The 57,671-nt window shown below is 61.6% G+C and carries 48 protein-coding genes (2 of these 48 cut by a window edge); 20 read left to right on the top strand and 28 right to left on the bottom strand.

The window, feature by feature from the left end:
* Positions 1–1,524, top strand: partial view of a hypothetical protein gene (locus tag J4D25_RS16715; RefSeq protein WP_057713948.1) — the 3' portion only. Its footprint begins 96 nt before the window's first position; only the last 1,524 of its 1,620 coding nucleotides appear in the window; its start codon lies beyond the left edge, outside the window; it ends in the stop codon at positions 1,522–1,524.
* Positions 1,525–1,788: 264 nt separating this feature from the next.
* Here the strand turns inward: J4D25_RS16715 and J4D25_RS16710 are convergent, their stop codons facing one another.
* Genes J4D25_RS16710 through J4D25_RS16700 form a run of 3 tightly spaced genes read right to left on the bottom strand, consistent with a single transcriptional unit; the run spans position 1,789 to position 6,337 of the window.
* Positions 1,789–3,183 carry an efflux transporter outer membrane subunit gene (locus J4D25_RS16710; RefSeq protein WP_057713949.1) on the bottom strand — a complete coding sequence of 465 codons (1,395 nt, stop codon included), beginning with the start codon at positions 3,181–3,183 and terminating at the stop codon, positions 1,789–1,791.
* Positions 3,184–3,190: 7 nt separating this feature from the next.
* The gene (locus J4D25_RS16705; protein WP_057713950.1) at positions 3,191–5,164 is read right to left on the bottom strand and encodes a MacB family efflux pump subunit; all 1,974 of its coding nucleotides are present in this window, start codon (positions 5,162–5,164) and stop codon (positions 3,191–3,193) included.
* The gene (locus tag J4D25_RS16700) at positions 5,165–6,337 is read right to left on the bottom strand and encodes an efflux RND transporter periplasmic adaptor subunit (protein ID WP_057713951.1); all 1,173 of its coding nucleotides are present in this window, start codon (positions 6,335–6,337) and stop codon (positions 5,165–5,167) included.
* Between the two features lie 405 nt (positions 6,338–6,742).
* On the opposite strand from J4D25_RS16700, the gene J4D25_RS16695 reads away from it, so the two are divergent.
* The 7 genes from J4D25_RS16695 to J4D25_RS16665 all read left to right on the top strand — a co-directional run bounded on the left by J4D25_RS16695 (position 6,743) and on the right by J4D25_RS16665 (position 17,342).
* Positions 6,743–7,225: a sigma-70 family RNA polymerase sigma factor gene (locus J4D25_RS16695; RefSeq protein ID WP_057713952.1), complete on the top strand. Its 483-nt coding sequence runs from the start codon at positions 6,743–6,745 to the stop codon at positions 7,223–7,225.
* Positions 7,226–7,359: 134 nt separating this feature from the next.
* Positions 7,360–8,697, top strand: a complete 1,338-nt coding sequence (locus J4D25_RS16690) for a lysine N(6)-hydroxylase/L-ornithine N(5)-oxygenase family protein (RefSeq protein WP_057713953.1) — start codon at positions 7,360–7,362, stop codon at positions 8,695–8,697.
* Positions 8,698–9,267: 570 nt separating this feature from the next.
* The gene (gene mgtA / locus J4D25_RS16685) at positions 9,268–11,982 is read left to right on the top strand and encodes a magnesium-translocating P-type ATPase (RefSeq protein WP_057713954.1); all 2,715 of its coding nucleotides are present in this window, start codon (positions 9,268–9,270) and stop codon (positions 11,980–11,982) included.
* Positions 11,983–12,133: 151 nt separating this feature from the next.
* A complete protein-coding gene (locus tag J4D25_RS16680; RefSeq protein ID WP_057713955.1) occupies positions 12,134–12,850 on the top strand; it encodes an MgtC/SapB family protein in 717 nt (238 codons plus the stop codon).
* Positions 12,851–12,977: 127 nt separating this feature from the next.
* Positions 12,978–13,379, top strand: a complete 402-nt coding sequence (locus tag J4D25_RS16675; protein ID WP_057713956.1) for a hypothetical protein — start codon at positions 12,978–12,980, stop codon at positions 13,377–13,379.
* 108 nt (positions 13,380–13,487) lie between these two features.
* Positions 13,488–14,114 carry a response regulator transcription factor gene (locus J4D25_RS16670; RefSeq protein ID WP_057713957.1) on the top strand — a complete coding sequence of 209 codons (627 nt, stop codon included), beginning with the start codon at positions 13,488–13,490 and terminating at the stop codon, positions 14,112–14,114.
* Positions 14,115–17,342, top strand: coding sequence for a transporter substrate-binding domain-containing protein (locus tag J4D25_RS16665; RefSeq protein ID WP_057713958.1), 3,228 nt, complete (start codon positions 14,115–14,117; stop codon positions 17,340–17,342).
* 3 nt (positions 17,343–17,345) lie between these two features.
* On the opposite strand, the gene dkgB is transcribed toward J4D25_RS16665, so the two are convergent.
* Entirely contained in the window at positions 17,346–18,149 is an 804-nt protein-coding gene (gene dkgB, locus J4D25_RS16660; protein WP_057713959.1) for a 2,5-didehydrogluconate reductase DkgB, read from the bottom strand.
* A 253-nt stretch (positions 18,150–18,402) separates the two neighbouring features.
* Positions 18,403–19,311 (bottom strand): LysR family transcriptional regulator, encoded by a 909-nt coding sequence (locus J4D25_RS16655; RefSeq protein WP_057713960.1) that lies wholly within the window; start codon positions 19,309–19,311, stop codon positions 18,403–18,405.
* A 104-nt stretch (positions 19,312–19,415) separates the two neighbouring features.
* On the opposite strand from J4D25_RS16655, the gene J4D25_RS16650 reads away from it, so the two are divergent.
* The 5 genes from J4D25_RS16650 (at position 19,416) to J4D25_RS16630 (ending at position 24,113) form a co-directional block, all read left to right on the top strand.
* Entirely contained in the window at positions 19,416–20,282 is an 867-nt protein-coding gene (locus J4D25_RS16650; RefSeq protein ID WP_057713961.1) for a pirin family protein, read from the top strand.
* A gap of 93 nt (positions 20,283–20,375) precedes the next feature.
* Positions 20,376–21,059 (top strand): isochorismatase family protein, encoded by a 684-nt coding sequence (locus J4D25_RS16645; RefSeq protein WP_008049795.1) that lies wholly within the window; start codon positions 20,376–20,378, stop codon positions 21,057–21,059.
* Positions 21,060–21,115: 56 nt separating this feature from the next.
* Positions 21,116–21,742 (top strand): isochorismate family cysteine hydrolase YcaC, encoded by a 627-nt coding sequence (gene ycaC / locus J4D25_RS16640; protein WP_057713962.1) that lies wholly within the window; start codon positions 21,116–21,118, stop codon positions 21,740–21,742.
* Between the two features lie 222 nt (positions 21,743–21,964).
* Positions 21,965–23,407 carry a mechanosensitive ion channel domain-containing protein gene (locus tag J4D25_RS16635; protein WP_057713963.1) on the top strand — a complete coding sequence of 481 codons (1,443 nt, stop codon included), beginning with the start codon at positions 21,965–21,967 and terminating at the stop codon, positions 23,405–23,407.
* 265 nt (positions 23,408–23,672) lie between these two features.
* Positions 23,673–24,113, top strand: coding sequence for a carboxymuconolactone decarboxylase family protein (locus J4D25_RS16630; protein ID WP_057713964.1), 441 nt, complete (start codon positions 23,673–23,675; stop codon positions 24,111–24,113).
* Positions 24,114–24,125: 12 nt separating this feature from the next.
* On the opposite strand, the gene J4D25_RS16625 is transcribed toward J4D25_RS16630, so the two are convergent.
* The 4 genes from J4D25_RS16625 to J4D25_RS16610 all read right to left on the bottom strand — a co-directional run bounded on the left by J4D25_RS16625 (position 24,126) and on the right by J4D25_RS16610 (position 29,119).
* Positions 24,126–25,718, bottom strand: a complete 1,593-nt coding sequence (locus J4D25_RS16625; protein ID WP_057713965.1) for a DHA2 family efflux MFS transporter permease subunit — start codon at positions 25,716–25,718, stop codon at positions 24,126–24,128.
* The gene (locus J4D25_RS16620; protein ID WP_057713966.1) at positions 25,715–26,836 is read right to left on the bottom strand and encodes an HlyD family secretion protein; all 1,122 of its coding nucleotides are present in this window, start codon (positions 26,834–26,836) and stop codon (positions 25,715–25,717) included. The genes J4D25_RS16625 and J4D25_RS16620 overlap by 4 nt, the downstream gene beginning before the upstream one ends.
* 322 nt (positions 26,837–27,158) lie before the next feature.
* Positions 27,159–28,340: an acetyl-CoA C-acyltransferase family protein gene (locus J4D25_RS16615; protein WP_057713967.1), complete on the bottom strand. Its 1,182-nt coding sequence runs from the start codon at positions 28,338–28,340 to the stop codon at positions 27,159–27,161.
* Positions 28,337–29,119 carry an enoyl-CoA hydratase-related protein gene (locus J4D25_RS16610; RefSeq protein WP_057713968.1) on the bottom strand — a complete coding sequence of 261 codons (783 nt, stop codon included), beginning with the start codon at positions 29,117–29,119 and terminating at the stop codon, positions 28,337–28,339. Before J4D25_RS16610 ends, J4D25_RS16615 begins: the two co-directional genes overlap by 4 nt.
* 218 nt (positions 29,120–29,337) lie before the next feature.
* Here J4D25_RS16610 and J4D25_RS16605 point away from each other — a divergent pair, with 218 nt between their 5' ends.
* The 3 genes from J4D25_RS16605 to J4D25_RS16595 are packed head-to-tail and all read left to right on the top strand — an operon-like array spanning position 29,338 to position 32,807.
* Entirely contained in the window at positions 29,338–30,444 is a 1,107-nt protein-coding gene (locus tag J4D25_RS16605; protein ID WP_057713969.1) for a polyamine ABC transporter substrate-binding protein, read from the top strand.
* A 39-nt stretch (positions 30,445–30,483) separates the two neighbouring features.
* Positions 30,484–31,902, top strand: a complete 1,419-nt coding sequence (locus J4D25_RS16600) for an aminotransferase (protein ID WP_057713970.1) — start codon at positions 30,484–30,486, stop codon at positions 31,900–31,902.
* Entirely contained in the window at positions 31,899–32,807 is a 909-nt protein-coding gene (locus J4D25_RS16595; protein ID WP_057713971.1) for a LuxR C-terminal-related transcriptional regulator, read from the top strand. Before J4D25_RS16600 ends, J4D25_RS16595 begins: the two co-directional genes overlap by 4 nt.
* 154 nt (positions 32,808–32,961) lie before the next feature.
* Here J4D25_RS16595 and J4D25_RS16590 read toward each other — a convergent pair whose 3' ends face one another.
* The 18 genes from J4D25_RS16590 to paaF all read right to left on the bottom strand — a co-directional run bounded on the left by J4D25_RS16590 (position 32,962) and on the right by paaF (position 51,711).
* Complete coding sequence (locus J4D25_RS16590) at positions 32,962–33,798, bottom strand: IS3 family transposase (RefSeq protein WP_057713972.1); 837 nt, start codon at positions 33,796–33,798, stop codon at positions 32,962–32,964.
* Entirely contained in the window at positions 33,795–34,100 is a 306-nt protein-coding gene (locus J4D25_RS27055; RefSeq protein ID WP_008047186.1) for an IS3 family transposase, read from the bottom strand. The genes J4D25_RS16590 and J4D25_RS27055 overlap by 4 nt, the downstream gene beginning before the upstream one ends.
* Before the next feature lie 86 nt (positions 34,101–34,186).
* Complete coding sequence (locus tag J4D25_RS16585; protein WP_057713973.1) at positions 34,187–34,501, bottom strand: hypothetical protein; 315 nt, start codon at positions 34,499–34,501, stop codon at positions 34,187–34,189.
* A 615-nt stretch (positions 34,502–35,116) separates the two neighbouring features.
* The gene (gene paaZ, locus J4D25_RS16580; protein ID WP_057713974.1) at positions 35,117–37,186 is read right to left on the bottom strand and encodes a phenylacetic acid degradation bifunctional protein PaaZ; all 2,070 of its coding nucleotides are present in this window, start codon (positions 37,184–37,186) and stop codon (positions 35,117–35,119) included.
* A 57-nt stretch (positions 37,187–37,243) separates the two neighbouring features.
* A complete protein-coding gene (locus J4D25_RS16575) occupies positions 37,244–38,497 on the bottom strand; it encodes an OprD family porin (RefSeq protein WP_057713975.1) in 1,254 nt (417 codons plus the stop codon).
* A 34-nt stretch (positions 38,498–38,531) separates the two neighbouring features.
* Positions 38,532–40,178, bottom strand: a complete 1,647-nt coding sequence (locus J4D25_RS16570) for a cation acetate symporter (protein WP_057713976.1) — start codon at positions 40,176–40,178, stop codon at positions 38,532–38,534.
* The gene (locus J4D25_RS16565; RefSeq protein ID WP_007978006.1) at positions 40,175–40,483 is read right to left on the bottom strand and encodes a DUF485 domain-containing protein; all 309 of its coding nucleotides are present in this window, start codon (positions 40,481–40,483) and stop codon (positions 40,175–40,177) included. The genes J4D25_RS16570 and J4D25_RS16565 overlap by 4 nt, the downstream gene beginning before the upstream one ends.
* Before the next feature lie 178 nt (positions 40,484–40,661).
* Positions 40,662–41,738, bottom strand: coding sequence for a 1,2-phenylacetyl-CoA epoxidase subunit PaaE (paaE, locus tag J4D25_RS16560; RefSeq protein WP_057713977.1), 1,077 nt, complete (start codon positions 41,736–41,738; stop codon positions 40,662–40,664).
* Between the two features lie 34 nt (positions 41,739–41,772).
* The gene (gene paaD, locus J4D25_RS16555; RefSeq protein WP_057713978.1) at positions 41,773–42,306 is read right to left on the bottom strand and encodes a 1,2-phenylacetyl-CoA epoxidase subunit PaaD; all 534 of its coding nucleotides are present in this window, start codon (positions 42,304–42,306) and stop codon (positions 41,773–41,775) included.
* Entirely contained in the window at positions 42,293–43,054 is a 762-nt protein-coding gene (gene paaC / locus J4D25_RS16550) for a 1,2-phenylacetyl-CoA epoxidase subunit PaaC (protein ID WP_057713979.1), read from the bottom strand. The genes paaD and paaC overlap by 14 nt, the downstream gene beginning before the upstream one ends.
* Before the next feature lie 8 nt (positions 43,055–43,062).
* Positions 43,063–43,344 carry a 1,2-phenylacetyl-CoA epoxidase subunit PaaB gene (gene paaB, locus J4D25_RS16545; protein ID WP_007943393.1) on the bottom strand — a complete coding sequence of 94 codons (282 nt, stop codon included), beginning with the start codon at positions 43,342–43,344 and terminating at the stop codon, positions 43,063–43,065.
* Positions 43,345–43,372: 28 nt separating this feature from the next.
* A complete protein-coding gene (paaA, locus tag J4D25_RS16540) occupies positions 43,373–44,362 on the bottom strand; it encodes a 1,2-phenylacetyl-CoA epoxidase subunit PaaA (RefSeq protein WP_057713980.1) in 990 nt (329 codons plus the stop codon).
* 1,149 nt (positions 44,363–45,511) lie between these two features.
* Complete coding sequence (gene paaK / locus J4D25_RS16535; protein WP_057713982.1) at positions 45,512–46,837, bottom strand: phenylacetate--CoA ligase PaaK; 1,326 nt, start codon at positions 46,835–46,837, stop codon at positions 45,512–45,514.
* A 99-nt stretch (positions 46,838–46,936) separates the two neighbouring features.
* Positions 46,937–48,148, bottom strand: a complete 1,212-nt coding sequence (pcaF, locus tag J4D25_RS16530; protein ID WP_057713983.1) for a 3-oxoadipyl-CoA thiolase — start codon at positions 48,146–48,148, stop codon at positions 46,937–46,939.
* Positions 48,141–48,590, bottom strand: coding sequence for a hydroxyphenylacetyl-CoA thioesterase PaaI (gene paaI / locus J4D25_RS16525; RefSeq protein WP_057713984.1), 450 nt, complete (start codon positions 48,588–48,590; stop codon positions 48,141–48,143). The genes pcaF and paaI overlap by 8 nt, the downstream gene beginning before the upstream one ends.
* Positions 48,583–50,100, bottom strand: coding sequence for a 3-hydroxyacyl-CoA dehydrogenase PaaH (paaH, locus tag J4D25_RS16520; protein ID WP_057713985.1), 1,518 nt, complete (start codon positions 50,098–50,100; stop codon positions 48,583–48,585). The genes paaI and paaH overlap by 8 nt, the downstream gene beginning before the upstream one ends.
* A gap of 3 nt (positions 50,101–50,103) precedes the next feature.
* Positions 50,104–50,895: a 2-(1,2-epoxy-1,2-dihydrophenyl)acetyl-CoA isomerase PaaG gene (paaG, locus tag J4D25_RS16515; RefSeq protein ID WP_057713986.1), complete on the bottom strand. Its 792-nt coding sequence runs from the start codon at positions 50,893–50,895 to the stop codon at positions 50,104–50,106.
* A 42-nt stretch (positions 50,896–50,937) separates the two neighbouring features.
* Positions 50,938–51,711 (bottom strand): 2,3-dehydroadipyl-CoA hydratase PaaF, encoded by a 774-nt coding sequence (paaF, locus tag J4D25_RS16510; protein WP_057713987.1) that lies wholly within the window; start codon positions 51,709–51,711, stop codon positions 50,938–50,940.
* A 348-nt stretch (positions 51,712–52,059) separates the two neighbouring features.
* Between paaF and paaY the strand changes: the two genes are divergently transcribed.
* The 3 genes from paaY (at position 52,060) to feaR (ending at position 54,750) form a co-directional block, all read left to right on the top strand.
* Positions 52,060–52,656, top strand: a complete 597-nt coding sequence (gene paaY, locus J4D25_RS16505; protein ID WP_057713988.1) for a phenylacetic acid degradation protein PaaY — start codon at positions 52,060–52,062, stop codon at positions 52,654–52,656.
* A gap of 154 nt (positions 52,657–52,810) precedes the next feature.
* A complete protein-coding gene (gene paaX, locus J4D25_RS16500) occupies positions 52,811–53,734 on the top strand; it encodes a phenylacetic acid degradation operon negative regulatory protein PaaX (protein WP_008003007.1) in 924 nt (307 codons plus the stop codon).
* 101 nt (positions 53,735–53,835) lie between these two features.
* The gene (feaR, locus tag J4D25_RS16495) at positions 53,836–54,750 is read left to right on the top strand and encodes a transcriptional regulator FeaR (RefSeq protein WP_057713989.1); all 915 of its coding nucleotides are present in this window, start codon (positions 53,836–53,838) and stop codon (positions 54,748–54,750) included.
* 131 nt (positions 54,751–54,881) lie between these two features.
* On the opposite strand, the gene tynA is transcribed toward feaR, so the two are convergent.
* Positions 54,882–57,170 (bottom strand): primary-amine oxidase, encoded by a 2,289-nt coding sequence (gene tynA / locus J4D25_RS16490; protein ID WP_057713990.1) that lies wholly within the window; start codon positions 57,168–57,170, stop codon positions 54,882–54,884.
* Positions 57,171–57,403: 233 nt separating this feature from the next.
* Here tynA and J4D25_RS16485 point away from each other — a divergent pair, with 233 nt between their 5' ends.
* A protein-coding gene (locus J4D25_RS16485) for a sigma-70 family RNA polymerase sigma factor (protein ID WP_057713991.1) crosses the window boundary here: on the top strand, positions 57,404–57,671 show its 5' portion. The gene runs 233 nt beyond the window's last position; the window shows 268 of its 501 coding nt (coding positions 1–268); it begins with the start codon at positions 57,404–57,406; its stop codon lies beyond the right edge, outside the window.

Genomic DNA, 57,671 nt, shown 5'->3' with positions numbered 1-57,671 from the left:
GACCCGACGATCACCCCCGGCGAAGCTTCGTTCGAGGTGGCGGATGTTGCCGGCCAACGCTTGGCGGATACCTTGCGCGGGGTCTGGCAGATTCGTTTCGAAGGTCGTGACGCCGGTATCGAAGGCTTGCCCCTCGAAGGCCTGGAAGTGTTCCTCGACATCGGCCACAAGGGGCGCGGTGTCAGTGGTTATCTCGACACCGCCGAGCGTTTGCGCTCCACCGAAGCGCCCCGTTACCGGGTGCTCGGCGATCTGTCCGGGACCAACCCGAAGCAACTGGGTTGGCGTCTGCTGGGCGCCAGCGGCTGTTGCGATTACGAGTTCGACATGACCCTGGACGAGGTCTGGGCCGGTTTCGGCAATGCTGGCAGCGGCAGTCTCAGTGGACGTGTGCTGGACCTGAATCGGCCACTGATGCTGACCGCCCAGGACAATCGCTTCATCGCCGTTAAACGGGTATTCCCTGAAGCTCGCGAGCGCGCCGGCCTCAATCCGACCCTGCTCGCCTGGCTGGTATCGCCGGAGCACCGGTTGTTCCACCAGCTCTGGCATGCCTCCCGGGACAAGTGGCACAAGCTGTCCGAAGACCAGCGCGGCGCCTTGCGCGGGCTCGGCTGGCAACCCGGACCGCGGGACCAGGAGCGCGATGCCCGAGGTGTGCGCAAGGATCGCAACGGTTCTGGCGTGGACTTTTTCTTCATGCACCGGCACATGCTCGGCACCGCGCGTTCGATGCAGGACCTGCCGTCCTGGACGCACTTCCCGTTGCCGCAACCGGAGCTGGCGCGGGACCGGCTCGGCTTTGCGCGTTACTTCGACAATCACGACGGCACCGCGCTGCCGCCGACCTGGCTGGCCGAGGACGATGACGAGTACACGCAATGGGTCAGCGACATCAAGACCGGCGAGACGTATCACAGCAATTTCCAGGTCTGGGAATCCCGCTACCGCGATCCGCGTTACCTGTCGACGCTGACCCTCGGCCAGTTCGGCTCGGAGGTCGAACTGGGCCTGCACGACTGGCTGCACATGCGCTGGGCTTCGGTGCCGCGTGATCCGTCCAACGGTCAGCCGGTGCCGTTCGCCCGGGATCCGGCGGACTTTTCCGCGCGCTGGTTTGCACCGGAAAACGACTTTCTCGGCGACCCGTTTTCTTCCCATGTCAGCCCGGTGTTCTGGCATTTCCATGGCTGGATCGACGATCGCCTGGAAGACTGGTTCCGCGCCCACGAGCGTTTTCATCCGGGGCAGGTCAGTCGGCTGCAGGTCAACGGCGTGCAATGGTTCGCGCCGGGACGCTGGGTCGAGATCGACGACCCGTGGCTCGGCCCGAGCACCCACGGTTGCAGCACCACACCGGGGTTGCAGGTCGGCAAGTCAGTGGAAATGGACCCGGAAACCATGAAGCTGGCGTTGCGCATTACCTTTGGCGAGGACGAGACGAAACTGAAGGATTTGTTCCGCAAAGTGCCGCAGCGGCCGTGGTATGCGCGCAATCTGAAGGCTAAACAAAGCCAGGCTTGATACCGCGTTATCGTTCAATCGCGAGCAAGCTCGCTCCCACATTTGAACCTGGTCGTACACAGACTTTGTGTTCACTGACGATCCACTGTGGGAGCGAGCTTGCTCGCGAAGGCGTCCTGTCAGGCAATGTTGATGTTGGATGTGCCGGCCCCTTCGCTGGCAAGCCCGCTCCCACAGGGTTTTGTATTTGCCGCATGATCCGGGCACGACGCATAACCTGTGGGAGCAAGCTTGCTCGCGATGGCGTCCTGACAGGCCCAGCAACTACAAGACTTGCCACCCACCCCCAAGCGCCTTGTACAGGGCAATACTCGCCTGCATCCGCGACAACCGCAGCTGCACGTTCAAATCCTGCGCCGCGTACAGGGTGCGCTGGGTCTCCAGCACCGTCAGCAAATCCTCGGCCCCGGCCTGATAACGGCTTTGCGCGATATTGAAGGCGGTCTGCGCCTGGCTCAGTTCTTCACTCTGCCACCCGCGCTGCTCATCCAGCCCGCGAATGCTGTTGAGGGCTTTTTCGACGTCGGCGAAGCCGTTGATGATCGCGCCGCGATAGGTTTCCAGCAGTTCTTGCTGACGCGCCGTGGCCTTGTCGCGCTGGGCGCCGAGGCGGCCGTTGTTGAACACCGGCGCAAGCAGCCCGGCGGTGAGGTTGTAGAAGGGGCTGCGCAGGATGTCGTCGGCCCGGTCGGCACCAGAGCCGATTTCGGCGGTGAGGGTCACGGTCGGCAGCATCGCGGCCCGGGCGACGGTGACGTCGGCCTGGGCCGCGGCCAGTTGCGCCTCGGCCTGGGCAATGTCCGGACGGCGGCTGAGCAACTGGCTGGGTACCCCGGCGTCAATCGCAGGCCAGGTCAGTTGATCGAAGCGTTCCTGACCCAACGACAGCGCCTGAATCGGGCGGCCGAGCAGGGCGGCGAGACTGATCCGTGCATCCTCGGCCTGTTGCTGCACCAGCGGCAGCTGGCGTTGCTGCGCCGCCACCAGGCTTTTTTGCTGTGCCAGTTCCAGGGCTGTGGCCGAACCCGAATCGAAACGGGTCTGCACCAGTTTCAACACGCTTTGGGCATTGGCCAGATTCAACTCGGCGATGCGGCTCTGCTCCTGCAACGACAAGGCTTGCGCGTAACCGTTGGCCACACCGCTGAGCAACGTCAGTTCCACGGTGGCCTGATCGAACTCGCTGGCTTTGAGACTGAATTGCGCGCTGTCGCGGCTGGCCCGCTGGCCACCCCAGAAATCGATTTCGTAGCTGGCAACCAGGTTCGCCGTGAAGTAGTCGACGGCGTCGTTATCGCTGTCGGCATCGAGCTGACTGTAGCCGTTGCCGCGCAGCAATTTCTGGCGGTTGGCGTTGACCCCTGCCTTGACTTCGGGCAGTTGCGAGCCGCCGGCAATCACCGTGTCGGCCTGGGCCTGGCGCACTCTGGCGATGGCCGCGGCCAGGTCGTAACTGCCGAGCCGCGCCTGTTCGATCAGGCGACCCAGTTGTGGGCTGCCGAAGCGGTTCCACCATTGCTGGTTGTCATGGACAGCGCCTGCGGTGTGCGGCGATTGCCAGGTAGCCGGCGGCTGGACGCCGCTGTCGGGGCGCTGTGGCGGGGTGCTGCAGGCGCCGAGCAACAGGCACAGGGTTAACACACTGAGTGGCGGCTTCATCAATCGATCATTCACTGGTAAGGGCCGTGACCGGGTCGAGTCGGGCAGCCTTGCGGGCCGGCATGTAGCCGAAAACGACACCGGTGACCAGGGCGCAGCCGAAGGCACCCAGCACCGCTATCAGGGAGAACGCGACAGCGACTTCGCTGAAAATCAGCACGCCACCGACGATCAGCGCCAGGGCAATCCCGGTGAGGCCGCCCACCACCGAGAGCATCACCGCTTCGGTGAGGAACTGGCGCAGGATGTCGCGCTGGCGGGCACCGGTGGCCATGCGGATACCGATCTCGCGAGTCCGCTCGCGCACCGTCATGAGCATGATGTTCATCACGCCGATCCCGCCCACCAGCAGCGAAATGGCCGCGATCGAACCGAGCATCAGCGACAGGGTGTTTTGCGTGCGCGCCTCGGCCTGGATCATCGCCGCGTTGTTGGTCAGTTCGAAATCGCGCTTGCCGTCGTGCAGACGCAGCATCAGTTGCTCGATGGCTTTTTCGGTTTCCTTGACCTTGCGCGCGTCGGCGGCGGCGATGGCGATGTACTCGGGATTGTGGGTGCCGAACAGGCGCACGCTCGCGGCGGAGTAGGGGATGGCGATACGGTCGTCGCTGTCGGAGTCGCCGGAGCTGGCGCCTTTTTCCGCGAGCACGCCGACCACCTGGAAGGGGACGTTTTCGATCAGGATGTACTGGCCGATCGGGTTGGCCACGTCCTTGAGCAATTTGGTCCGCACCTTGTGCCCGATCACCGCGACCGCCGCGGCGTTCTGTTCATCGGCGTGGGTGAAGTAGCTGCCTTCGACCACCGGCCAGTTGAAAATCGCCGGGAAGTTGGTGTCGTTGCCGCCGACGTAGCTCATGTGATCAAGGTTGCCAAAGCGCACCCCGGCCTCCTGGCCGTTGACCGGCATGATCCGCATCACCTGGGGCAAGCTGGCAATCGCGGCGACCTCATCGAGGGTGACGATGCCCATGGGCGTGCGCGGGTTGGGCGCCGAGCCGCTGAGGTAAATGATGTTGGAGCCGAACGCGCCCATCTGCGCCATCACCTGGCGCTTGCTGCCTTCGCCCACGGCCAGCATCACCACCACCGAGGCCACGCCTATGATGATGCCGAGCAAGGTCAGCGCGGTGCGGAACTTGTTGATCCACATCACTCGCCACGCCGCATGCACGGCATCGACCAATTCGCCTTTCCAGGCGCCGGTGGCTTCGGCGCCTTCGCTCAGGCGCTTGCGCAAATCGACGGCTTGCAGGGCGCCGGGGTTGGCAGAGTTTTGCGCGGTGGGATTCTCCCGGGCGCTGTCGCTGATGATCTCGCCGTCGCGAATTTCAATGATGCGCTTGGCCCGGGCCGCCACTTCGCGGTCGTGGGTGATGAGGATCACCACGTGGCCCTGGCTGGCCAGTTCGTCGAGCAGGGCCATGACCTCGGCGCCGCTGTGGCTGTCGAGGGCACCGGTGGGTTCGTCAGCCAGGATGATGTGGCCGCCATTCATTAATGCGCGGGCAATCGACACCCTTTGCTGCTGCCCGCCGGAGAGTTGATGGGGGCGGTTGCCGGTGCGCGAAGCCAGGCCGAGACGGTCGAGCAGGGCGGCGGCGCGAGCGTGGCGTTCGGCGGCTGGGGTGCCTGCGTAGATGGCCGGCATCTCGACGTTTTCCTGGGCCGAACCGGAGGGAATCAGGTGGTAGCCCTGGAACACAAAACCGAAGGCTTCACGACGCAGCCAGGCCAGTTCGTCACTGTCCAGTGCCGCGACGTTCTCCCCGGCGAAGCGGTATTCGCCCGAGGTCGGGCGGTCGAGGCAGCCGAGGATGTTCATCAGCGTCGACTTGCCGGAGCCGGAAGCACCGACGATTGCCACGAACTCCCCGGCATGGATCGACAGGTCGATGCCGCGCAGCACATGGACTTCAGGCGCGTCGCCACCGCCGTAGGCTTTGCGGATGTCCGAAAGGTCGATCAGGGGCGTGTGCATTCAACCGCCACTCCCGTCGATTGGGCCGATCAACAGGTGATCGCCCTCCTGCAGGCCATCGAGGATCTGCACCCGCAGGCGGTCGCTGATGCCGGTGCGCACGTTGCGCTGCTCGATGCTGCCGTTGCTGGCGACCACTTGCGCGGTCTGCTGGTCTGTCTGCGGGCCTGCCTGCAGGGCGGCGATGGGCGCGGTGAGAACGTTCTGCGCCTGATTGGCGACGAAAAATACCTGGGTGGTCATTTCCGCCATCAAGGCGTTGTCGGCGTTGTCGACGTCCAATAATACGGTGTACAGCACCACGCGGGCACTCCCGCTTTTGCTGGTGCTGGCGGGGCTGCCGCCGCCCTGGCTGGTCTGGTCCAGCGGCTTGGGCGGAACGGGGAGGATTTGCCGCACGGTGCTGGTCCAGCGCCGGGTGCCGCCGCTCAGGGTCGTGAACCAGGCGTGCATGCCGGGTTTGACGTGGCCGATGTCGGCCTCCGAGACCTCGGCCCACACGGTCATCGGCGACAGCTTGGCGATTCGCAGGATCAGCGGCGTTTGCTGCTGGGCGTTGAGGGTCTGGCCGACCCGGGCATCCAGCGCCACCACGGTGCCGGCCATCGGCGCATAAATCCGCGTGTAGCCGAGCTCCGCCTGATCGCTGCGCAGGCTGGCTTCGGCCTGGCGGATCTGCGCCTGGAACATGTCGACCCGTGCCTGGGTGGCGCGCAGTTCGGCCTGGGCGGTCTGCACGTCTTCTTCTCGGGTGGCGCCGCCGGCGGCGAGGTTCTGTTGACGTTGGTGTTTCTGCCGGGCCAGGTCGTGCTGCGCTCGCTGCTCCTGCAGCTGCGCCTTGAGGTTTTCGATGGAGAAGCGCCCGGCATCGAGTTTGGCCTGTTGCGTGGACGGGTCGATTTCCACCAGCAACTGGCCTTCCTTGACCACGTCGCCGACTTCCACGTGAATCTTGTGGATCTGCCCGGAGGCCTGGGCGCCGACGTCGACATAGCGCCGCGGTTGCAGGGTGCCCAATGCCGTGACGCTGCTTTCAATGTCGGTGCGGCTGACCTGAACGGTGACGAGCCCGTCGCGGCCCGGCGGGATGAACTGCCAGGCGGCGACGGCTACCACGGGGATCAGACAAAATGCTGCAAGCAGGGCGCGTCGGGTCTGTCGGGGACGTTTCATGCAGGGTTCCGGCCTAGGAAATCGGCCCGTCGTTCAGCAGCAGGTCGATGGCTGAACGCTGCCGGCAGGGCCGGACAGGGACGGGGAGCTGTCCTGTAAACGTAGAAAGCGCCGGGGAATTTAGGTGCTGACACAAACTAATGTAGGAGCGAGCTTGCTCGCGATGCACGTTAACGATAACGCGTGCCGTCTGGGTCAACACGTTGTCCTTGATGCCTTCGCAAGCAAGCTCGCTCCTACAGGGTTCGTGACTAAATACCAGGCAAGTTGAAGCAGTACTTTAAATCTATATGAGAATTACTATAAATTACGCGACTCGAACTGCCATTATCGTGCCACTGTTTATTTCAATGGTCGCGCAAAGGGCTCAAGGACAGAAACCGCACCCCCGTGCGGACGGGAGTCATGTTGGAAAACTACTATCGCGAACTGGTGTGTTTCCTGAACGCCAGGCTGGGCAACCGTCAGGTGGCCGAAGATGTGGTGCATGACGCTTATCTGCGGGTCCTGGAGCGCTCCAGTGATACGCCGATCGAGCAGCCCCGGGCGTTCCTTTATCGCACCGCCCTCAACCTGGTTATCGACGACCATCGGCGCAACACCCTGCGTCAGGCCGAACCTCTTGAGGTGCTCGACAATGAAGAGCGCTATTTCACCCCTTCGCCGCATAACGTGCTCGATCATGGCCAGCGTCTGGAAATGCTCCAGTGTGCCCTGGCGGAGTTGCCGAGGTTGTGCCGCGAGAGTTTCCTGCTGCGCAAGATCGAAGGCCTGTCCCATCCGCAAATTGCCGAGCAACTGGGCATTTCCCGGGCAATGGTCGAGAAGCACATTGTCAATGCCATGAAGCATTGCCGTATACGGATGCGACAGTGGGACACCCAGTGAGCCTGCGCGGTTAAATTTTTTTTCACGGTCCTCGTTCCTACTCAACAGACGACCTGTTGTGCGGCCCTTGGTGGGTCAGGTCACTTAGGTTCAATGCCCCCGCCTTTGAGGGGAACATCCAGAGGACACTGGAAATGACACAGGCAATTGCATCGCCCCTCGTTCACGACCTGATCGGCGTCGGTTTCGGCCCCTCGAACCTGGCACTGGCCATCGCGCTGCAAGAGCGCGGGGCGAGCCAGGGCAACCTGGATGTGCTGTTTCTCGACAAGCAGGCCGACTACCGCTGGCACGGCAACACCCTGGTGACCCAGAGCGAGTTGCAGATTTCCTTCCTCAAGGACCTGGTGACCCTGCGCAATCCGACCAGCCCTTACTCGTTCGTCAATTACCTCAAGGCCCACGGGCGCCTGGTGGATTTCATCAACCTGGGCACCTTCTATCCGTGCCGCATGGAGTACAACGACTATCTGCGTTGGGTCGCCGGGCAGTTCACCGCGCAAAGCCGCTACGGCGAAGAAGTGCTGACCATCGAGCCGGTGCTGCACAACCATCAGGTCGAGGCGTTGCGGGTGATTTCCCGCGATGCGACCGGGCATCAGCAGGTGCGCACCACCCGGTCGGTGGTGGTCAGCGCCGGTGGCACGCCACGTATTCCCGAGGTATTCAAGGCACTCAGGGATGACGGCCGGGTGTTCCATCACTCCCAGTACCTGGCGCAGATGGCCAAGCAGCCGTGCGTGGACAACCGGCCGATGAGCATCGCGATCATCGGAGGCGGGCAGAGCGCGGCAGAGGCCTTCATCGATTTGAACGACAGCTTCCCGTCGGTGCAGGTGGACATGATCCTGCGCGGCTCGGCACTCAAGCCGGCCGACGACAGCCCCTTCGTCAACGAAGTGTTTTCCCCGGAGTTCACCGACCTGGTGTTCCAGCAGCCAAGCAGCGAGCGCGAGCGCCTGGTGAACGAGTACCACAACACCAACTACTCGGTGGTGGACATCGATCTGATCGAGCGAATCTACGGCATCTTCTATCGGCAGAAGGTCTCGGGCATCGCCCGTCATGCGTTCCGCACCCTGACCACCATCGAAAAGGCCACCGCCAACGAACGGGGCATCGAACTGGTGTTGCGCAACAACGCCACCGGCGAAGTCTCGGTGCGTCACTACGACGCTGTGGTGCTGGCCACCGGTTACGAGCGGCAGATGCACCGCAAGCTGCTGGCACCGCTCGAAGAGTACCTGGGTGATTTCGAGGTCGATCGCAACTACAAACTGATCACCGATGAACGCTGCAAGGCCGGCCTCTACATGCAGGGCTTTTGCCAGGCCAGCCATGGGCTGAGCGACACCTTGCTGTCGATCCTGCCGATTCGCGCCGATGAAATTGCCGGCTCGCTGTATGAACACGGCAAGCATCGCGGGCATGGCCGGTCGGTGGTGGATTTGTTGTTGGCCACTGCCAGCTGAGTCCTGCGGCGACTAAAAGGCCGCCATCGCGAGCAAGCTCGCTCCCACAGTGGACCGGTGTCCACAGGACCAATGTGGGAGCGAGCTTGCTCGCGATGGGGCCATTGAAATCACCCAAAACAGTCAATCCTGAACCCTTCCTGAAGAACCCCGCGATTCCCCCCGGCAAGCTTTTATAGCGGGTTTACTCTCCAAACTTCGGGGCGTAAGCTTCGCGCGTTTTCATCCATTACGGAGACCCACAGTGGGTACTTGTTCGAGTGACAGTTGTCGGCCGGTCTCGGTAATCGGCATTTTCTCGGCAAGATAACGCGCAGTCTCCTGTGCCGTTGTCTCGCCGACAAGCGAGCAGCGGCATCCCGATCATGGCCCGTCCTGGCCGTGTCCCGACGTCCCTCTCATCGACGCTGAACAGTGCGTGGTTTCGACTTGTTGTCGTGGCCGCCGCTCTATCGACACGCCTGTCATTCGTGACCGGCGTGCCAGGCCTTGCTTTGCCGGTTGTTCCGGCGCAAGAGGCGTGGACCCGCCTGCTCGACGGTTTCCCGGCTGACCAAAGGGGCACCAGCCATGAAACTTAACCTCAAGGAATTCTTCGCAGGCTTCCTGCGTAACCGCCACATCGCCCGGCACTTCCGTAGCCTGGCGTTGCTGGAAACCTTCACCGACACCACGGTCAGCCGTGAAGTCCCGCCCAGCCTGGCGCAAACCCTGGTGGCCGCTGCCGGCAGCGACACGGGTCAATTGCTCAACACCCTGGGGAGTCACACCGATGGCTTGAGCGAGCTTGAAGCCGATGCCTTGCGCGAGCAGTTCGGCCTCAATGAAGTCGAGCACGAACAACCACTGCCTTGGTGGATGCACCTGTGGCACTGCTACAAGAATCCGTTCAACTTGCTGCTGACGTTGCTGGCGGTCATCTCCTGGCTGACCGAAGACATGAAAGCCGCCGTCGTGATTTTCTCCATGGTGGTGCTCTCGACCTTCCTGCGTTTCTGGCAGGAAACCAAATCCAACCAGGCCGCCGATGCCCTCAAGGCGATGGTCAGCAACACCGCCACGGTGATGCGCCGGGACCTTGAGGACCGCGGCGCGCAGCGTATCGAATTGCCGATCAGGCACCTGGTGCCGGGCGATCTGATCGTGTTGTCTGCCGGCGACATGATTCCCGCCGATTGCCGGGTGCTCAGCGCCAAGGACCTGTTCGTCAGCCAGGCTGCCATGACCGGCGAATCGATGCCGGTGGAAAAGTTTCCCCGCCAGCAGGACCGTGACACGCTCAATCCCCTGGACCTGGACAACATCCTGTTCATGGGCACCAACGTGGTGTCCGGCACGGCCATGGCGGTGATCATTACCACCGGCAACAGCACCTATTTCGGTGCCCTGGCCCAGCGGGTCGGCGCCACCGACCGGGCACCGACTTCGTTCCAGACCGGGGTCAACAAAGTCAGCTGGCTGCTGATCCGCTTCATGTTCGTGATGGCGCCGCTGGTGTTGTTCATCAACGGTTTCACCAAGGGCGACTGGACCGAAGCGCTGCTGTTCGCGCTGTCGATCGCCGTGGGCCTGACCCCGGAAATGCTGCCGATGATCGTCACCTCGACCCTGGCCAAGGGCGCGGTGTTCCTGTCGCGCAAGAAAGTCATCGTCAAACGCCTCGACGCTATCCAGAACTTCGGCGCCATGGACGTGCTGTGCACCGACAAGACCGGCACCCTGACCCAGGACAAGATCTTCCTGGCGCGCAACGTCGATGTCTGGGGCCATGACTCCGATGACGTGCTGGAAATGGCCTACCTCAACAGCTACTACCAGACCGGCCTGAAAAACCTGCTGGATGTGGCGGTGCTCGAACACGTCGAGATCCACCGTGAACTGAAGGTCGGCACGGCGTTTCGCAAGGTCGACGAGATCCCGTTCGACTTCACCCGCCGGCGCATGTCGGTGGTGGTCGCCGAGCGCGATCAACCGCACTTGCTGATCTGCAAGGGCGCGGTGGAAGAGGTGCTGGCGGTGTGCTCGCGGGTGCGTCATGGCGAAGTCGATGAGGCCTTGACCGAAGAACTGCTGGCGCGCATCCGTCAGGTCACGGCCACGTTCAACGCCGAGGGCCTGCGGGTGGTTGCGGTAGCGGCACGGCCAATGGTCGAAGGCCGCGATACCTACAGCCTGGCCGACGAACAGGCACTGACGCTGATCGGTTACGTGGCATTTCTCGATCCGCCGAAAGAAAGCACCGCACCGGCCATCAAGGCCCTGGCCGCCCATGGCGTGGCGGTGAAAGTGCTGACCGGCGACAACGAACTGGTGACGGCGAAAATCTGCCGCGAAGTCGGCCTGGAGCAGCAGGGCCTGCTGATGGGCAATGACATCGAACGCATGAGCGACGCCGAACTGGCGAAAGCCGTGGAGACCACCAACGTCTTCGCCAAACTGACGCCCTCGCACAAGGAGCGCATTGTCCGTCTGCTCAAGGGCAACGGCCATGTGGTCGGTTTCATGGGCGACGGCATCAACGACGCCCCGGCCCTGCGTACCGCCGACATCGGTATTTCGGTGGACAGCGCCGTGGACATCGCCAAAGAAGCGGCCGATATCATCCTGCTGGAAAAGAGCCTGATGGTGCTGGAGGAGGGTGTGCTGGAAGGGCGCCGGACCTTCGCCAACATGCTCAAGTACATCAAGATGACCGCCAGTTCGAACTTCGGCAACGTGTTCTCGGTGCTGGTGGCCAGTGCGTTCATCCCGTTCCTGCCGATGCTGCCGATGCACCTGCTGGTGCAGAACCTGCTCTATGACATTTCGCAGATCGCCATTCCGTTCGATAACGTCGATGACGAAATGCTCAAGCAACCGCAGCGCTGGCAGCCGGCGGATGTCGGCCGCTTCATGCTGTTTTTCGGGCCGATCAGTTCGATCTTCGACATCACCACGTTCGCCTTGATGTGGTACGTGTTCGATGCCAACACCCCGGATCACCAGACCCTGTTCCAGTCCGGCTGGTTCGTGGTCGGGCTGCTGACCCAGACGCTGATCGTGCACATGATCCGCACGCCGAAAATCCCGTTCCTGCAAAGCCGCGCGGCCATGCCCTTGCTGGTGATGACCGGGCTGATCATGGCCATGGGGATTTTCCTGCCGATGGGACCGTTGGCCCATTACTTCAAATTGCAGGCGTTGCCTTCGCTGTATTTCGTGTTCCTGCCGGTGATCCTGCTGGCGTACATGGCGCTGACCCAGGCGGTGAAGGGGTTCTACATTCGCCGGTTTGGCTGGCAATAAAGCCGCGAGGCTGGCCAATCAACGCAACCCCTGTGGGAGCGAGCTTGCTCGCGATGACTGAGTGTCAGTCGATATCCATGTCAACTGATACACCGCCATCGCGAGCAAGCTCGCTCCCACAGGGGATCGTGTGTTTTTCAAAGGATTCATCATGCAAGCACTGAACAACCTCAACCTGACCTCCCTGCTCGACACCCTGGTCAGCCTCAGCGCGGCCTTCATCCTCGGTGGCCTGATCGGTTTCGAACGCCAGTACCGGCAGCGCACCGCCGGCCTGCGCACCAACGTGCTGGTGGCGGTGGGCGCGGCGATTTTCGTCGACATGGCCAACCGTCTCGCCGGTGCCGAAGGTGCCGTGCGGGTCGTAGCTTACGTAGTTTCCGGCATCGGCTTTCTCGGTGCCGGGGTGATCATGCGCGAAGAGGGCAACGTGCGCGGTCTCAACACGGCCGCCACGCTCTGGACCTCGGCGGCAGTCGGTGCCTGCGCCGGTGCCGACCTGCTGGCCGAGGCGTTGCTTGGCACCTTGTTTGTGCTCGCGGCCAACACCTTGCTGCGGCCGATCGTCAACAACATCAACCGTCAGCCGCTGGATGTGATTTCGGCGGAGGTCACCAACATCGTCTATGTCATTGCCCGACGCACGCAGCAGAAAGCCGTGCTGGCCTTGCTCGAAGCCGAGCTGGAACGCAGTAACTACCCGGCCAGCGATGTCGATGTGCACGCCTTCGGCACGGATGAAATTGAAATCGAAGCCACCCTGGCCACCACTTCGGTCGATGGTGATGAGCTGGATGCGCTGGTGGCACGGATTTCGACCTCGACCCTGGTGGTGCAGGCGTTCTGGAGTCCGAGTACCACGGAGTAAGGGCCAAGGTTTCCCTGGCAAGCGTCAGACTAACCGGCTTTTATTTAGGAAAATTCCTACATAAACCCAGGAAGGTCTTCCGTAGGCTTTGCGACCTCTTGAAATCGACATCCTTTTGGAGGTCACCATGCCGAACAAATCCTTGCGCATCCTGATCGCCGATGCGCAGCACTTCAACCGCCTGCGGATCGAGCGACTGTTCAATCAGCTCGGCTACTTTCGCGTAGCACCGGTGCAGAGCCTCGACGAGCTCCTGCCACTGGTGGAGTACGGTTGCGAGCCTTTGGACCTGGTGCTTATCAACGGGGCGATGGCCAGCGAAGGGCTGGACCTGTTCAGTTTTTTTGCCGACAACCCGCAGGTTCATCACGCGTTTATCTTCAATGAACAGCAGACGCCGTTGCCGCTCGTCGCGGGCAACGTCCAGGTCAGCCGGACTGCCCTGCCTGACCTGGTGTGCATTACGCAGCTGATGAGCGCTGTCGATCGTCGGCTACCGTTTGTCGGAACTGTCATTTCTGTCAGGTAGTTCTTTGCAGCCTTCCATGCAAAAGTCTATGCGCAGCGTTGTGTCCAACCGCTGCGGTGCCTGGAGGGCATTTTTTGCCCGATCGTGTTGGTTTGCACGGGAGATGTCATGAAGTCAGCACTGATTGCGGAAGATCATCCGGTGGTTCGCTCCATGATCAAACTCGTACTCAAGGGCGAAGGGTTCAAGCGGATTTACGAGGCCTGCCGTGGCGATAAGGTCCTGACGTTGATCCGGGAGCATCAACCGGATGTCGTGCTGCTTGATCTGGGCCTTCCCGGTGTGGCGGGGCTTGAGGTGATGGACCGTATCAAGACCGAAAAGATGCGATGTCGCGTGGTGGTGTTCACCTCGCTGGAGGCCCAGTTCTATCAGGACCGCTGCATGCGTGCCGGGGCTGTTGCCTATGTTTGCAAGAGCAAGGACCTGGATGACCTGAAGGCGGCGGTGAATTGCGTGATGGCCGGCTACACCTATTTCGCTCAGATTCCCTCCAGTTCCGTGTCGATGGGGGAGTTGCAACGCAGCGAAAAGCAGTTGATCGACAGGCTGTCCAATCGTGAGTTGACCATCCTGCAGTACCTGGCCCGGGGGTCGAAAAACCTCGAAATCGCCGAGATCATGCACCTGAGCTACAAGACCGTCAGTACCTACAAGACCCGACTCACCCTCAAGCTCAACGTGAACTCGTCGGTGCACCTGAGGGATTTCGCCCTGCGCAATCATCTGATCTGAATGAACGCACTCCGACGACTGGCAGGTGGGGTACTGATCGGCCTTCTTCTCTGGGTATCAACGGTCTGTGCACAACAGTCGTTGACCCTGTTGGGACGCTCGAGTGTCGAAGGCCAGAGCGTCAGGTTGTCGGAAACCGAGTCGCGCTGGCTACAGAAAAAGGGCCGATTGGTGCTGGCTGTCTCGGCACCGGACTATCCCCCCTTCGAGTTCAACACGGCGGGCAAGGTGTTCGAAGGCCTGACAGCCGATTACGCCGGCTTGCTCGAACAATTGCTGAACGTCGTCATTGAGGTCCAACGTTATCCGTCGCGGGCCGACGCGGTGCAAGCCATCAAGGAAGGGCAGGCAGACCTGCTGGGAACGGCCAATCGATTTGAAGCCGAAGATCCACAGTTACAGATGTCCAGCGCGTACGCGGTCGATCAACCGGTGCTGGTCACGCGCACCGATTTCCCTCCGGTGCGCGACCCGACACTGGCCGGCAAGCGGCTGGTGATGCTGTATCACTACCTGCCCGAATACAGCGTGCAACAGTTCTATTCCAGGGCGCAGGTCCAGCTGTTTCCTTCGACATTGGCGGCGATGGGCGCCGTGGCTTTCGGCCAGGCCGATGTCTACCTGGGCGATGCGATCAATGCCCATTACCTGATCAGCAGAAATTACCTGAACAACGTACACCTGACGGACTTCTCGCCCATGGAGTCCGGGCGTTTTGCCTTTGCGATGGCCCGCGACAACGATTCGCTGTTGCGCATCGTCAACAAGGCGCTGGCGGCCATCACCACCAATGAACAAATGAACATCCTGCGTCGTTGGGGGGCAAACGGGGTGTCTATCCCCGGCACCCAGTCATTGCAATTGAGCGTGGCCGAACAACGCTGGCTCGAACGCCACCCACGGGTGAGGGTCGCGATCAACGAAAACATTCCGCCGATTTCATTTATCGACAGCGAAGGCAAGTTCCGCGGTATTGGCGTCGATGTGCTGACGAAAATCAGTTTGCGCACCGGCTTGCAATTCGACATCCGGGGCATGAAATCGGTGGCCGAGATGATGACCGGCATCAGGAGCGGGCAGATCGATGTGCTGGCCGGTATCGGCCTCAGTTCCCAGCGTGAAGATCAATTGCTGTTCACCCGGGCGTTCCTGAGCAGCCCTTCGGTGCTGGTGACCCGCGTGGCCGCGGACAGCCCCAGGACGCTGGATGACATGGCAGGGCGAACCCTGGCACTGACCCAGGGCAACATTGTCGGCGAGTACCTTCGCCAGCATTACCCGCTGGTCCAGCTGGTGGATGCACCATTGTCGACGGACGCCATGGAGATGGTCGCCCAAGGCAAGACCCACGGCGGCATCAACTCCTTCATCAGCGCCCGTTACCTGATTTCCCGGCAGTATCGCGATCGCCTGCAAGTGACCAGCACCGTGGGCACCGACCCTGCACGAAGCACCCTGGCGACCAGTCGCGAGGCCACCGAGCTGCATTCGATCCTGGACAAGGCGCTGTTGAGCATCCCTCCCGAAGAAATTGACGAGCTGACCCAGCCCTGGCGCTATGACTCGATGGTCGAGCAGAGTTACTGGTTGCGACACCGGCAGGCGATCGTGAAGGCGTTTGCAGTGGCGGGTGTCTTGCTGTTGCTCGCGTTGGCCGGGATCGTCTGGCAGCGGCGCCAGATTCGCCAGCGTCAGCAATTGCTCGGACAACTGCAGGAAGCCAAGGACGCGGCGGACGACGCCAACCGGGCCAAGACCACGTTCCTGGCCACCATGAGCCATGAAATCCGCACGCCGATGAACGCCTTGATCGGCATGCTCGAACTGGCGCTGAAACGGGCCGATGAAGGGGAGACCGACCGCGCCGCCATCGAGGTGGCGTCCAACGCCGGGCAGCAATTGCTGGATTTGATCGGCGACATTCTGGACGTCGCGCGGATCGAATCCGGGCATTTGTCACTGGCGCCGGAGCGGGTCAATCTGCAGGCGCTGGTGACGTCGGTCTGCCGGGTTTTCGAAGGGCTGGCGGTGCAGAAGAATCTGCAGTGGCGGGTCGAACTCGACGAACACAGTGACTGTGACGTGATGCTCGACCCCACGCGCTTCAAACAGGTGCTGTCGAATCTGCTGAGCAATGCGATCAAGTTCACCCGGGAAGGCCAGGTGAAGCTGACGCTGGAAGTGCGACCTCAAGCCCCGGCGCACCTCGCCGTCAGCGTACAGATCGAGGACAGCGGCATCGGCATCAGCGCTATCGACCAGCAACGCCTGTTCAGCCCGTTCGTGCAGGCGGGCAACAACCAGCAGAGCGCCCGGCAAGGATCCGGCCTGGGTCTGGTGATCAGTCGTACCCTGTGCGAAATGATGGGCGGCCGGTTGCAACTCGACAGTCAGCCTGGGCATGGGACGCGGGTGGACATCAGCCTGGTGCTGCCCGCCCTGCAAGCGTTACCCGCGGGGGGCAAACCCCTGGATCCGGCGCAGCTCACGACCCGGGCGTTGTCGATTCTGGTGGTCGACGATTATCCGGCCAATCGCCTGTTGCTCTCGCGGCAGCTGAGCTACCTGGGCCATCGCGTGGTGCTGGCTGAAGATGGGGCGCAGGGGCTTGAACAGTGGCGCGGGCAAGGGTTCGATCTGGTCATCACCGACTGCAACATGCCGGTGCTCAGTGGTTACGAATTGGCGGGTGCAATACGTGAGCTAGAGCGGGTACAGGGGCTGTCGCCGACGCTGATTCTGGGCTTTACCGCCAATGCGCAGGCCGAGGAGAAGGTCCGATGCCAGGCGGCGGGCATGAACGATTGCCTGTTCAAACCCATTCGCCTGGTGGATTTGCAGGCGTGGCTGGCCCAGCGGTTTGCCAGCGCACCCTCAGCGCTAACTGACGACCATGGCGTCGCCGAATTCGATTTGAGCGGGCTGGAGCGCTTTGCGGATGCGGACCGTGAGCTGATCGATCAACTGTTGCACGATCTGGCGCTGAGCAACCGCGAGGATCGCGTGCATTTACTGGCCTTGCATGCCGGCGGCAATCGCCCGGGCTTGCAGGAACTGGCACACCGGATCAAGGGCGGGGCGCTGATGGTGCGAGCGCTTGCCCTGGTCGAGTGTTGCGAACAGCTGGAGCAGGCGTGCAATGACGGTCGCGGGGTACTGATCGACGACGCCGTCGACCAGCTACAGCAAGCCATGGCCCGCCTGGACCGGCATCTCGAGCAGGATTGAGGCTCAATCCCAGTTCGGTGCGATGCCTTTCGGGCTGGTCAAGCGATGGCCGCGATCCAGCGTTGCGATCAAGGCCATGTCGGCTTCGCTCAAGGTCAGCTCGCGAGCCTTCAAGTTGCTTTCAAGGTTGGCCCGGCGAGTGGAAGACGGGATCACGGCGTAACCCGATTGCATGGCCCAGGCCAGGGTGACCTGCGCCGGTGTCGCGTGCAGACGTTCGGCGATCTGCTGGATGAGCGGATCCTTGAGGACTTCACCGTAAGCCAGGGTCATGTACGAGGTGATGCCGATGCCCCGGCTGCGTGCGAACTCGACGACCTCGCGGTTTTGCAGGTAAGGGTGCAGTTCGATCTGGTGGGTGGCGATGTGCTCGGCACCCGTGGCGGCAATCGCCTGTTTCATCAGGTCGATGGTGAAATTGGACACGCCGATCTGCCGGGTCAGGCCCAGGTGTTTGGCTTCGAGCAGGGCGCCCATGAACTCTTCGACCGGCACCTGATCGTCCGGCGACGGCCAGTGGATCAGGGTCAGGTCCAGGTAGTCGGTCTGCAGTTTGCGCAGGCTTTCCTTCAAGCTGTCGATCAGACGATCACCGGCCAGGTTGGCGACCCAGATCTTGCTGGTGATGAACAACTCCTCCCGGGCGATGCCGCTGGCGGCGATAGCCTCGCCGACGTCGGCTTCGTTCTCGTAGATTTGTGCGGTATCGATCACCCGATAGCCGAGCGCCAGGGCGGTGCTCACCGAATCGATGACCACCTGGCCTTGCAGGCGAAACGTACCCAGGCCGAAAGCGGGAATAGACATTGAAGACTCCAGAGGTTGCAGTGGGAATGGGCGGCAGTATCGGCGCCTGCATCCGTGAGAAAAACCGCTGGAGCGGCAAAGCAATGTTTACCGGAAATCAAGAATCGGGGCAGGAAGATGTGTTGATGGTGTCTGGTCTGACGCCATCGCGAGCAAGCTCGCTCCCACATTGGATCTATATGCACCACAAATCCCCTGTGGGAGCGAGCTTGCTCGCGATAGCCATCACTCGGTCCAAAGCCTTACCCCGCCCTTAAGCAATATCACTGCGGCTGAATTCTTCCCCAAGAAAATCGATCAACGTGCGCACCGAAGGCAGCAGGCCCCGACGCGAGGGGAAGATCGCATGGATGACACCGCTTTTCGGTGCCCAGCCCGGCACCAGTTCCACCAGTTGCCCGGCAGCGATTTCATCGCGCACCACCACGCTGGGCAGGTGCACGATGCCGATCCCGGCGACCGCGGCATGGCGCAACGCCAACAGGTCATCGGTAACCATCCGCGGTGCATGCCGGATCATCGCGGTGCTGCCATCGGCCCCGAACAGTTCCCACTGATATTCGCGCTGCGCCGCGCCCCAGTGCAGGCTCGGCAAACCGCTGAGGTCGGCCGGGGAGGCCGGTGTCGACAGGCGCGATAAAAAGGCCGGGCTGCCGACCACGCTCTGGGTGCTGTTGCCCAGCACCTTCATCACCATGTCGGTGTTTTCCAGCGGGGGGAAACGTACCCGCAGGGCAATGTCGAAGCCCTCATGGATCAAGTCGACCCGGCGGTTGGTGCTCTCGATGAACAACTCCACCAGCGGGTACTTGAGCATGTAGCGGGTCAGCATCGGCCCGACCCAGGAATTGAGCAGCGCCGTCGGGCAACTGACACGCACCAGGCCCTGAGGCTCGGAGCGATTGCGTTCGATCAGTTCGGCGGCGCTTTCCGCCTCCACCCGCATGGCCAGGCAGCGCTGGTAATAGGCCTGGCCGATTTCCGTCAATGAGCAATGCCGACTGGTGCGGTGCAGCAGGCGCACGCCGAGACGTTCTTCAAGCTCGGCAATGCGTCGGCTGAGCTTGGACTTGGGCATGTCCAGTGCCCGGCCGGCCGCGGCGAAACCGTGATGCTCCACCACTTGGGTGAAGTAGTAGAGGGTGTTGAGGTCTTCCACCATCGTTCTCCAGATAGAACGCTAAAGCTGATTTTTGCAGTCTAGCGCAGCAAAGGTCACGGTTTTAAGCTTTGTCCATGGCTTCACTCACCTCACCAGGAGACACCATGAAAAACATCATCGGTATCTACACCAGTCCACGGACCCATTGGGTTGGCGACGGTTTTCCGGTTCGCACGCTGTTTTCCTACGACAACCTGGGCAAACACATCAGCCCGTTCCTGATGCTGGATCATGCCGGCCCCGCTGAATTCACCCCGACCACCGAACGGCGTGGCGTTGGTCGGCATCCTCATCGTGGCTTCGAAACCGTGACTATCGTTTACAAGGGCGAACTGGAGCACCGGGACTCCACCGGCAGTGGCGGCAAGATCGGCCCTGGCGATGTGCAATGGATGACCGCAGCCTCGGGGATCCTGCATGAAGAGTTTCACTCCGAAGGTTTCGCCAAGAGCGGCGGCACCCTGGAGATGGTGCAACTGTGGGTCAACCTGCCGGCCAGGGACAAAATGGCCGACCCCGGCTACCAGACGATTCTCGACCGTGACATCCCGACCATCCCCTTGAAGGACAACGCCGGCAGCCTGCGCCTGATCGCCGGCGAGTTCGATGGTCACAAAGGCCCGGCGCGCACCTTCACCCCAGTCGACGTGTGGGACATTCGTTTGAATGCCGGCAAGTTGCTCACCCTTGACCTGCATGAAGGACGCAATACCGCCCTGGTGGTTTTGCGTGGCACGGTTCAGGTCAACGGCCTGGAATCGGTGCGCCAGGGGCAACTGGCCCTGTTCGACCGCAAGGGCGATCAGGTGAGCCTCGAAGCCAGCGAAGACGCGGTGGTGCTGTTGCTCAGCGGCGAACCGATAGACGAGCCGATCGTCGGCCACGGGCCGTTCGTGATGAACACCGAGCAAGAAATCCACCAGGCCTTCGCCGACTTCCAGTCCGGTCGCTTCGGCCGGATGCACGCTTAATTCGCAGCGCTTTAACACCCGACTCTACACAGGATGAGTAGGCCGGTTTTCAGGCCAGGGATGGCTGTTGCCCAAAAGAAAGAGGAAACGCACATGAACACTGTCTACGCGGCCAACTTCAACGGCCAGAAACCGACCATCGACCCCAACGACAGCGCAATGCTGTTGATCGATCACCAGAGCGGACTGTTCCAGATCGTCAAGGACATGGACGTGCCCCAATTGCGCGCCAACGCCATTGCCCTGGCCAAGGCCGCGACCCTGCTCAAGATGCCGGTGATCACCACCGCTTCCGTTCCCCAGGGGCCGAACGGGCCGTTGATCCCGGAAATCCACGAGGCCGCGCCCCATGCGCAGTACGTGGCGCGCAAAGGTGAAATCAACGCCTGGGACAATCCGGAGTTTCACGCGGCGGTCAAAGCCACCGGCAAGAAAACCCTGGTGATCGCCGGCACCTTGACCAGCGTGTGCCTGGCGTTCCCGTCCATCGCCGCCGTGCATGAGGGCTACAAGGTGTTTGCCGTGGTCGACGCCTCCGGCAACCACTCGAAACTGGCCACTGATCTGACCGTTGCCCGTCTGGCCCAGGCCGGGGTGGTGCCGATCGACATCATGGCTACGCTCTCTGAGCTGCAAGGCTCGTGGAACCGCCCGGACGCCGAGCAGTGGGCCGCTGTCTACGCCCAGGCCATGCCGCATTATCAGTTGCTGATCGAGAGCTACCTCAAGGCCCAGCAAGTGGCGAACGAACACGAAGCGCTGGACTCCCAGCGCTAACCGGTTACCCCACGCCGATTTCCAATCGGCATCGATAACATGCGAGGACTACTGCAATGACTTCTTCCTACAAGCGTCTGGACAAGGACAACGCCGCGGTTTTGATGGTTGATCATCAGGCGGGCCTGTTGTCTCTGGTGCGCGACATCGATCCGGATCGATTCAAGAACAACGTGCTGGCGCTGGCTGACCTGGCCAAGTACTTCAAGCTGCCGACCATCCTCACCACCAGTTTCGAAACCGGTCCAAACGGACCGCTGGTGCCCGAACTCAAGGCACTCTTTCCGGACGCGCCGTACATCGCTCGCCCGGGCCAGATCAACGCCTGGGACAACGAAGATTTCGTCAAGGCGATCAAGGCCACTGGCAAGAAACAACTGATCATCGCCGGTGTGGTGACGGAGGTGTGCGTGGCGTTCCCGGCGCTTTCGGCGCTGGCCGAAGGTTTTGACGTGTTCGTGGTCACCGACGCGTCCGGCACCTTCAACGAACTGACCCGCGAATCGGCGTGGCACCGTATGACCGCTCAGGGCGCGCAACTGATGACCTGGTTCGGCCTGGCCTGTGAACTGCACCGCGACTGGCGCAACGACATCGAAGGATTGGGCACGCTGTTCTCCAACCATATTCCGGATTACCGCAACCTGATGACCAGCTACAGCACACTGGCCAACAGCAAGTAACTTCGGCATCACTCATCCCCCCTGTGGGAGCGGGCTTGCTCGCGAAGGCTGCTTAACTTTCAACCTATGTGTTGACTGTTATACCGCTTTCGCGAGCAAGCCCGCTCCCACATTGGTTTTGTGGTGTTTTTGGGAGGGGGTTCATCCCGCCAAATCAAATGCTCCTACACTGAGGCCAATCCATGCGATCTTCGCGTTATTGGCCTTGGCTGGAGTTGCTTGATGCTGTCATTGCTCACCGAACACCCGCTGATTTGCGCGATGGCGCTGATCCTGATCGATCTTGGGTTGTGGTACTTGCTCAGTGCACTTGGCAGCGCCTGGCGGCTATTGGTACGGGTGGTGATTTTTTCGTTGTTCAGCCTGCTGTTGTTCAACGAAGGCCTGAACCCGATGGAGCCGCCGCCCTGGGCTGACAACGTACCCTTGCATCTGGCGGCCACCGGCTTGCAGATCGGCTGGTGGTTGTTCGGCGCGCGGACCCTGACCGTGCTGATCGGCGCGGTGATGATGCAACGGGTCGGGCACACCGGGCGATTGCTTCAGGATCTGCTCGGTGCGGTGATTTTCCTGATCGCGGTGATTGCCGCCCTGGCCTATGTGCTCGATCTGCCGGTCAAGGGCGTGCTGGCGACGTCCGGTGCGTTGGCGATCATCGTCGGGCTGGCCTTGCAAAGTACCCTCAGTGACGTGTTTTCCGGGATCGTCCTGAACACCACCAAGCCCTATCAACTCGATGACTACATCTCCATCGATGGCATGGAGGGCCGGGTCACCGACATCGACTGGCGTGCCACGCGCCTGCAGACCTCCCAGGGTTGCATGGCGGTGATTCCCAACTCCCTGGCAGCCAAGGCCAAGATCATCAATTTCAGTCGGCCGAGCGATATGTTCGGCATTTCCGTCTCGCTGGAAGTGAGCCCCCACGCGCGGCCGAACACGGTGATCGATGCTTTGGAGCGGGCCATTCAAGGTTGTCGTGCGTTGCTCGATACACCGTCGCCAAGCGTCGGCCTGAAAACCGCCAGCAACACCGGAGTGGTCTACGAAATCAGCGGCTTTGTCGCGTCGATGGACGAGAAACGTTCAGTGCGCAACCAGCTGTACGATCTGGCCTATCGGCACTTGCAGGCATCCGGGGTCAGTTTGTTGTCGAGCGTGGAGCCCAGTCCGCCGGTCAACTCGACTCGCAAACGCGCGTTGCTCGACAGCTCGCCGATTTTCTCCACCTTGCGCCAGGAAGAGAAAGACACCTTCAGCCAGAACATGACCCTGCAAACCTTTCGCGCCGGGGAGGTGATCCTGGAAGCGGGGCAGGTCAGCGATCACTTGTTCATTATCGAATCCGGCGTGATCTCGGTGACCTTGATGCGCCATGGAGCGCCATTTGAATCCGGCCGCATGGGGCCGGGGGAGGTGTTCGGCGAGGCAGGTATTCTCACCGACAGCGCGCTGCCTGCGCAGTTTACCGCCAAGACATTCAGTGGCCTGTACCGCATCGAAAAGTCATACCTCAAGCCGTGCCTGGATGCCCGTCACGATATCAACGATGCAATGCAGACCTTGCTCGATTACCGGCTGCAAAAAGCGAAATCCCTGACTCAGGACCTACCGGTGGCGGTGGAGAAAAAGGGCTTCCTGCGATGGTTGCGCAGTCGGGTGTGAATGGCCGCTGCGCGGATCGTCGGATCGCCGCCCGGAGCAAGCTCGCTCCCACAGGGAAATACGGTCAAATTGTGGGAGCGAGCTTGCTCGCGATGACGGCAGTGAACTCACCAAAAGTGAAGAGTGAAACCCATCACACCCGCGCCTCCACCAACAACCAGGAAGGCACCGCCAATGGCCTCCTCGACTTCTGAAAGATTGGCTATTTGTGTAGAACGATCGGGGGACTAACGTAGTCACACACCCACCTGCCCTGGAGCACCCCATGCAACCTCGTATCGATTTCTACACCGCGTCCCCTGACGCCCTCAAAGCGATGATCGCTTTGGAAACCGCCGTTTCGAAACTGCCGCTGGAAAAAAACCTGATCGAACTGGTCAAACTGCGTGCCTCGCAAATCAACGGCTGCGCCTTCTGCATCGACATGCACACCGCTGATGCGATCAAGGGCGGTGAAACCCCGCGCCGCCTGTTCGCCGTGACAGCCTGGCGCGAAGCACCGTTCTTTACCGAGCGCGAACGCGCTGCGCTGCTCTGGACCGAATCCCTGACCCAGCTCAGCCTGACCCACGCTCCGGATGAAGACTACGAAATGGTCAGCGCCCAGTTCACGCCCAAGGAAATGGTCGACCTGACCGTGGCCATCAGCACCATCAACAGCTGGAACCGTCTGGCCGTAGGTTTTCGCAAAATGCCTCAGGCCTGACCTGCACAAGCATCAATGAGCATCGGCACTCGGCGCGGCCGGTGGTTGTACCTTGCGCATCAAAGGCACCATCGCCGTGGCGATAATGAAGCAGACCATGATCATCAAGAACGCGTCGCCATAGGTTTGCGTCTGGGCTTCGCGGTAGGTCAGCAACCATAGTTGATGCAGGCTGGCGGTGACCCCGGCGTCACCGCTCTGGCCGAGGGCGGCGAAGTTGTTGCCGACCTGGGACAGCCATTGGTTGAGCGCCTCGTTGGTGCTGTTGAGGTTCTCCGCCAACCGGGTGAAATGCAGGTTGGTGCGGTCGTTGAGGATGGTCGCGCACGCTGCAATGCCGATGGCCCCGCCCAAGTTGCGCATCAGGTTGAACAACCCCGACGCATGCTTGAGCCGTGCCGGCGCCAAGCCGCCGAGGGTCAAGGTCACCGCCGGCGGCACCGCCAATTGCTGGGCAATCCCGCGCAAGGCTTGCGGCAGCATCAACTCCTTGGCCCCCCAGTCATGGGTGATAGGGCTGAAATCCCACATCGACAAGGCGAACAGCCCAAGCCCGAACATCATGATCCAGCGCAGGTCGACGCGATTGGCCAGAAAGGCATACAGCGGAATCGCCATGATCTGGAACACTCCGGTGGAGAAAACCGCCAGACCAATGTCCAGCGCTCCGTAGCCACGCACCCGACCGAGGAACAGCGGTGTCAGGTAAATGGTGGCGAACAGGCCGATGCCGGTGACGAACGAGAAGAAACAACCGAGGGCGAAATTGCGGTCCTTCAAGGCGCGCAGATCGACAATCGGGTTGGCCACATGCAAGGTCCGGCCGATGAACGCCAGCCCGGCCAGGCCACTGATCCACGCGGTGGTCAGGATCGTGCGGTCGCTGAACCAGTTCCAGCGCGGGCCTTCTTCGAGGGTGTATTCCAGGCAGCCGAGGAACAGCGCCAGAAACACCATGCTCAAGTAATCCGCGCCCTTGAGCAGCGACAGTTCCGGCTGGTCGATTTTTACCAGCATCGGCACGGCCACGGCGACGAAGATGCCGGGGACCAGGTTGATGTAGAACAGCCAGTGCCAGGACGATATGTCGGTGATCCAGCCACCGATCACCGGCCCCAGGGTCGGTGCCAGGGACGCCACTGCGCCGATGGTTGCGGCGGCGATCACCCGTTGTTTGCCGGTGAAGAACACGAAGGCCGTGGTGAACACCAGCGGGATCATCGAACCGCCCAGAAACCCTTGCAGGGCGCGGAAGGCGATCATGCTCTGGATGTTCCAGGCTATGCCGCACAGCAGGCTGGCCAGGGTGAAACCCACCGCCGATGCGCAGAACAGCCAGCGCGTCGAGAACACCCGCGACAGCCAACCGGACAGCGGGATCACGATGATTTCGGCGATCAGGTAGCTGGTTTGTACCCACGCGGTTTCGTCGGTGCCGGCGGAAAGCCCGCCGCCGATGTCACGCAACGAAGCCGAGACAATCTGGATGTCCAGCAGGGCAATGAACATGCCGATGCACATGCTGGCGAAGGCGAAAACCTTGGTCGCCGTCGCCATGTTCGCGGCATTGAACGGTTGCGCCGGGGCGGCGAGGGCACGGCTCATGGTGCGCTGGCCACGGCTGGCGCTTCAGGTTCCTTGCGCGTGTCCACTTCAGCGGTGACCGACAACCCCGGACGCAAGTGGCCGAGCACACTGTCGGCCGGGTCGAGGTGAATCCGCACCGGCACCCGCTGCACGATCTTGGTGAAGTTGCCGGTGGCGTTTTCCGGTGGCAACACACTGAATTGCGAACCGCTGGCGGGGGCGAGGCTGTCCAGGTGACCGTGGAATTCCTGCCCCGACAGCACGTCGGCACGGATCACCACCCGTTGCCCCGGCACCATGTGCGCCAGTTGGTCTTCCTTGAAGTTGGCATCGACCCACAGACCGCTGGTCGGCACCACCGAGAGCAATTGCGAGCCGGCCTGGGCATAGGCGCCGACCCGTGCCCGGCGATTGCCGATCACACCGTCAACCGGTGCCTTCAGTTCGGTGTAGCCGACATTCAATTGCGCCAGGTCGCGCTCAGCCTTGGCCTGGATCAAGGCGGCCCGGGCTTGTTGTTTCTGGGTGTCGATCACATTCAACTGGCGTTGTGCGGCCAGCAATTCAGCCTGGGCGCGGTTGCTTTGGGCCTGGGCCGTCTTGAACGTGGTATTGGCCCGCTGGGCACTTTCAACCGAGACGGCGTTGGTGATCACCAGTTTTTTGTAGCGGGCATCGTCATCCCGCGAACGGACGGCTTCGGCACCGGCGGCGTCGATGCCGGCACGGGCCTGGCCGATGACGGCCTGTTGCAGTTGCTCGGTGGCGTCGAGGTTGGCGAGCAGGGCCTGCTGGGCGGCCACTGCGCCTTCGGCCTTGGCCAGGTGGGCGCGGTAATCGCGGGAATCGAGACGGACCAGCACGTCACCGGCCTTGACCTTCTGATTATCGGTCACCAGCACTTCGTCGATGTAGCCCGCCACTTTCGGCCCGATCACCGTCACATCGCCGCCGATGTAGGCGTCGTCGGTTTCCTCGATGAAACGTCCGGCAGTCCACCAATGCGTGCCATACACACCGGCCAGCACCAGTGCCGCGATGCCCAGTGTTGGCAACAGCAGGCGTTTGAGCAGGGGAGGTTTGGCGGCAGTCACCGGGGCAACCAGGTCGGGTTCAACGGTGGGCATGCTGGTCATGGAGGATTACCTGTGGGGGCGGTGGTTAATTATGATGATCATAATATGACGAATGTAATATTTTGTGGCAAATGGTTTTTGCTGCCGGTCGTCAGGTGGTTTGTTTAGCGAGAATGGGATTTTATTTGCGCTAGAGAACCCCTGTGGGAGCGAGCTTGCTCGCGATAGCGGCCGTCCAGTCAACAATGACGGTGCCTGACACGCCGCAATCGTCGGAACGCCGCTCGGAGCAGGTTCGCTCCCACAGGGAATCGCTACTGGTTTGCTGGAATGAAAAAGGCCGGTGATCTGCGCGATCACCGGCCTTTTTTACAGCTATTGCTTAGACGCGCTCGAAAATCGCCGCAATCCCCTGACCACCACCGATGCACATGGTCACCAGCGCGTAACGGCCGCCGGTGCGGTGCAGTTCGTGGATGGCCTTGGTGGCGATGATTGCGCCGGTCGCGCCCACCGGGTGGCCCAGGGCGATACCCGATCCGTTCGGGTTGACCTTGGCCGGGTCGAGGTCCAGTTCCTGGCTGACGGCGCAGGCCTGGGCCGCGAAGGCGATGTTGGCTTCGATCACGTCCAGGTCGGCAACGGTCAGGCCGGCGCGCTTGAGCGCCAGACGGGTGGCCGGGATCGGGCCCAGGCCCATGAATTCCGGTTCGACGCCGGCGTGGGCGTAGCTGACCAGGCGGGCGAGGGGTTTCAGGTTATTGGCCTGGACCGCGTTGCCACTGGCCATGACCAGTGCGGCGGCGCCGTCGTTCAGACCCGAGGCGTTGCCGGCGGTGACCGAACCGTCCTTCTTGAACGCCGGCTTCATTGCTGCCAGCTGTTCCAGGGACGTGGCGCGCGGATGTTCGTCGACGCTGAACAGTTTGACGCCTTTGCGATCCTGGATTTCCACGGTCGCGATCTGCTCGCTGAAGTAGCCGTTGGCAATCGCGTGGGCCGCGCGTTGCTGGTCTTCGAAAGCCAGGGCGTCTTGCATTTCGCGGGTGATGCCGTTGCGCGCGGCGACGTTCTCGGCGGTGATGCCCATGTGGATGCCATGGAATGGGTCATGCAGGATGCCGAGCATGTAGTCGATGACCTGGGCGTTGCCCATGCGCGAACCCCAACGGGCGGCCGGCATCAGGTACGGGCCACGGCTCATGGACTCGGCACCGGCACCGACGACGATGTCGGCATCGCCGAGCATCAGGGTCTGGGCGGCGTTGATGATGGCTTGCAGGCCCGAACCGCAGAGGCGGTTGACGTTGTAGGCCGGGGTTTCCTTCGGAATGCCGGCGTTCATCGCCGCGACGCGGGAGATGTAGGCATCGCGGGTTTCGGTCGGGATCACGTTGCCCATCACCAGATGGCCAACGAGCGCCGGGTCCACGGCGGCTCGCTCCAGGGCGGCTTTCACGGCGGTGGTCGCGAGGTCGGCCAGCGGCACGTCCTTGAGCGAACCACCGAAGGTACCGATGGCGGTACGGGCGGCGCTGACGACGTAGATTTCTGGAGTGTTCATGGCTGGTTTCCTTTCGGTGGATTCTTATCTGTACTGCGATTGAGCAGGGCGTTCAAGGCGGTTTTCGCCTCGTCGGTATTCAGGCGTTGAATGAACAGCGTGTTTTCTTCGCGCAGGGTGGCTTCCAGTTCGGCCAGGCAAGCCTGTTTCATCAGCAGCCGGGACTGGCGCAAGGCTTGCTGGGGCATGGCCAGAAAGCGCTGGGCGATTTTTTTCGCCGCCGCCAGGCATTGTTCACCGTCATCGAAGGCTTCGTTGGCCAGGCCCCAGGCCACCGCTTCGTTGCCGTCCAGGCCGTTGCCCAACAGGAGCAGGCTCGCGGCACGGGCATGGCCGAGCCGGCGTGGCAGCAACAGGCTGGCGCCAAATTCGGGGCACAGGCCGATGTTGACGAACGGCATGCGCAGCTTGGCGTTGCGGGTGACCAGTACTTGATCGCAATGCAGCAGCAATGTGGTGCCAATACCGATGGCCGCACCGCAGACTGCCGCGATCAGCGGTTTTTGCAGGCGCGTGACGACCTTCATCAGGTGGAACGCCGGGGCGTCCAGATGAGTCGGCGGGTGCTGGAGGAAATCCACCAGGTCATTGCCGCTGGTAAAGCACGCCGGGCCACCGGTGAGGATGATCACGCCGGTCTGCGGGTCTTCGTCGGCGGCCAGCAACAGCTCGGCCAGTTGCGTGTACATGGCGTTGTTCAGCGCATTGAGCTTGTCCGGGCGGTCGATGGTCAGCGTCAACACGCCGTCGCGTTGCTCGTGTTTGATCAGGTCGGTCATCGCAGGCTCTGCAGGGTCGGTTCAGGGCTGCCACTTTAAGCGCCGGACAAACCCCGGATCTATGGCAAAACGGGTCAACTGCACTGCCGCTTTTTGCCATGCCGGTGTGCCCAAAAAGCGACACACACCCATTCGGGGTATGGCCGCGCCCGGCGAATCCACCAATAGTGGGGGCATCCGCTCATCCAGAGCCGAACTCGCTATAAGGTGCATTTGCTATGGGCAAGACGCTGCTTAAGGTGATTTCCAGTCTGTTTGTTGTACCGCTGACATTGAATGCCTACGCCGCTCAAGTGGACGACAGCCATACGCTGCGGTTGTACAACTGGGCGGATTACATCGGTGAAAAAACCGTGGCCGACTTCGAAAAGGCCACCGGCATCAAAGTCATCTACGACACCTTCGATGCCTACGAAACGGTGCAGGCCAAATTGCTCACCGGCCACTCCGGTTATGACCTGATCGTGTTGAATGCGTCCCTGGCGCCACCGCTGATCAAGGCCAAGGTGTTCCAGCCGCTGGACAAGAAACTGCTGCCGGGCTGGACCAACCTGGACCCGAAAGTCCTGGAGGATCTGCAAGGGTACGATCCGGGCACCACGTACTCGGCGCCTTATACTTGGGGCAGCAACGGCGTCACCTACAACGTCGACAAGATCAAGGAACGCATGCCCGACGCACCGATCGGTTCGCTGGCGATGATCTTCGATCCGAAGATCGTCTCGCGCTTCGCCGACTGCGGCGTGACCCTGCTCGATGCCCCGACCGAAGTCATTCCCATGGCCCTGAAGTACCTGGGACGTGATCCGAGAAGCGCCGCACCGGAAGATCTGAAAGCCGCCCAGGACTTGCTGTTGTCCGTGCGGCCGTACATCCGCAAGTTCGACTCGGTCAATTACCTGACCAGCCTGCCCAATGGCGATGTGTGCATGGCCATGACCTGGTCCGGCGACTACGCCACCGCCATGGCCCGCGCCGCAGAAGCCAAGAAGAAGATCGACCTGGCCTACTTCATCCCCAAGGAAGGCTCGCTGATCTGGTTCGACAACCTGTACATCCCGGCCGACGCGCCCCACGTCGCCAATGCCCACAAGTTTCTCGAGTACCTGATGCAGCCGCAGGTGATGGCGGATGTGAGCGACTTCATCAATTACGCCAACAGCAACGCCGCGGCCACCCCGTTGTTGAGCGCCGATGTGCGCAACAACCCGGCGATTTACCCCGACGCGCAAACTCGCGAGCGGCTGTTTCCGCAGAAGACCCAGAACGCCAAGGACATGCGGGCGATTACCCGGGTCTGGAGCACCGTGAAAAGCGGCATCTGATTTGTTCGAACGTTAGTCAATTCGGTTAGAGGTTTATTTATGGCGACGCCAACACGCACCGTTTTTTCCCCAGCGGACGAGTCCCGGCTGGTCAAGGCCGACAAGGCTCACCATATGCACGGCTATCACGTGTTCGACGAACACGCCGAACAGGGCTCGCTGAACATCGTCGCAGGCGACGGCGCCTACATCTACGACACCCAGGGCAACCGCTTTCTCGATGCGGTGGGCGGCATGTGGTGCACCAACATTGGCCTGGGCCGCGAGGAAATGGCCGAGGCCATCGCCGACCAGGTGCGCCAGTTGGCCTATTCGAACCCGTTTTCCGACATGTCGAACAACGTCGCCATCGAGCTGTGCGAAAAACTCGCCAGCCTGGCCCCCGGCGACCTTGACCATGTGTTCCTGACCACCGGCGGCTCCACCGCCGTGGACACAGCGTACCGGCTGATCCAGTACTACCAGAACTGCCGAGGCAAACCAGAGAAGAAGCACATCATCGCGCGGTTCAACGCCTATCACGGCTCCACCACCCTGACCATGTCGATCGGCAACAAGGCCGCCGACCGCGTGCCGGAGTTCGACTACACCAACCCGCTGATCCACCACGTCTCCAACCCGAATCCGTACCGCGCGCCCGATGGCATGGACGAGGCGCAGTTCCTCGAGTTCCTGGTCAAGGAATTCGAAGACAAGATCCTCTCGATTGGCGCGGACAAGGTTGCCGGTTTTTTCGCCGAGCCGATCATGGGCTCCGGCGGGGTGATCATTCCGCCCCGGGGCTATCTCAAACGCATGTGGGACGTCTGCCAGCGCTACGACATCCTGTTCGTCGCCGACGAAGTGGTCACTTCGTTCGGGCGCCTCGGCAAGTTCTTTGCCTCTTATGAGGTGTTCGACGTGCAGCCCGACATCATCACCACTGCCAAGGGCCTGACCTCGGCCTACCTGCCGCTGGGCGCGTGCATCTTTTCCGAGCGCATCTGGAAAGTCATCGCCGAGCCGGGCAAGGGCCGCTGCTTCACCCACGGCTTCACCTACAGCGGGCATCCGGTGTGCTGCACGGCGGCGCTGAAGAACATCGAAATCATCGAGCGGGAAAACCTGCTGGCCCATGTCGACACGGTGGGGGCTTATCTGGAGGAGCGCCTGGCCACCCTGCGGGACTTGCCGCTGGTGGGGGATGTGCGCTGCCAGAAACTCATGGCCTGCGTGGAGTTCGTCGCCGATAAACGCACCAAGGCGCTGTTCCCCGACGAGATCAACATCGGCGAGAAAATCCACGTGCGGGCCCAGGCCCGGGGCTTGCTGGTGCGGCCGATCATGCACCTCAATGTCATGTCGCCACCGTTGATCCTGACGTCTGTCCAGGTCGATGAAATCGTCGAGACCTTGCGCACATGCATTCTGGAAGTGGCCGCCGAGCTTGAAGCGAGCGGACAGTACGCGGGCCAATGATTTCGTCAGTCAGGCTGTTACCAAGGGCGTGTCCAGCCGCTAGACTGCGGGGCATGAGCAAACCAGACGACGATACGCTGATCGCGGTGCCCTTCGGGGCATTGCACAAATGGCATGGGGGAATGCGCGAGGCATTCGCCCATATCGATGAGCCTGACGCCTTGCAACACCTGGCGTCGGCGTTGGCGCAACTGGTGTCCGTCGAGTCGATGATGATCAGCCTGGAGCGTAAGGACCGCGCGCCCCAGTTGCTGCATCAGCGCGGGATTGCGCAGGAGTATCAGGTCTCGATTCTGGAGCGCTATTTTGCCGGGGGTTATTTGCTCGACCCGTTCTGCCTGGCAGTGGAGCAGGGGTTGGCGCAAGGCTTCTATCACCTTGAGGAAATTGCCCCGGACAACTTCTTCGACAGTGACTACTACAAATCCTATTACCTGAAGGCGGGCTGCTCGGAAGACAGCTACTACATTGTCGATATCGGCAATGACACGAAGATTTCCGTCAGCCTCTATCAGGGTTTCGGCGGTGAATGCCTGAGCGCCGAACAGCTGAATCTGCTGCGCGCCGTGGAACCGCTGGTGCGTGAATTCATCAGCGAATTCAGTCAACGGGGCATGCTGCGCAGTCGCGAGATCCAGTGCGATAAAGACCAGGGCATGCGCGATGATCTCAAGCACCGGGTGCAGTCGGCGTTCGAGCATTTCGGCAGCGACTTGCTCACTGAACGAGAGCGGCAAGTGGCGCATATGGTGTTGCGCGGGCATTCGGTGAAATCCACGGCCAGCCAGATGAACATCTCACCGGAAACCGTGCGCATGCACCGCAAGAACCTGTACCTGAAACTGGAGGTGGGTTCGCAGTCGGAGTTGTTTGCGCTGTTTATCGAGTGGTTGCGCAGGCACTAACCAGAATTTTTGGCCTACCGATACCCCTGTAGGAGCGAGCCTGCTCGCGAAGAACGTCCTGACGACGCGTTCTGTCAGACCGCCCGCGTTATCGTTGACCTCCATCGCGAGCAGGCTGAACTGGTCAAGTAATCCCGGACACCGGTTACGGTGTTTATGCCACTTTTTGCTCCATGGCTATTGGCGACAGATAGTTGTTGTAGCTGTGGAGCCTGGTGCGGTTGTAGTACATGAAGAAGCGCACCATATCGGTTTTGGCTTCCTCGATCTTGCTGTAGCCACTACGAGGCACCCATTCTGATTTCAGCGTGCCGAAAAATCGCTCTGTTGGAGCGTTGTCCCAGCACTGCCCGCGATGGCTCATGCTTTGCAATATGTCACGACGCTTCAGTTCTTCTTGAAACTTGCGGCTGGTGTACTGACAGCCCTGATCCGAGTGAAACATCAGTCCCGGAGGGCACGTTCGAACCTCTGTCGCCATGCGTAGCGCCTTGCTGACCAAGTTGGCGTCATTGACCAGCGAAAATGCCCAACCGATGACCCGGCGAGCAAACAAATCGATGACGATGGCCAGATGAACCCAGCGCTCGCCCACCATCAAGCTGGTCACGTCACCACACCAGACCTGATCGACTGCAGCCGGTTTGAAGTTGCGCTTGAGCCGATTGGGCGCGACAAACGCTTCCACTCCCTTGGATCTGAATGGGTGCGGCTGGCGTTGTTTACTGACAATGTTGGCCTCCCTCATCAGCGCTCGGACAAGGCCTCTTCCGATCGCGATGTTTTGGGACTTCAGGCCCTTGCTGATCATTCTGGAACCCATGGCTTCGCGGCTTTCGCTGTGCAGTTCAACCACTTTGAGCTTGAGCTCTTCGCGCCTGATCCGCGGTTGGGCTCGCCGCTGAAGCCACTCGTAAAAGCTGCTGCGCTTCACATCGAAAACACGACACACGACGGCCGTCGGGAACGACTCTCTTAGTTCCGCAATCATCGAAAACGATCGGGATCCGACATCAAGAGAGCGGTAGCCTTTTTTAAGATCTCGGCTTCCATTTCCATGCGCTTGATCTTGGCCTTTAGTTCCTGGATCTGGCGCTGATCTTCGGTAATCGCCTTGGTGCCTTTGACTGGCTGCCCCTCGCGCTCCTTGCGAACCTGATCGACCCAACGCCGTAAAGCGGTGGGCCCGATATCCAGCGATGCACAAACGTCTGGAACCGGGCAGTTATCATCAAGCACCATGCTGGCAGCATGCAGCTTGAACTCGCGTGTATAGACCTTTCTTTCGTTCATGGAACCTCCAAGTTGGCGAAATCATATCGCCCTTAAGAGGTGTCCGGAATTATTAGGCCAGTTCAGGCTCGCTCCTACAGGGTTGGTCAGCGTGCCCGCAACCGTCGCCCGACCACATCCAGCACATCACAGCCATCGCGCAACGGGATGGCGCAGAGCAATGAAAAGTCGCTGAGGATGAAGGATTCGCACTCGATCGAGCCGCGCATGGACAGGTTTTCCAGCAATTGGGTGACGGCGCGGATTCGGTAGTTGGCGGCGTCCATCAGGACGTCGAGCGGTGCGTGGGTGTCGACGAAGAGGGTGGGCATTTCACTGCAATTGCTGGTGAGCGCCATGAAGCGGTTGTTGGGGTGTGGGGTTGGTTTTTCGTAGGGTGGATCGGGATGAATGGTTTTCATGGTTTCGAGCTCTCATGAAGAAAATGGAGCTGCCAAAAGCCTTTCCTACGGGCCAGGGTGGCAGCCATGTACGGGGTAGGAAATCGAGATCTGAGAGCACCTCTCGACCACGCCGAGGCGTGCCCGTACATAGCCGCCGCAGCTGATCTTACGGACGCATTTGAACGGCCGCAAACCAGGCAATGACGCCAGAGTGCATCTCAGATTCTGGAGGTTCCTACACCTCGCCACTGAATTTCAGTGACCACCAAAGACTATCGATTGAGCACCTTTCAAACCAGTTCACGCAAATCGCCGCAATTCGAAGGAAATCTCCGAAGACCCTGCCCGGAAATGTCCTAGGACCTGTGGAACTTGTATCCGCAAAACGGGGGGAGTGAGTTGTGGATGAGGGACAACGGGCACGTCCGAAGTCTAGGAAAAACAGAAATGTCCTACGCCAATTGACGCCTGAATCACCTCAACCCCTGTAGGAGCGAGCCTGCTCGCGAAGAACGTCCAGACAGCGCGTTCAGTCAGACTGCCCGCGTTATCGTTGACCTCCATCGCGAGCAGGCTCGCTCCTACAGGGGTTGCTGGTTGACCACGAGATTTGTGGCCAACCAGCAAACCTGATCAATCTTCGCGTTTGACCACCAGGGTCAGAATGTCATAACTGGCCACCAGTTCACCCAACTGGTTGGTCACTTCCACATCCCACGCCACCACCCCTTGCGGGATGCCCTGCGGGCTCTTCTTGCCCTGGTCGATCTTGCGTTTGCAGGTCAGGCGCGCCTGGATGGTGTCGCCGATGCCCACCGGGTTGATGAAGCGCAAGGTGTCCAGGCCATAGTTGGCCAGTACCGGACCCGGAGCGGGGGACACGAAAAGCCCGGCCGCTGCCGAAAGCACGAAGTAACCGTGGGCGATACGCTTGCCGAACTGCGATTCCTTGGCCGCGATCTCGTCGAAGTGCATGTAGAAGTGGTCGCCCGACAGGCAACCGAAGTTCACCAGGTCGGCTTCGGTGACGGTGCGACGGTGAGTCAGCAGCGACTCGCCGATCTGCAGGTCCTGGAAATGGCGACGGAACGGATGCACGTCGGTTTCGATGACCTTGGCCCCGCGCACGTACTCGCCGGTGACCGCCGCCAGCATGGTCGGCGAACCTTGTACCGCAGCGCGTTGCAGGTAGTGTTTCACCGCGCGCAGGCCGCCGAGTTCTTCGCCGCCACCGGCACGCCCCGGGCCGCCGTGCTTGAGCTGTGGCAGCGGCGAGCCGTGGCCGGTGGATTCGCCGGCAGAGTGGCGATCCAGTACCAGCAAGCGGCCGTGCCAGGCAGCCGCGACCGGGATGGCCTTGGCGGCGATTTGCGGATCCTTGGTCACCAGACTGGCCACCAGGCTGCCTTTGCCGCGCGCGGCCAGGGCCAATGCTTCGTCGAGATCGTCGTAGGCCATCAGCGTGCTGACCGGACCGAACGCTTCGATATCGTGGGCGCCGCCCTCGGCATGGGGGTCGCGGGCCTGCAACAGGGTCGGGGCGAAGAACGCGCCCTTGTCGACGTTTTCACCACGGGGTTCGAAACCGTCGCGGGCACCAAACAGCATATCGCTGCTCTGCAACAGGCTTTCCAGACGCTCGGCCACGTCTTTCTGCTGATCGTGGGAAGCCAGTGCGCCCATGCGTACGCCTTCCACCGACGGGTCGCCGACCACCACTTTGGCCAGGCGATCACGCAGGCGCGTAGCCACGGCATCAATGTGCTTGGCCGGCACGATGGCGCGGCGGATGGCGGTGCATTTCTGCCCGGCCTTGGTGGTCATTTCCCGGGCGACTTCCTTGATGAACAGCTCGAACTCTTCGTCGTCCGGGGTTACGTCCGGGGCGAGGATCGCGCAGTTCAGGGAGTCGGCTTCGGCATTGAACGGCACCGAATTGCGGATCAGGTTCGGGTTGACCCGCAGCTTGGCCGCAGTGTCGGCGGAACCGGTGAAGGTCACCACGTCCTGGCCTTGCAGGCGGTCGAGCAGGTCGCCGGTGCTGCCGATGATCAGTTGCAGGCTGCCCGCTGGCAGCAGGCCGGACTCGTCCATCAGGCGCACCACGGCTTCGGTCAGGTAGCTGGTGGCGCTGGCCGGCTTGACGATGCACGGCATGCCGGCGAGGAAGCTCGGGGCGAACTTTTCCAGCATGCCCCAGATCGGGAAGTTGAAGGCGTTGATGTGCACCGCCAGGCCGCCGCGAGGCACCAGAATGTGCGTACCGGCGAAGGTGCCCATTTTGCTCAGCTGCATGGCCGGGCCTTCGTGGACGATGTTGCCCGACGGCAGCTCGCGGGAGCCGAGGCTGGCGTAGGTGAACAGTGTGCTGTTGCCGCCTTCGATGTCGATCCAGCTGTCGGCGCGGGTCGCGCCGCTGTGGTGGGAAATCGCGTAGAGCTGTTCCTTGCGCTCGCTCAGGTACAGGGCCAGGGCCTTGAGACGCTGGGCGCGCTGCTGGAAGTCCAGCGCCATCAAGCCGCTGATGCCCTGGCGACGGCCGTGCTCGATGGCTTCGGCGAAGTCCGGACGCTCTTCGTGGGTGCGGGCGATTTCATGGCCGTCGATGGCGCTGCGCAGGACCTGCGCGCCGTGTTGGCCGATCCAGCGACCGGCGATGAAGCTTTGCAGGGTGGGGGCATGCAGTGCAGGTGAAGAGGACATCACGATTGCTCCTGGTTATGAAGGGTTGTGGCGCGGTGGCGACCGCGCCTTTCGGAATTACCAAAGCGCCAGGGTGTAACCGACGATCAGCCGGTTCTCATCGAGGGCGGTAGTCAAGCCATTGCCGGAACGGAAGGTCACGTTGCGCCAGCGCAGGCTGACGTTCTTGAACACACCGCTCTGGACGACGTAGCTGATATCGGTGTCGCGCTCCCATTCGCGACCGTTGTCGACGGTGCCAGCCTTGACGTGGCGACCGTCGGTGTAGCGGGTCATGAAGGTCAGGCCGGGAATACCTTGCGCCGCGAAGTCATAGTCGTAACGCAGTTGCCAGGAATCCTCGTCGGCGCGGGTGAAGGTGTTGAAAGTCACCAGGTTGACCACGTACGGATCGCCGCCGTTGAGGAACGGAAAGGCGCTGTCGCCGGACAATTGCTGGTAGGCGGCACTGACCTTGTGGGCACCGTGGGACACCGTGAACATGCTGTTGAAGTTGCGGTTGTCGATGCGCCCGGCCCGTTCGGCGCCGTCGCCCCGGCTGTCGAAATAACGCAGGTCGCTGCGCAGGTTGAAGCCGTTGCCCAACGGTTGCGTATGCACCAGTCCGGCGAATTGCTGGCGATAGATCTGTTCGAGCTTGCCGTAGTAGTAGCTCACATTCAGTTGCGGGCTGAACGCGTAGGTGCCGCCGCCGAAGTCGAAGTGATCGCTGGTGGCGGCGGCGTAGCCGATGTCATCGTTGCTGGAGGAGTCCCGCAGGTTGGCCTTGGTCAGGCGTCCGGCATTCACCGTCAGGCCGTCGATTTCCTGGCTGGTCAGCAAGCCACCTTCAAAGGTCGAACCCAACAGGCGTGTGTCGTTGTAAGTTGCCACTGGCAACAAGGGTTGCAGGGTGCCGAGTTTCAACACGTTTTTGGATACTTTCAATTTACCGGTCAGGCCCAGTTCGCTGTACTCGTCGTCGGGCTCATGGCTCTGCGGGCCAAACGGCAGCAGCCCGGTGCCACGGCGGTCGGGACTGGAGTCGAGCTTGATCCCCAGCTCCCCCAGCGCGTCGAGACCGAAACCGAAGGTGCCGTCGGTGAATCCGGACTCGATGCGCGCAGTGAATCCCTGGGCCCATTCTTCGGCTTTGGATTGCGGCGCGTTGTCCTGACGGAAATCGCGATTGATGTAGTGGTTGCGCATATCAATGCGGGCCTTGCTGTCGCCGATGAAGTCGGCCATGGCGCTGGGGGCGATCATGGGCAGACTCAATGCGGCGGCCAGCGAAAACAGTGATTCACAAGACGTGGTACGTGCGGGTTTCATTATTTTTATTCCCTGCCAACTGATCGGTCGTCGTTTAGTGTTTGCTGGCGCCAGTGGCACCGATGCCGGTCATCGAGCGGATGAACTGCGCCAGATAACGGCCACGCTCAAGGGCTGCCCGGGGCGAGGTGTCGGTGACGGAAAACAGCCATGCACTAAAGAACGCCAGGCTCATGGAAAACAGGGCCGGGTTGGAGTACGGGAACAGCGCCTTGTCGTGATGCATCACGTTGACCCACACCGCCGGGCTCAGCACCAGCAGGACAATCGCCGAGACCAGTCCGGACAGACTGCCGAGGACGGCGCCGCGGGTGGTCAGGCCTTTCCAGTACATCGAAAGGAACAGCACCGGGAAATTCACCGACGCGGCGATGGCCAGCACCAGACCCGAGAGGAAGGCAATGTTCTGCGACTCGAACAGCAGGCCGAGGACGATCGCCAGCACACCGATGCACAGGGTGGCGATTCGCGACACGCGCATTTCCTGTTGCTCGCTGGCCTGGCCTTTGCGCATCACGCAGGCATACAGGTCATGGGACACCGCCGAGGCGCCGGACAGTGCCAGCCCGGCAACCACCGCCAGGATGGTGGCGAAGGCGACCGCCGAGATGAAGCCGAGGAACAGGTTGCCGCCTACCGCGTGGGCCAGGTGCACCGCGACCATGTTGCCGCCGCCGATGATCGCGCCGCTGGCGTCACGGAACGCCGGATCGGTGCCGACCATGACGATGGCGCCGAAGCCGACGATGATCAGCAGCAAGTAGAAGTAGCCGATGAAGCCGGTGGCGTAGAACACGCTTTTACGCGCTTCCTTGGCATCGCTGACGGTGAAGAAACGCATCAGGATGTGCGGCAGGCCGGCGGTGCCGAACATCATGCCCAGCCCCAGGGAGATCGCATCGATCGGGTTGGACAGCAAGCCGCCGGGGGCCATGATCGCGTTGCCCTTGGCATGCACGGCGGTGGCGCCGGCAAACATCGCCTCAGTGCTGAAGCCGAAGTGCTTGAGCACCATGAACGCCATGAAACTGGTGCCGAACAGCAGCATCACCGCTTTGATGATCTGCACCCAGGTGGTGGCGAGCATGCCGCCGAAGGTCACGTAGAACACCATCAACACGCCGACCAGCATCACTGCATAGAGGTAGTCGATGCCGAACAACAGTTCGATCAGCTTGCCGGCGCCGACCATCTGCGCCACCAGGTACATCAGGGCCACAGTCAGGGTGCCGAAGGCCGAGGTCAGGCGCACCGGGGTTTGTTCCAGGCGATAGGACACCACGTCGGCAAAGGTGTATTTGCCCAGGTTGCGCAGGCGCTCGGCAATCAGGAACAGGATGATCGGCCAGCCGGCCAGCACGCCCAGGGCGTAGAGCAAACCGTCGTAGCCATTGAGGAACATCATCGCGGAGATGCCGAGGAACGAGGCTGCCGAGATCATGTCGCCGGCAATCGCCAGACCGTTCTGGAAACCGGTCATGCCGCCACCAGCGGTATAAAAATCGCTGGTGGAGCGGGTACGCAGTGCCGCCCAGCGTGTCACACCAAGGGTGAACAACACGAACACCAGGAACATGCCGATGGCGTTCCAGTTTAACGGTCGGGATGCGCCGTCGGCGGCCATCGCAACATCAGTGACAGCCGCCAGCGGCAGCAGGAACAGTGCAAGAAGGCGGTTCATCGGGCGCACTCCTGCTTGAGTTTTTCATTCAGCGGATCGATCACGTTGTTGGCGCGATAGACATAGAAACCGGTCAGCGCAAAGGCCAGCCCGACGATGACGACACCCACCAGCATGCCCACGGTGGTCACGCCGCCGCTCAGGGATTGGCCGAGGGTAGAAGGGGAGAAAGCCACCAGCAGCACGAAGCCGTAATAGATCACCAGCATGGCCAGGCTCAGTGACCAGTACAGCTTCTGTTTGCGACGAACCAGCTGGATGAAGTCCGGGTGCTGGCGGATGAGTTCTATTTCCTGGGGTGTCATGACGCGCGCTCCTTTGTTGTTTTTGTTTTGGGTGAAACGTTGTATTCGTGCCGAATCACCGGCCCCCTGTGGGAGCGAGCTCGCTCGCGATGAGGCCATTACATTCAGCATTGATGGTGGCTGACCCACCGCTATCGCGAGCAAGCTCGCTCCCACAGGGTTTTGCGTGAGGCGGATATCAGAGCTGATCGAAATCCAGCACCACCTTGTCGCTGATCGGGAAGGCCTGGCACGACAGCACGTAGCCGGCGGCCACTTCGTAGTCTTCCAGGGCGTGGTTGCTGTCCATTTCCACTTCACCTTCGATGACCTTGCACTTGCAGGTCGAGCACACGCCGGCCTTGCACGAGTAGGGCAGTTCGGCCCCTTGGGCGTTGCCCGCATCGAGAATGCTCTGGCTGTTGCGCGGCAGGTCGAACGCCAGGGCGCGGCCATCGCTGATGACGGTGATCTGGCTGACCGCTGAATCCACTTGGCGCGCCGCCTCACGGGCTTCGCGTTTTTGCTGGCTGCCGGCGGCGGCGAATAGTTCGAAGTGAATGCGCTCGGGCGCCATGCCCTTGGCCTTGAGGCTGTCGCGCACGGTCTCGGTCATTTCCTGCGGGCCGCAGATGAATGCTGCGTCGAGGGCTTTGATATCGAGCCAGCGGCTGAACAGTTGCTCGCATTTCTCGGCGTTGATCCGGCCGTTGTACAGGTCGACATCCTGCTGCTCGCGGCTGAACACGAAGATCAGGTTCAGGCGTTGCAGGTAGCGGTTTTTCAGGTCTTCGAGCTGTTCGCGGAACAGCGCACCGGAGCTTGAGCGGTTGCCGTACAGCAGGGTGACGCGGCTGTGGGGCTCGGTTTCCAGGGTGGTCTTGATGATCGACAGAATCGGCGTGATGCCGCTGCCTGCCGCCACGGCCAGGTAATTGCCATGGCGCGCCGGATCGAGTTCGACGCAGAAATGCCCGGCGGGCGGCATGACTTCCAGGGTGTGCCCGGCTTTCAGCTGTTCGTTGGCAAATGCCGAGAAGCGTCCGCCGGTAACACGCTTGACGGCGATGCGCAGCTCACCGTCGTTGACCCCGGTGCAGATCGAGTAGGAGCGGCGTACTTCTTCGCCGTCCAGTTGGGTGCGCATCACCAGGTGCTGGCCCTGGGTGAAGTGGAAGCTGTCTTGCAGGTCCTGCGGAATCTCGAAGGCGATGGACACCGCGTCACGGGTCTCGGCGCGCACGTCCTTGATGGTCAGGCTGTGAAATTTGCTCATTGTTGTTCTCCAGCTGGGACGGCCGATTCGCCGCTCAGATGCACTTGAAATAGTCGAACGGTTCCCGGCAATCGACGCAGCGGTACAGGGCCTTGCAGGCGGTGGAACCGAACTCGCTGAGGACCTCGGTGTGGGCGCTGCCGCATTGCGGGCACACAACCTGCGGGTTCTCGCCGAGCAGGCTGCGCTTGCTGGTGCTGCCCTCGGGCGGCGCGATGCCGTAAGCGCGCAGGCGTTCGCGGCCGCTGTCGCTGATCCAGTCTGTGGTCCAGGCCGGGGTCAACTTGCGCTCCAGTTGCGGCGCCTTGAATCCGGCGAGTTCCAGGGCTTCGCGGATGTCGCTTTCGATCACTTCGGTGGCCGGGCAACCGGAGTAGGTCGGCGTGACCACCACGTGAAGGTGACCGGCCTGCCAGTCGAGATCGCGGACGATGCCCAGGTCGACCACGCTGACCACTGGCACTTCCGGGTCCATGACCTCTGCCAGAATCGCCCACGCGGCAGCCAGGTCGGTCGGTTGAGCCGGCCGGGCGCCGAGGTCGCTGGCGATCAGCTCACCAGGTTGCATCGGGGTACGCTCGTGGCAGGCACTGCATTTCGGCCAGCAGAATCCCTAAGTGTTCGGTGTGCAGGCCCTTGCGTGCATTCAGGTAGAAATAGCTCGGCGCCGCTGGAACGGGCAGGGTGGCGCTGGTGAAGATCTGCTCGACCTTTGTCTGCCACTGGGTGGCGACGCTGGCGATGTCCGGGGTGATGCCGGCGGCGCACAGACGCTGTTCGCTGTCATCGGCGGCGATCAGTTCAACGGTGAAGCGCCAGACCTCTGGAATCGCGGCGAGCATGCGCCGATTGCTTTCCTCGGTGCCGTCGCCCATACGCTCGATCCATTCGCCGGAGCGGCGCAGGTGATAAGTCACTTCCTTTACCGCTTTGGCGGCAATCCCGGCAATGCGCTCGTCGCTGGACTGGCTCAGGCCCTGCAGCACCGGCAAATGCCAGGCGTCATAGAGGAACTGCTTGAGCATGGTTATCGCGAAGTCGCCGTTGGGTTGTTCCACCAGCAGCAGGTTGCGATAGGCGCGCTCGTCGCGACGAAACGCCAGGTGATCGGCATCACGGCCGTCGTCCAGCAGTTCGGCGGCGTACTCCAGCCAGTTGCGCGCCTGGCCCACCAGGTCGAGGCCGACGTTCATCAGCGCCAGTTCTTCTTCCAGCGCCGGGGCCTTGCCGCACCATTGGCACAGGCGCTGGCCCTGGATCAGGGCGCTGTCGCCGAGGCGCAGCAGGTATTCGATCAGATCGGTCTTGTTATTCATGGTCGACCTCACATGTGCCCGACTTCGGCCGGCAGCTCGTAGAAGCTGGCGTGGCGGTAGACCTTGTCGTCCGACGGATCGAACAGCGGGTCTTTTTCATCCGGCGACGAAGCGGTGATCAACGCCGAAGGCACGACCCACAGGCTCACGCCTTCGCTGCGACGGGTGTAGAGCTCGCGCGCGTTTTCGATGGCCATGGTGGTGTCGGCGGCGTGCACGCTACCGACATGCTTGTGGTTCAGACCGTGCTTGCTGCGCACGAAGACTTCGAAGAGGGTCCACTCGGACATTTCAGTTACTCCACATCAGGTGGCCGGATCAGGCGGCGTTCTTGTTTTGTTTTTTGCGGGCGTGGGCGACGGCGGCTTCACGAACCCAGGCGCCGTCTTCAATCGCCTTGCGGCGGGTGGCGACGCGCTCCTGGTTGCACGGGCCGTTGCCCTTGAGCACTTCGTAGAATTCGTTCCACTGGATTTCGCCGAAGTCGTAGTGGCCGCGTTCGGCGTTCCACTTCAGGTCCGGGTCGGGGCAGGTGCAGCCCAATAGCTCAAGCTGCGGGATGGTCTGGTCGATGAAGCGCTGGCGCAGTTCGTCGTTGCTCTGGCGCTTGATTTTCCAGGCCATGGATTGCGCGCTGTTCGGCGAATGTTCATCGCTTGGGCCAAACATCATCAGCGACGGCCACCACAGGCGGTTGATCGCGTCCTGGACCATGTCTTTTTGCGCCTGGTTACCGTGGCGCATCATGGTCAGGAGGATTTCGTAGCCCTGGCGCTGGTGGAAACTCTCTTCCTTGCAGATGCGGATCATCGCCCGGGAATACGGGCCGTAGGAGGTGCGCTGCAGCACCACCTGGTTGACGATCGCCGCGCCATCCACCAGCCAGCCCACCGCGCCCATGTCGGCCCAGTTCAGCGTCGGGTAATTGAAGATGCTCGAGTACTTGGCCTTGCCGCTGTGCAGCTTGGCGATTTCTTCATCGCGGTCGGCGCCCAGGGTTTCCATGGCGCTGTACAGGTAGAGGCCGTGGCCGGCTTCGTCCTGGATCTTGGCCATCAGTTGCAGTTTGCGTTTGAGGCTTGGCGCGCGGGTGACCCAGTTGCCTTCGGGCAGCATGCCGACGATTTCGGAGTGGGCGTGCTGGGAAATTTGCCGGATCAGGGTCTGGCGGTAGGCATCTGGCATCCAGTTCTTGGCTTCGATCTTGATTTCTGAATCGATTTTTTCCTGGAAGGCGCGTTCCTGTTCGGACATTTCCGAGAGGTCTTTTATGCGCTTGACGCCTGTTTCTACGAGCTGTGCGTACATTTTTGAGTTCCCGCCTTGAATCTGTTCTGGGGCATGGAGAACTTTATAAGCGATACAGAATTTAATATCAAACACAAAATGACGTGTCGTAATTGTTTTTTGTATCGCTTTGGGATGAATGGGGAGGGAGGTCGGCGTACATATCCATTTCTTTGGTAACGGCCACTGGCGGTTTCGCCCTTACGGCGACTCACTTTTTTTTCAAGCGCCAAAAAAAAGTAAGCAAAAAAAGGCTCGCCCCGAGCGTCCGGCCCCTCGCTAAGGCTCGGCGTTCCTTCGCTCCGGCATTCATCCGGGGGCATTGCCCTCCGGTTTGCTTCGCTGCACCTACATGCAATGTGTTCGACTGCGTCGAACGGCGCTGCGCGCCAATCCCCGGATGAACGCCTCCACTCAGCCTTCCGAGGGGGCGGGTGGATCAAGATCAAGATCAAGAGCTGCAGGCGAGCTAACGCTCGGCCTGATGAGTGGTGAAGAGCGTTTGTGTACGCCGATCTGCCTTTGCTCTTCTGTGGGAGCGAGCTTGCTCGCGATGGCGGCCTGACAGCCGACCTGGTTTTTGCAGATGTCCCCAACCCCTGTGGGAGCGGGCTTGCCCGCGAAGGCGGCCTGCCAGCCGACCAATTTCTTGCAGACCTACCCGGATCAACTGTAGGAGCGAGCCTGCTCGCGATAGCGGCCTGCCAGCCGACCGAAATCTTGCAGATGTACTCGATACCTGTGGGAGCGAGCTTGCTCGCGATAGCGACCTAGCAGTCGACGAGGTACATCACAGTCGAACGAATCCAGCCAACAGGCCGGCCGGTAGGCCGCCTCGGGTTAGCCGCCGCCGGCCATGGATGGCCGATGGCGGCGGGCCCACGGAGCAGGACCGGAGCGAGGGCATGCCGAGCCACAGCGAGGCACCGAACGAAAGGGGCAAGAGCCCTTGGTTACTTGGGGCTTTTCCAAGTGACCCGCCGTAAGGGCGGAACCCTAAGTGGCCGTTACCGCAGCAATGGATATGTACACCCTCAAAAATCCATGTCGCCTGACATAAAGCCATCGCGAGCAAGCTCGCTCCCACAGTAATAGTGGTCGGCGCCAGAGTCGGTAAAGCCCTGGCAAAAAAAAGCCCCGCAAAAAGCGGGGCCATAAAGGGTGCAGCAGTCATGCTTTAGGACGTTTATCCACCACGTGGCAAGCCTTGCCTTCCGAGCGCTTGATCGAATGGAACGGCTGCAAAACGATCCGCGAACTGATCCCGATGTACGTCTTGATATGCCGGCTCAATTCCCCGCAAACAGCCTTCTGCTGTTCATCGCCCAGGTGCTGGTGCTCAGCCTTGAGCTCGACATGCACATCAACGCTGTCCAGGTTGCCATTGCGATACAGATGAATCTCATAACACTCGGCAAGTTGTTTGACTTTCAGAACCTGCTCCTCGATCTGCGTCGGAAACACGTTAACGCCGCGGATGATCAGCATGTCATCGCTGCGCCCGGTGATCTTGTCGATGCGCCGCATGGGACGCGCGGTGCCCGGCAGCAGGCGCGTCAGGTCGCGGGTGCGGTAGCGGATCATCGGCAGGGCTTCTTTGCTCAGGGAGGTGAACACCAGTTCGCCCATCTGCCCGTCCGGCAGTACTTCGCCCGTGACCGGGTCGATGATTTCCGGGTAGAAGTGGTCTTCCCAGATGGTCGGGCCGTCCTTGGTTTCGGCGCATTCCATGGCCACGCCCGGGCCCATGATTTCCGAGAGGCCGTAGATGTCCAGGGCGGTGATGCCCATGCGTGCCTCGATGGCGCTGCGCAGTTCGGCGGTCCACGGCTCGGCGCCGAAGATGCCCAGGCGCAGGGCCAGTTTGTGCGGGTCGATGCCCTGGCGCTCGATTTCATCGGCGATGTTGAGCATGTAGGACGGCGTGACCATGATGATGTCCGGCTGGAAATCCTTGATCAGCTGCACCTGTTTTTCGGTCTGGCCACCGGACATCGGGATCACCGTACAGCCCAGGCGTTCGGCGCCGTAGTGCGCGCCGAGGCCGCCGGTGAACAGGCCGTAGCCGTAGGAAATGTGCACTTTGTCGCCACGATGGCCACCAGCGGCGCGGATCGAGCGGGCCACCACGTTGGCCCAGGTGTCGATGTCATTCTGGGTGTAGCCGACCACGGTCGGTTTGCCGGTGGTGCCGCTGGATGCGTGCAGGCGCACGATGTCGTGCATCGGCACGGCAAACATGCCGTAGGGGTAGTTGTCCCGCAGGTCGGACTTGGTGGTGAAAGGGAATTTCGCCAGGTCGTCCAAGGACTTGATGTCGTCCGGGTGCACGCCCAGCGCATCGAAGCGCTGACGGTACAGCGGCACGTTGTTGTAGGCGTGGTTCAGGCTCCAGCGCAGGCGCTCCAGCTGATGCTGGCGCAGCTCGTCGATGCTGGCGGTTTCCAGCGGGTCCAGCACAGGGTTCAGCACGGCTTGGGCAATTGGCATGTTCATGTGTTCACTCGAATTGTTTTTGTGTTCCAGCCCTTTTGCACAAGGGCTTTGAGTGCATGCCCCAAGGATACCTCTCGGCTCCTTGGGAATCGCGATTCTTTAGTGGGATAGACGCTCGATGATCAGCGCGATCCCCTGGCCGACACCGATGCACATGGTGCACAGGGCGTAGCGGCCATTGCGTTCTTCTAGTTCATGCAGGGCGGTGGTGACCAGGCGCGCGCCGCTCATGCCCAGCGGGTGGCCCAGGGCGATGGCGCCGCCGTTGGGGTTGACTCGCGGATCGGTGTCGCTCAGGCCCAGTTCGCGCAGCACCGCCAGGCCCTGTGCGGCGAAGGCTTCGTTGAGCTCGATCACGTCCATGTCGGCCAGGCTCAGGTTGGCCACTTCCAGCACCTTGCGGGTGGCTGGTACCGGGCCGATGCCCATGATCCGTGGTTCAACGCCAGCCGTGGCCATGGCCACGACCCGGCCACGGGCGGTCAGGCCTTGGCGTTTGGCGACTTCCGGGCTGGCCAGCAACAGCGCGCAGGCCCCGTCGTTGACCCCGGAGGCGTTGCCGGCGGTGATGCTGCCGCCTTCGCGGAACGGCGTGCCGAGTTTGGCAAGCTGCTCAAGGGTAGTGTCGCCGCGTGGGTGCTCGTCGTGCTCGACCACCTTGGCCGGTCCTTTGCGCTGGGGGATTTCCACCGCGACGATCTCTTTGGCCAGACGCCCGCTGGCCTGGGCAGCGGCAGCGCGTTGCTGGCTGCGCAAGGCGAAGGCGTCCTGGTCGGCGCGGGAGATGTTGAACTGTTCGGCGACATTCTCTGCCGTTTCCGGCATGGAATCGATGCCGTAGGTCTTTTTCATCAGCGGATTGACGAAGCGCCAGCCGATAGTGGTGTCGAAGACTTCGGCTGTACGTGAAAACGCCTGCTCGGCCTTGCCCATCACCAGTGGCGCGCGGGACATGGACTCGACGCCACCGACCAGCATCAGCCCGGTTTCGCCACTGCGAATGGCGCGGGCGGCGGTGCCGATGGCATCGAGCCCGGAGCCGCACAGGCGATTGAGGGTGGTGCCCGGCACGCTGACCGGCAACCCGGCCAGCAGTGCCGACATGCGCGCGACGTTGCGGTTGTCTTCGCCGGCCTGGTTGGCGCAGCCGTAGATCACGTCGTCAACCGTGTTCCAGTCCACTTGCGGGTGGCGGCGCAGCAGTTCGCGCAGCGGCACCGCGCCGAGGTCGTCGGCGCGCACGCTGCTCAGGACACCGGCGTAACGGCCAATCGGGGTCCGGACTGCGTCGATGATCAGGGCGTCATTCATTCGGGTTCTCCTGCGTCAGCACCGGGCCGCGCACTTTGTAGGATTTGCCATGGAACAGGGCGATCAACTGGCCCTGCTGGTTTTCGATGCGCACGTCGTAGTTGCCGGTGCGACCCGAACGGCTCTGCTCGATGCAGTCGGCGTTCAGCGTGTCACCCAGGCGCGCCGGGGCGATGTAGTCGATGCTGCAACCGATGGCCACGGTGGCTTCGTTGTAACTGTTGCAGGCAAAGGCGAATGCCGAATCGGCGAGGGCGAACAGGTAGCCGCCGTGGCAGGTGCCGTGACCCTGGATCATGTCGGCCCGCACCGCCATGCCCACTCGCGCGCAACCGGGGCCGGCCGAGAGCAGGCGCATGCCCATGGCCTGGCTGGCGGCGTCGCGCTGGAACAGCGATTGCGCGCATTCACTGGCCAGGGTCATGGCTTCATGGTTAGTCATGGAATGTTCTCCCTTCGGCGACGCGGCGACGCAGCAACAGCGACGGCCGGTAGCGTTCTTCGCCATAACTGGCTTGCAGGTTTTCCAGCGTTTCAAGAATGTGCGACAGGCCAATGGCATCGGCCCAGGCCAGCGGCCCCTGTGGATAATTGACCCCGGCGCGCATGGCCAGATCGATGTCGGCGGCCGAGGCCACGCCTTGCAGCAGGGCGTCGGCGGCTTCGTTGGCGAGCATGGCCACAGTGCGCAGGACGGCGAGGGCCGGGCTGTCGCTGAGCAGGCTGACCATGAGGCCGGCCCGTTGCAGCAGAGCAACGCCTTGTTCGAGGGCCAGCGGATCAATGCCTGCCGCATGGCTGATAGCGATGCGTTTGGCGTTGCCGTAATCGAACGCCAGATCCAGCAGGATCAGGTTGCGCAGCCCGTCTTCCCGGGCACGCTGGCAGGCCATGCGGCCATCGCTCAGGGCCAGCACCGCGTCACCCACTCGCAGCAATCCGCGGCCGTCGCGCCGGATGACTTCGACACCTTGCTCGCTCAAGCGCGCCAGCAAACCCTGGGCGATGCCAAGGTCACCTTCGGCGATACAAGTCTCGACGCTCGCGCTGCTGCTGATTTCACCTGCTTGCGGGCGTTCGGCGCCTTGGGCGTAGCAGTAGAAACCCTGTCCGCTTTTACGTCCCAGACGCCCGCCATCCACCAGTTCTTTCTGGATCAGCGACGGCAGGAAGCGTGTGTCCTGGTAATAAGCGTCGAACACCGAGCAGGTCACGGCGTAGTTGACGTCATGGCCGATCAAGTCGGTCAGTTCGAACGCGCCCATGGCAAAGCCGCCGGCCTCGCGCATCAACGCATCCAGGGTTGGGCAGTCGGCCGCGCCTTCCTGCAGCATCCGCAGGCTTTCGGCATAGAACGGCCGGGCCACGCGGTTGACGATGAAGCCCGGTGTGGAGCGGGTGTGCACCGGTTTTTTGCCCCAGGCCCTGGCGGTGTCGTACAGGCACTCAGCCAATGCTGGATCGCTGGCCAGGCCGGAGACAACCTCCACCAGCGCCATCACCGGTGCCGGGTTGAAGAAGTGCAGGCCGAGCAGACGCTGTGGATGATCAAGCTGTGCGGCGATACTGGTGATCGACAGCGACGAGGTGTTGCTGGCCAGGATGCAGTGCTCGCCGCAGATGCCTTCGAGTTGGCGAAACAGCGCGCGTTTGACCTCAAGGTTCTCGACGATGGCTTCGATGATCAGGTCGCAGTCGGCCAGGGTTTCGATGACTTCCACCGCTTGCAGGCGCGCAACGGTGGCGCTGCGCGACTCGGCCGACAGCTTGCCGTTCTCGACTCGCTTGCCCAGTTGTCGGTCGATGCCTTCAATCGCTTGGGCGGCTGCACCGGGACGATTGTCCAGCAGCAAGACCGGATGGCCGGCCTGGGCCGCGACCTGGGCGATACCGGCACCCATGGCCCCGGCGCCGATCACGGCGATGCGTGCAGATGTGTTCAATGCGGTCATGGCTCAGCGTCCCTTGAAGCTTGGGGTGCGTTTTTCCATGAAGGCACCGACGCCTTCGCGGTAGTCCTCGCTGCGCCCGGCCAGACGTTGCAGGTCTTTCTCCAGCTCGAGCTGTTCGTCAAAACTGTTGCTCATGCTGGCGTTCAGGCTGCGTTTGATCAGCGCTAGACCGTAGGTCGGTTGTGTGGCGAGGTGGCGGGCCAGCTTCAGGGCTTCATCGCGCAGTTCGGCGTCTTCCACACACTGGTAAATCAAGCCCCATTGCTCGGCTTGTTCGGCGCTAAGGCGGTTGCCCAGTAGTGCCAAAGCCTTGGCCCGGGCCATGCCCACAAGACGCGGCAGGGTCCAGGTGCCGCCTGAATCAGGGATCAGGCCAATCTTGCAGAACGCCTGGATGAAACTGGCCGAACGCGCCGCCAGTACCAGGTCACAGGCCAGCGGAATGTTGGCGCCAGCCCCGGCGGCCACACCGTTGACCGCGCAGATCACCGGCATCGGCAGGTCGCGCAACTGGCGGATCAGCGGGTTGTAGAACTTCTCGATGGACTCGCCCAGATCCGGCACGGCGCTGCCTGGCGCGACATTGCGGTCGCTCAGGTCCTGCCCGGCACAGAAGCCGCGACCTTCACCGGTCAGCAGCAATACGCGCACGTCAGGGTTCTGCCGCACTTGCTTGAGCGCTTCCTTCACTTCGCCATGCATCTGGGTGTTGAAGCTGTTGAGCTGGTCTGGCCGGTTGAGGCTGAGCAGGGCGACGCCGGCCTCGATGGAAAACAGGATGTGTTCGAAGTTCATGGTCTTGGCGTTCTCTCGGAGGTCATTCGAATTCGTTGCGGATTACTGGCCGGTGAAGGTCGGCGAGCGCTTTTCCTGGAAGGCCGCAATGCCCTCGTCGCGGTCGCGGGTGCCGGCCAGCACGGTGAAGGCGTGACGCTCGAAACGCAGGCCGGTGGCCAGGTCGGTGTCCATGGCCTTGAGCAGCGCTTCCTTGGCCAGGCGCACCGCCAGTGGCGCCTTGGCCGCAATGCTGTGAGCGATGTGCAGGGCGCGCTCGACGGTAAATTCCGGCTGGGTCACTTCGCTGACCAGACCGACGCGCTGGGCCTGACGGGCGTCGATCGACTCGCCCGTCAGCACCATTTGCATGGCCATGGATTTGCCGACGGCGCGCAGCAGACGTTGGGTACCACCGGCGCCGGGCATGATCCCTAGGTTGATTTCCGGCTGGCCGAAACGGGCGTCTTCGCCGGCAATAATGATGTCGGCGTGCATCGCCAGTTCGCAGCCGCCGCCGAGGGCGAAGCCGTTGACCGCGGCGATCAGCGGTTTGCTGAAGCGAGTAATGGCTTGCCACGAGGCCTGGCGCGGGTCGTCGAGGATGCCGACCAGATCGCGCTCGGCCATTTCCTTGATGTCGGCACCGGCGGCGAAGGCTTTGCGGCTGCCGGTGAGCACCACGGCGCGGGTGTCGGGGTCGGCTTGCGCGATGTTCAGTTCAGCGGCCAGTTCGCCCAGCAACTCGGTGGTCAGGGCGTTCAGGGCTTGCGGGCGCTGCAGGGTAATCAGGCGGACGCCAGGCTCGATCAATTCGACGGCAAGGGTCAGAGGCATGGCGGATGCTCTCACGGTGCACGCTCGGCGGGGTGCCGGCTCGTTATTGGATCGGCCGCAGGGGCCGGTTTTGCCCAAGTATAGCTATAACGTGATACGTAAATGCAATACGAAAATTGATTTAATGTGTCTTATTGGTGTGCGTTTGGATTTTCAATCTTCCCGCTGAAGGGGTGCTGATGGCGGGTTTTGCCTAGAAAACATTGGGTTTTATAGTGATTTTTGAGGCGTGCTGGCATTCGTCGGAAAGGTGTATTTCAAGTGATACGGTTTTTAGTCTTTGTGCTGTTAAAAGTGATGTGATACAAAATGAGTCACTATTTGCATCGCTTTGTGAAGGAAGCTTCCATGACCTGCTACAGCCTTGATGGCCTGACTCCGGTGGTTGATCCGAGCGCTTATGTGCATCCGTCCGCCGTATTGATCGGTGACGTGATCATCGGCCCCCATTGCTATGTCGGTCCGCTGGCCAGCCTGCGCGGGGATTTCGGGCGGATCGTGCTGGAAGAGGGCGCCAACCTGCAGGACACCTGCGTGATGCACGGTTTCCCCGACAGCGACACCGTGGTCGAGCGCAATGGCCACATCGGCCACGGTGCGGTGCTGCACGGTTGCCGGATTGGCGCCGATGCGCTGGTGGGCATGAATGCGGTGGTGATGGACAACGCCCGGATCGGCCCGCGTTCATTCGTTTCGGCGGCGGCATTCGTCAAGGCCGGCTTCGAATGCCCGGAGCAGTCGCTGGTCATGGGCGCACCGGCCAGCATCAAGCGCAGCCTCAGCGATCAGGAAGTGGCGTGGAAGCAGGCGGGCACACGTGAGTATCAGGAATTGGCCAAGCGTTGCCTCACGCAGATGCAGGTCTGCGAACCGCTGGCCGAGCCGGAAGCTGATCGCCCGCGCATCAGCGACAGGGGGTTGCGGCCCAAGGGCAGTACTTTTTGATCACCCCTTTTCCCTGTGGGAGCGAGCTTGCTCGCGATAGCGGAGTGTCAGTCACCATCAATGTTGAATGTCAGGCCGCCATCGCGAGCAAGCTCGCTCCCACAGGGATTGCGGCATTCGGTATATTCCTTTTCTTTTTTTACACGGAACGCCCATGTCGTCCCTGACTCCCTTGAACCATCTGATTACCCGCTTCCAGGAGCAGACGCCGATCCGTGCCAGTTCCTTGATCATCACGTTGTACGGGGATGCCATCGAACCCCATGGCGGCACCGTCTGGCTGGGCAGCCTGATTCAATTGCTCGAGCCCATCGGCATCAACGAGCGGCTGATTCGCACCTCGATTTTTCGCCTGACCAAAGAAGGCTGGCTGACCGCCGAGAAGGTCGGTCGCCGCAGTTACTACAGCCTGACCGGCACCGGTCGCCGGCGTTTCGACAAGGCCTTCAAGCGGGTCTACAGCACCACGATGCCGGCCTGGGATGGCTCCTGGTGTCTGGTGATGCTCTCGCAGCTGACCCAGGACAAACGCAAACAGGTGCGTGAAGAACTGGAGTGGCAAGGTTTCGGCGCGATTTCGCCGGTGGTGTTGGCCTGTCCGCGCAGCGACCGCTCCGACGTCAATGCGACCCTGCTCGACCTCGGCGTCCAGGAAGACACCATTGTCTTCGAAACCACCGCCCAGGACGTACTGGCCTCCAAGGCCCTGCGTCTGCAGGTGCGCGAGAGCTGGAACATCGAGGAGCTGGCCGCGCACTACAGCGAGTTCATCCAGCTGTTCCGGCCGCTGTGGCAAGCCCTGCGCGAGCAGGAAAACCTGCAACCGGCCGACTGCTTCCTGGCGCGGGTGCTGCTGATTCACGAGTACCGCAAGCTGCTGCTGCGCGACCCGCAACTGCCGGACGAGTTGCTGCCCGGCGATTGGGAAGGCCGCGCCGCCCGCCAGTTGTGCCGCAACATTTACCGTTTGATCTACGCCAAGGCCGAAGAATGGCTGAACGCCGCACTGGAAACGGCCGACGGCCCGTTGCCGGATGTGGGTGAAAGCTTCTATCGGCGTTTTGGCGGACTGAAATAGCACGTCATTGTTCAGGGAGTGGTGCGGTTCAGGAGACTCGAAGCATCCGATGTCGTGTGGATTGACGTAGACAATAAAAATAAGCCTGCGTGAGGCCTGACATGATTTCCACAACAGCACAGCGCCATGATGGGTTCGACCAGTGGATCCATCAGATCAACCAGATCTGTGGCGCCTTCAACGCACAACCCCTGGGCAGCGAATTTGCCGGACGTATCCGCGAATACCAGAGCGATGCGCTCAAACTCAGTTTCGTCGACGTGTGCCAGGCGCGTTTGTACCGTACGCCCCAGGAAGTCGCGGCGGGCGAGGGCGGCAAGTATTTTGCGGTGTTCCAACTCGACGGCACGGCGGGCATGGCCCAAGGCGACGACAAGGTCTTGCTGTCCCCCGGCGACATCACGCTGATCGATGCTTCGCGGCCCAGCGACTTCACTTATGGCGAAAACTCTCGGCAGTTGTCGCTGATCCTGCCCTATCAACTGGTCGAGCAAACCCTGCGTTTCAATCAGGTCAAGTGCGGCCACCGGATTGCCGCAACCTCGCCCATCGCGATGCTCTCGCACCGGTTGATCCTCGATGCCACCCGCCAGCAGCACCTGACCCGACAGGAAAGCGAAGCGACCCTGGAGGCGATTGTCAGTCTGCTGCGCCCGGCGATCAGCCAGGCCGACGATTGCACCGATGCCCATGAGCGGATCTTTCGCAAGACGCTCACCTGCATCGACGAAAACATTCGCTCCGAAGACCTGTGCCCGGAATGGCTGGCGCGGGAAGTCGGTATGTCCACCCGTGGCCTGTACCGGATGTTTGCCAAGAAAGGGCTGGTGGTCGCGCGCTACATCAAGAACCGCCGCCTGGACCTGTGCGCCGAATCCCTGCGCCAATCGGGCAAGGAGGAGAAGTTGTCGGTGCTGGGGTATTCGTGGGGGTTTTCCGATTCGAGTTACTTCTCGACAGCGTTCAAGTCGCGCTTCGGCATTGCGCCGGGGGAGTATCGCAAGCGGCATGCGTGAGATTTTGCCTGTACCTGTAGGAGCGAGCTTGCTCGCGAAAAACGTCAGGACAACGCGGGTATTCAGACAGCCCGCGTCATCGTTGACGTCCATCGCGAGCGGGCTCGCTCCTACAGGTTTTTGCGTGTGCCTTATTTCGGTGAGCTGAGGTTCAACGTTGGCGTTTCATCGAAGAAATTCCACGGCTTCAAGAGCACATGCACCCATTCGGTCGGCATGATCGGCCACTCTTCGGCGCGGGCGATGTGGGTGGTGCCAGTGGTCAGCCAGACCACGTCGTCGGTGTTCTCGATGGAGTGGTTGTCCTGGGTGAACTGCCCCAGGCCTGAGTCCTTGTCCGAGCGGTTCGGGTATTTGCCTTCCGGGTACTTTTCCTCCGGGTTGTATTGCGTCACCCACAGCTGCTTGTCCATGAAACTCAGGCGGTGGTAGAGCCATTCGTCCTTGCCGAAGTTGGCACCCTTGGCCACCGGGTGCGTGCCGCCGGCGTACGGGATCAACTGATAGGAAACCGGGTTGCCGACCTTGTTTTCCTTGCTGAAGTTGGTCAGCAGGCGCACGGTCGACGGGTCGAACTTCTGCGCCGCTTGCTGCTCGTTTCCGACCACTTTGGTTTCAGTCTGCATGGTGCTGGTGCGCGGGCCGCCACGGTCGTTGGGCAACACCACCGGGTTCACTTCCACCAGCGAATTTTGCTCGCCGTCCACGTCCATATCGAGACGGAAGTTGTAGATGTGCTGGTGTGTGGTGCCGACGATGTTGTGGTCGAGCAGGGTGCCGTAGCGCGTGTCTTCCCTGGCGGTGTCTTCGTGCATGGTTTTCGATTTCACGCCCTTGACCGCTTCGATACCGGTGGCACCGGCGTCGATGCCGATGGTCCCGTTCTGCTGGAAGACCCAGTCGAAGATGTAGTCGTAGTTACCCACAGTGCTGATCCAGCGCACCACCAGCTCACGGCGCTCGGTGCTGAGGTTGGGCTGGCCCATTTCCTGGTGTTTGTATTCGGGGCCGGCGTAGCGTTCGAACACCGCCATGGCGCGCGGGATTGCGGTCGGTGTGCCGGTGTAGTCGGCGATGGTGGCGTCCAGCAGCACGGCGTTTTGCGGGGCGTCTTTGCCACGGGCAATCGGCGAGGTCAGGGTGCCCATGCCGTAGTCGCCGGAGTCGAGGTAGGCCTTGAAGTACCAGCCGACGTCCGGGTCGCCGTAAGGCACGATCATGCCGCCCAGCGAGCCTTCGTACATGATCTTGCGTTTCTTGCCCTTGTCGTCGTAGGTGACGGTGGACAGGATCGGCCCGACCCGCGAATCGAGGCGAACATGGAAGTCCCAGTTCTGCCAGTGAATGCTGTTGCCGCTGATGGTGTAGTTCTTGCCCTCGGGCTCGATGATTTCCAGCGGTTTGACTGCGACGCCCTGGCGTCCGCGACCGTCATACGGCGTCGGATTCATCGGCACCGGAATGAGCGCGTCGTCTTCGATCTTGATCAGCTTCTTCTGTTCCAGGTCGACAATCGCCACCAGGCCTTCAATCGGGTGCGCCCAGTAGTTGCCGTCACCGGTGTTGAGGTAGCTGACGATTTTCAGCAGGCGCTTGTCCTGCGCCAGGCCGTCCTTGCCGTCGAAGAAACCGACAGTCAGCGGCGTGGCCACGACCTTTTTCACATCGTTGATGCCGCGCTTGGCCAGGGCCTGGGCGTATTCCGGGCTGGTTTCGACAGCGGTCTGCACCGTTGCGAAATCGTCCAGCAGCACCATGCCGTGGGCGCCTTCGATCGGCTTCCAGGACTTGAGCTCTTTCGTGTCGAGGTCGACCTGGGCTTCGATCACGTGCTTGCCGTCGAGCACCACGATACTCGCCTGGCGCGGCTGGGCGACGTTCTGCCCGGTCAGAGCGAAGTTCCACACCTGATCCTTCGGCGGTTCCTTGACCGAGACTTCGGTGAAGCGGAAGCCAGGCTTGTAGTTTTCCGATTTCTTGACGATGTCCACTGCCGTGGTGATTTCAGCTGCGCTCAGGGGGTTGAGCGGGTTGGGGCGGGTCTCGACGACGAAGGTCTTGTCCAGCCCGGACTGGAACACCTGGTTGATAAAGTCCTTGGACATGAACGCCGTATGGTCCTTGAACACCACCGGCACCGTCAGCTCGATACGCTTGCCGTTGAGCATCGCCACTTTGCTGTCGGGCTTGACCTTGAGGTAGACCCCGTCCTTGGCAATGGTGAACAGGTTGGCGTAATCGTCCCATTTCACCGTGGCGCCAAATTCCTCAAGACCCGCTTGCAGCGGCACCATTTCGGCGTGACCGCCGTGGGCCTGGGCATTACCCGCCCAGAACGGCAGGCCGAGGGTGCTCAGGGTGATGGCCAGGGCGAGGCGGGCCAGCGGTGTTCTCTTGGGCGATGCTTTGGGGCTGAACATGTGTGAATTCCTGGGTGAAAGCCGGGTACGGGCATTTCTGCACTTTGTTACAACCAGTCAATGGCTGCATTTGAATGCCTGCCATATTTCTTTGGTTCCGTGCCGCAATTGAGCTTTCCTGACGAAATGCACAATGGCAAGGGGATAAAGTGCCCTGTGTGGCGGACGCAAACCATTGCTTCAAGTTAATAGGAAGCATTACTATTCGCGCCCCGTCTCCACAGCACACCGCAATGACCCTCAAGCTGCCCCGCAGACACGGCTTTTTCGAGCATTACGAAGAGTTGGTTGGCACCTGGACCCGTCGCCTGAGGAATCGTCAGCAGGCCGAGGACCTGGCCCACGATACCTTCGTGCGGGTGCTTGAGTCCGATTCGGCGGTGGTGCAGCAGCCCCGGGCGTATTTGCACCAGACCGCGCGCAACATTGCCGTGGATGGTTATCGGCGTGAGGACCGGCGGGGCGCCATGGAGTCAGAGGCGATCGATCTCAGTGAGTCGC

It is taken from the genome of Pseudomonas sp. GW456-L13 (genome assembly GCF_017350115.1).
In the GTDB taxonomy this organism is placed as follows: Bacteria; Pseudomonadota; Gammaproteobacteria; order Pseudomonadales; family Pseudomonadaceae; genus Aquipseudomonas; species Aquipseudomonas jessenii.
This window is presented reverse-complemented; position numbering and strand designations above follow the sequence as displayed.

Coding starts and splice junctions, on each gene's coding strand:
- J4D25_RS16710 (WP_057713949.1), bottom strand. CDS start 3,183: ATGAAGCCGCCACTCAGTGTGTTAACCCTGTGCCTGTTGCTCGGCGCC.
- J4D25_RS16705 (WP_057713950.1), bottom strand. CDS start 5,164: ATGCACACGCCCCTGATCGACCTTTCGGACATCCGCAAAGCCTACGGC.
- J4D25_RS16700 (WP_057713951.1), bottom strand. CDS start 6,337: ATGAAACGTCCCCGACAGACCCGACGCGCCCTGCTTGCAGCATTTTGT.
- J4D25_RS16695 (WP_057713952.1), top strand. CDS start 6,743: ATGTTGGAAAACTACTATCGCGAACTGGTGTGTTTCCTGAACGCCAGG.
- J4D25_RS16690 (WP_057713953.1), top strand. CDS start 7,360: ATGACACAGGCAATTGCATCGCCCCTCGTTCACGACCTGATCGGCGTC.
- mgtA (WP_057713954.1), top strand. CDS start 9,268: ATGAAACTTAACCTCAAGGAATTCTTCGCAGGCTTCCTGCGTAACCGC.
- J4D25_RS16680 (WP_057713955.1), top strand. CDS start 12,134: ATGCAAGCACTGAACAACCTCAACCTGACCTCCCTGCTCGACACCCTG.
- J4D25_RS16675 (WP_057713956.1), top strand. CDS start 12,978: ATGCCGAACAAATCCTTGCGCATCCTGATCGCCGATGCGCAGCACTTC.
- J4D25_RS16670 (WP_057713957.1), top strand. CDS start 13,488: ATGAAGTCAGCACTGATTGCGGAAGATCATCCGGTGGTTCGCTCCATG.
- J4D25_RS16665 (WP_057713958.1), top strand. CDS start 14,115: ATGAACGCACTCCGACGACTGGCAGGTGGGGTACTGATCGGCCTTCTT.
- dkgB (WP_057713959.1), bottom strand. CDS start 18,149: ATGTCTATTCCCGCTTTCGGCCTGGGTACGTTTCGCCTGCAAGGCCAG.
- J4D25_RS16655 (WP_057713960.1), bottom strand. CDS start 19,311: ATGGTGGAAGACCTCAACACCCTCTACTACTTCACCCAAGTGGTGGAG.
- J4D25_RS16650 (WP_057713961.1), top strand. CDS start 19,416: ATGAAAAACATCATCGGTATCTACACCAGTCCACGGACCCATTGGGTT.
- J4D25_RS16645 (WP_008049795.1), top strand. CDS start 20,376: ATGAACACTGTCTACGCGGCCAACTTCAACGGCCAGAAACCGACCATC.
- ycaC (WP_057713962.1), top strand. CDS start 21,116: ATGACTTCTTCCTACAAGCGTCTGGACAAGGACAACGCCGCGGTTTTG.
- J4D25_RS16635 (WP_057713963.1), top strand. CDS start 21,965: ATGCTGTCATTGCTCACCGAACACCCGCTGATTTGCGCGATGGCGCTG.
- J4D25_RS16630 (WP_057713964.1), top strand. CDS start 23,673: ATGCAACCTCGTATCGATTTCTACACCGCGTCCCCTGACGCCCTCAAA.
- J4D25_RS16625 (WP_057713965.1), bottom strand. CDS start 25,718: ATGAGCCGTGCCCTCGCCGCCCCGGCGCAACCGTTCAATGCCGCGAAC.
- J4D25_RS16620 (WP_057713966.1), bottom strand. CDS start 26,836: ATGACCAGCATGCCCACCGTTGAACCCGACCTGGTTGCCCCGGTGACT.
- J4D25_RS16615 (WP_057713967.1), bottom strand. CDS start 28,340: ATGAACACTCCAGAAATCTACGTCGTCAGCGCCGCCCGTACCGCCATC.
- J4D25_RS16610 (WP_057713968.1), bottom strand. CDS start 29,119: ATGACCGACCTGATCAAACACGAGCAACGCGACGGCGTGTTGACGCTG.
- J4D25_RS16605 (WP_057713969.1), top strand. CDS start 29,338: ATGGGCAAGACGCTGCTTAAGGTGATTTCCAGTCTGTTTGTTGTACCG.
- J4D25_RS16600 (WP_057713970.1), top strand. CDS start 30,484: ATGGCGACGCCAACACGCACCGTTTTTTCCCCAGCGGACGAGTCCCGG.
- J4D25_RS16595 (WP_057713971.1), top strand. CDS start 31,899: ATGATTTCGTCAGTCAGGCTGTTACCAAGGGCGTGTCCAGCCGCTAGA.
- J4D25_RS16590 (WP_057713972.1), bottom strand. CDS start 33,798: ATGATTGCGGAACTAAGAGAGTCGTTCCCGACGGCCGTCGTGTGTCGT.
- J4D25_RS27055 (WP_008047186.1), bottom strand. CDS start 34,100: ATGAACGAAAGAAAGGTCTATACACGCGAGTTCAAGCTGCATGCTGCC.
- J4D25_RS16585 (WP_057713973.1), bottom strand. CDS start 34,501: ATGAAAACCATTCATCCCGATCCACCCTACGAAAAACCAACCCCACAC.
- paaZ (WP_057713974.1), bottom strand. CDS start 37,186: ATGTCCTCTTCACCTGCACTGCATGCCCCCACCCTGCAAAGCTTCATC.
- J4D25_RS16575 (WP_057713975.1), bottom strand. CDS start 38,497: ATGAAACCCGCACGTACCACGTCTTGTGAATCACTGTTTTCGCTGGCC.
- J4D25_RS16570 (WP_057713976.1), bottom strand. CDS start 40,178: ATGAACCGCCTTCTTGCACTGTTCCTGCTGCCGCTGGCGGCTGTCACT.
- J4D25_RS16565 (WP_007978006.1), bottom strand. CDS start 40,483: ATGACACCCCAGGAAATAGAACTCATCCGCCAGCACCCGGACTTCATC.
- paaE (WP_057713977.1), bottom strand. CDS start 41,738: ATGAGCAAATTTCACAGCCTGACCATCAAGGACGTGCGCGCCGAGACC.
- paaD (WP_057713978.1), bottom strand. CDS start 42,306: ATGCAACCTGGTGAGCTGATCGCCAGCGACCTCGGCGCCCGGCCGGCT.
- paaC (WP_057713979.1), bottom strand. CDS start 43,054: ATGAATAACAAGACCGATCTGATCGAATACCTGCTGCGCCTCGGCGAC.
- paaB (WP_007943393.1), bottom strand. CDS start 43,344: ATGTCCGAGTGGACCCTCTTCGAAGTCTTCGTGCGCAGCAAGCACGGT.
- paaA (WP_057713980.1), bottom strand. CDS start 44,362: ATGTACGCACAGCTCGTAGAAACAGGCGTCAAGCGCATAAAAGACCTC.
- paaK (WP_057713982.1), bottom strand. CDS start 46,837: ATGAACATGCCAATTGCCCAAGCCGTGCTGAACCCTGTGCTGGACCCG.
- pcaF (WP_057713983.1), bottom strand. CDS start 48,148: ATGAATGACGCCCTGATCATCGACGCAGTCCGGACCCCGATTGGCCGT.
- paaI (WP_057713984.1), bottom strand. CDS start 48,590: ATGACTAACCATGAAGCCATGACCCTGGCCAGTGAATGCGCGCAATCG.
- paaH (WP_057713985.1), bottom strand. CDS start 50,100: ATGACCGCATTGAACACATCTGCACGCATCGCCGTGATCGGCGCCGGG.
- paaG (WP_057713986.1), bottom strand. CDS start 50,895: ATGAACTTCGAACACATCCTGTTTTCCATCGAGGCCGGCGTCGCCCTG.
- paaF (WP_057713987.1), bottom strand. CDS start 51,711: ATGCCTCTGACCCTTGCCGTCGAATTGATCGAGCCTGGCGTCCGCCTG.
- paaY (WP_057713988.1), top strand. CDS start 52,060: ATGACCTGCTACAGCCTTGATGGCCTGACTCCGGTGGTTGATCCGAGC.
- paaX (WP_008003007.1), top strand. CDS start 52,811: ATGTCGTCCCTGACTCCCTTGAACCATCTGATTACCCGCTTCCAGGAG.
- feaR (WP_057713989.1), top strand. CDS start 53,836: ATGATTTCCACAACAGCACAGCGCCATGATGGGTTCGACCAGTGGATC.
- tynA (WP_057713990.1), bottom strand. CDS start 57,170: ATGTTCAGCCCCAAAGCATCGCCCAAGAGAACACCGCTGGCCCGCCTC.